At 37.7% G+C, this 44,240-nt stretch carries 37 protein-coding genes and 2 pseudogenes; 12 read left to right on the top strand and 27 right to left on the bottom strand.

Annotation, left to right across the window (positions count from 1 at the left end; translation table 11 throughout):
- Positions 1–43: 43 nt before the first annotated feature.
- A complete protein-coding gene (locus tag QAI40_RS00285) occupies positions 44–1,222 on the top strand; it encodes a protein GlmU (protein ID WP_299977425.1) in 1,179 nt (392 codons plus the stop codon).
- 25 nt (positions 1,223–1,247) lie between these two features.
- A complete protein-coding gene (gene glmM / locus QAI40_RS00290) occupies positions 1,248–2,603 on the top strand; it encodes a phosphoglucosamine mutase (protein ID WP_299977428.1) in 1,356 nt (451 codons plus the stop codon).
- Between the two features lie 48 nt (positions 2,604–2,651).
- Here glmM and QAI40_RS00295 read toward each other — a convergent pair whose 3' ends face one another.
- Positions 2,652–3,359: a Bax inhibitor-1/YccA family protein gene (locus QAI40_RS00295; protein WP_299977431.1), complete on the bottom strand. Its 708-nt coding sequence runs from the start codon at positions 3,357–3,359 to the stop codon at positions 2,652–2,654.
- Between the two features lie 295 nt (positions 3,360–3,654).
- Between QAI40_RS00295 and xseA the strand changes: the two genes are divergently transcribed.
- The 6 genes and pseudogenes from xseA to fusA all read left to right on the top strand — a co-directional run bounded on the left by xseA (position 3,655) and on the right by fusA (position 10,789).
- Entirely contained in the window at positions 3,655–4,860 is a 1,206-nt protein-coding gene (xseA, locus tag QAI40_RS00300; RefSeq protein ID WP_299977434.1) for an exodeoxyribonuclease VII large subunit, read from the top strand.
- Positions 4,853–5,080, top strand: coding sequence for an exodeoxyribonuclease VII small subunit (gene xseB / locus QAI40_RS00305; protein ID WP_299977437.1), 228 nt, complete (start codon positions 4,853–4,855; stop codon positions 5,078–5,080). Before xseA ends, xseB begins: the two co-directional genes overlap by 8 nt.
- A 124-nt stretch (positions 5,081–5,204) precedes the next feature.
- Positions 5,205–5,986 (top strand): annotated as a pseudogene (locus tag QAI40_RS00310) (polyprenyl synthetase family protein).
- 20 nt (positions 5,987–6,006) lie between these two features.
- The gene (dxs, locus tag QAI40_RS00315; RefSeq protein WP_299977443.1) at positions 6,007–7,890 is read left to right on the top strand and encodes a 1-deoxy-D-xylulose-5-phosphate synthase; all 1,884 of its coding nucleotides are present in this window, start codon (positions 6,007–6,009) and stop codon (positions 7,888–7,890) included.
- Complete coding sequence (locus QAI40_RS00320; RefSeq protein ID WP_299977445.1) at positions 7,871–8,644, top strand: TlyA family RNA methyltransferase; 774 nt, start codon at positions 7,871–7,873, stop codon at positions 8,642–8,644. Before dxs ends, QAI40_RS00320 begins: the two co-directional genes overlap by 20 nt.
- A 69-nt stretch (positions 8,645–8,713) precedes the next feature.
- Complete coding sequence (fusA, locus tag QAI40_RS00325; protein ID WP_299977448.1) at positions 8,714–10,789, top strand: elongation factor G; 2,076 nt, start codon at positions 8,714–8,716, stop codon at positions 10,787–10,789.
- A gap of 75 nt (positions 10,790–10,864) precedes the next feature.
- Here fusA and QAI40_RS00330 read toward each other — a convergent pair whose 3' ends face one another.
- The 5 genes and pseudogenes from QAI40_RS00330 to QAI40_RS00350 all read right to left on the bottom strand — a co-directional run bounded on the left by QAI40_RS00330 (position 10,865) and on the right by QAI40_RS00350 (position 15,419).
- Complete coding sequence (locus QAI40_RS00330) at positions 10,865–11,419, bottom strand: lysophospholipid acyltransferase family protein (RefSeq protein ID WP_299977450.1); 555 nt, start codon at positions 11,417–11,419, stop codon at positions 10,865–10,867.
- 150 nt (positions 11,420–11,569) lie between these two features.
- Positions 11,570–12,367 (bottom strand): annotated as a pseudogene (locus QAI40_RS00335) (diacylglycerol/lipid kinase family protein); the annotation flags it as partial.
- 94 nt (positions 12,368–12,461) lie between these two features.
- The gene (locus tag QAI40_RS00340; protein ID WP_299977453.1) at positions 12,462–13,568 is read right to left on the bottom strand and encodes an SPL family radical SAM protein; all 1,107 of its coding nucleotides are present in this window, start codon (positions 13,566–13,568) and stop codon (positions 12,462–12,464) included.
- Positions 13,565–14,539, bottom strand: coding sequence for a ParB/RepB/Spo0J family partition protein (locus tag QAI40_RS00345; protein WP_299977456.1), 975 nt, complete (start codon positions 14,537–14,539; stop codon positions 13,565–13,567). The genes QAI40_RS00340 and QAI40_RS00345 overlap by 4 nt, the downstream gene beginning before the upstream one ends.
- Positions 14,532–15,419: a phosphoribosylaminoimidazolesuccinocarboxamide synthase gene (locus tag QAI40_RS00350; RefSeq protein WP_299977459.1), complete on the bottom strand. Its 888-nt coding sequence runs from the start codon at positions 15,417–15,419 to the stop codon at positions 14,532–14,534. Before QAI40_RS00350 ends, QAI40_RS00345 begins: the two co-directional genes overlap by 8 nt.
- A 224-nt stretch (positions 15,420–15,643) precedes the next feature.
- Here QAI40_RS00350 and QAI40_RS00355 point away from each other — a divergent pair, with 224 nt between their 5' ends.
- Together QAI40_RS00355 and QAI40_RS00360 are read left to right on the top strand one after the other, a co-directional pair.
- On the top strand, positions 15,644–16,936 hold the full coding sequence (locus QAI40_RS00355; RefSeq protein ID WP_299977462.1) for a TolC family protein: 1,293 nt from the start codon (positions 15,644–15,646) through the stop codon (positions 16,934–16,936).
- Positions 16,937–17,043: 107 nt separating this feature from the next.
- Positions 17,044–17,361 (top strand): hypothetical protein, encoded by a 318-nt coding sequence (locus QAI40_RS00360; RefSeq protein ID WP_299977465.1) that lies wholly within the window; start codon positions 17,044–17,046, stop codon positions 17,359–17,361.
- Here QAI40_RS00360 and aroC read toward each other — a convergent pair.
- From aroC to QAI40_RS00445, 17 genes are all read right to left on the bottom strand, one after another.
- Complete coding sequence (gene aroC / locus QAI40_RS00365; protein WP_299977467.1) at positions 17,358–18,419, bottom strand: chorismate synthase; 1,062 nt, start codon at positions 18,417–18,419, stop codon at positions 17,358–17,360. The genes QAI40_RS00360 and aroC overlap by 4 nt on opposite strands.
- On the bottom strand, positions 18,419–18,931 hold the full coding sequence (gene aroL, locus QAI40_RS00370) for a shikimate kinase AroL (protein ID WP_299977470.1): 513 nt from the start codon (positions 18,929–18,931) through the stop codon (positions 18,419–18,421). The genes aroC and aroL overlap by 1 nt, the downstream gene beginning before the upstream one ends.
- Before the next feature lie 10 nt (positions 18,932–18,941).
- Entirely contained in the window at positions 18,942–20,198 is a 1,257-nt protein-coding gene (gene aroA, locus QAI40_RS00375) for a 3-phosphoshikimate 1-carboxyvinyltransferase (protein WP_304511419.1), read from the bottom strand.
- The gene (gene aroE / locus QAI40_RS00380; RefSeq protein WP_299977478.1) at positions 20,199–21,014 is read right to left on the bottom strand and encodes a shikimate dehydrogenase; all 816 of its coding nucleotides are present in this window, start codon (positions 21,012–21,014) and stop codon (positions 20,199–20,201) included.
- Positions 21,011–22,108 carry a prephenate dehydratase gene (gene pheA / locus QAI40_RS00385; RefSeq protein WP_299977480.1) on the bottom strand — a complete coding sequence of 366 codons (1,098 nt, stop codon included), beginning with the start codon at positions 22,106–22,108 and terminating at the stop codon, positions 21,011–21,013. Before pheA ends, aroE begins: the two co-directional genes overlap by 4 nt.
- 90 nt (positions 22,109–22,198) lie before the next feature.
- Complete coding sequence (locus tag QAI40_RS00390; RefSeq protein ID WP_299977483.1) at positions 22,199–23,434, bottom strand: hemolysin family protein; 1,236 nt, start codon at positions 23,432–23,434, stop codon at positions 22,199–22,201.
- Positions 23,435–23,502: 68 nt separating this feature from the next.
- Positions 23,503–24,702: a lipid-A-disaccharide synthase gene (lpxB, locus tag QAI40_RS00395; protein ID WP_299977486.1), complete on the bottom strand. Its 1,200-nt coding sequence runs from the start codon at positions 24,700–24,702 to the stop codon at positions 23,503–23,505.
- Positions 24,703–24,735: 33 nt separating this feature from the next.
- A complete protein-coding gene (locus QAI40_RS00400) occupies positions 24,736–25,554 on the bottom strand; it encodes an LpxI family protein (RefSeq protein ID WP_299977489.1) in 819 nt (272 codons plus the stop codon).
- Positions 25,555–25,577: 23 nt separating this feature from the next.
- Positions 25,578–26,354 (bottom strand): acyl-ACP--UDP-N-acetylglucosamine O-acyltransferase, encoded by a 777-nt coding sequence (gene lpxA, locus QAI40_RS00405; RefSeq protein WP_299977492.1) that lies wholly within the window; start codon positions 26,352–26,354, stop codon positions 25,578–25,580.
- Between the two features lie 11 nt (positions 26,355–26,365).
- Positions 26,366–27,409, bottom strand: a complete 1,044-nt coding sequence (gene lpxD / locus QAI40_RS00410) for a UDP-3-O-(3-hydroxymyristoyl)glucosamine N-acyltransferase (RefSeq protein ID WP_299977495.1) — start codon at positions 27,407–27,409, stop codon at positions 26,366–26,368.
- A gap of 8 nt (positions 27,410–27,417) precedes the next feature.
- Positions 27,418–27,951 carry an OmpH family outer membrane protein gene (locus QAI40_RS00415; protein WP_299977498.1) on the bottom strand — a complete coding sequence of 178 codons (534 nt, stop codon included), beginning with the start codon at positions 27,949–27,951 and terminating at the stop codon, positions 27,418–27,420.
- 25 nt (positions 27,952–27,976) lie between these two features.
- A complete protein-coding gene (bamA, locus tag QAI40_RS00420) occupies positions 27,977–30,631 on the bottom strand; it encodes an outer membrane protein assembly factor BamA (RefSeq protein ID WP_299977501.1) in 2,655 nt (884 codons plus the stop codon).
- A 28-nt stretch (positions 30,632–30,659) separates the two neighbouring features.
- The gene (locus QAI40_RS00425) at positions 30,660–31,349 is read right to left on the bottom strand and encodes an ABC transporter ATP-binding protein (RefSeq protein ID WP_299977504.1); all 690 of its coding nucleotides are present in this window, start codon (positions 31,347–31,349) and stop codon (positions 30,660–30,662) included.
- Entirely contained in the window at positions 31,342–32,565 is a 1,224-nt protein-coding gene (locus QAI40_RS00430) for a lipoprotein-releasing ABC transporter permease subunit (protein ID WP_299977507.1), read from the bottom strand. Before QAI40_RS00430 ends, QAI40_RS00425 begins: the two co-directional genes overlap by 8 nt.
- Positions 32,566–32,569: 4 nt before the next feature.
- The gene (gene lysS, locus QAI40_RS00435; protein ID WP_299977509.1) at positions 32,570–34,048 is read right to left on the bottom strand and encodes a lysine--tRNA ligase; all 1,479 of its coding nucleotides are present in this window, start codon (positions 34,046–34,048) and stop codon (positions 32,570–32,572) included.
- A gap of 94 nt (positions 34,049–34,142) precedes the next feature.
- Positions 34,143–35,456 carry a two-component system sensor histidine kinase NtrB gene (locus QAI40_RS00440; protein WP_299977512.1) on the bottom strand — a complete coding sequence of 438 codons (1,314 nt, stop codon included), beginning with the start codon at positions 35,454–35,456 and terminating at the stop codon, positions 34,143–34,145.
- Between the two features lie 4 nt (positions 35,457–35,460).
- Complete coding sequence (locus QAI40_RS00445; protein WP_299977514.1) at positions 35,461–36,672, bottom strand: type II secretion system F family protein; 1,212 nt, start codon at positions 36,670–36,672, stop codon at positions 35,461–35,463.
- A gap of 135 nt (positions 36,673–36,807) precedes the next feature.
- On the opposite strand from QAI40_RS00445, the gene QAI40_RS00450 reads away from it, so the two are divergent.
- Together QAI40_RS00450 and trpS are read left to right on the top strand one after the other, a co-directional pair.
- Complete coding sequence (locus QAI40_RS00450; protein WP_299977517.1) at positions 36,808–39,483, top strand: CBS domain-containing protein; 2,676 nt, start codon at positions 36,808–36,810, stop codon at positions 39,481–39,483.
- Positions 39,484–39,549: 66 nt separating this feature from the next.
- A complete protein-coding gene (gene trpS, locus QAI40_RS00455) occupies positions 39,550–40,560 on the top strand; it encodes a tryptophan--tRNA ligase (protein ID WP_299977520.1) in 1,011 nt (336 codons plus the stop codon).
- Here trpS and QAI40_RS00460 read toward each other — a convergent pair.
- From QAI40_RS00460 to QAI40_RS00475, 4 genes are all read right to left on the bottom strand, one after another.
- Positions 40,549–41,241, bottom strand: a complete 693-nt coding sequence (locus tag QAI40_RS00460; protein ID WP_299977523.1) for a pseudouridine synthase — start codon at positions 41,239–41,241, stop codon at positions 40,549–40,551. The two genes, trpS and QAI40_RS00460, sit on opposite strands and share 12 nt — an antisense overlap.
- Positions 41,242–41,243: 2 nt before the next feature.
- Positions 41,244–42,413, bottom strand: a complete 1,170-nt coding sequence (gene argJ, locus QAI40_RS00465) for a bifunctional glutamate N-acetyltransferase/amino-acid acetyltransferase ArgJ (protein ID WP_299977525.1) — start codon at positions 42,411–42,413, stop codon at positions 41,244–41,246.
- A gap of 363 nt (positions 42,414–42,776) precedes the next feature.
- Entirely contained in the window at positions 42,777–43,424 is a 648-nt protein-coding gene (locus tag QAI40_RS00470; protein WP_299977528.1) for a 4-fold beta flower protein, read from the bottom strand.
- Positions 43,421–43,807 carry a hypothetical protein gene (locus QAI40_RS00475; protein ID WP_299977531.1) on the bottom strand — a complete coding sequence of 129 codons (387 nt, stop codon included), beginning with the start codon at positions 43,805–43,807 and terminating at the stop codon, positions 43,421–43,423. Before QAI40_RS00475 ends, QAI40_RS00470 begins: the two co-directional genes overlap by 4 nt.
- Positions 43,808–44,240 lie beyond the last annotated feature (433 nt).

A 44,240-nucleotide genomic window follows, 5' to 3' on the forward strand; every position in this document is an offset into this window, starting at 1 on the left:
AATACCTTGACAATTCAACCTATAGACAATTATTTATAATTTCATGGAAAACAATATTGTTAAGGCACTCATAAAAAAAGGGATAAAAGTTCCCAATCCCGAATCAGTCTATATATCAGAGGATGTCAATCCAGACAGAATCTCAAGTGAAAATGTTATCATTTACGGCGGTTGTAAGATCATTGGAGAAAGCTGCCTGATTATGAGGAACTCCCAAATCGGATATGAAGCACCGGTTACACTTGAGAACACTTTAGTCGGAGAAAATACAAAATTAAAAGGGGGCTTTTTTAAAGGTGCTGTCTTTGCCGGTGATAATTCATTTGGCTCCGGAGCACATGTAAGGGAAGGCACTATATTTGAAGAAGAAGCCAATGCAGCCCATACGGTGGGTCTCAAGCAGACCATCCTGTTCCCATTTGTAACCCTGGGCAGCCTGATTAATTTTTGCGATTGTTTTATGGCCGGTGGAACAAGCCGTAAAAATCATTCTGAAGTCGGGTCTTCTTTCATCCATTTTAATTATACGCCAAATCAGGACAAGGCCACGCCTTCCATGATGGGGAATGTCCACCATGGTGTCATGCTGAATTCAGATCCGATTTTTTTAGGAGGGCAGGGGGGTCTTGTCGGGCCTGTCAGGATAGGATATGGCTGTATTACAGCAGCCGGTTCCATTATCAGGAAAAATGAATTGAAAAATAACCGGCTTATACTTGGCGGCGCTTTTAAGGATGTATCCATTCCAAAACAATTTTATGTTTATAAAAATGTGGCTCACATTTTGAATAACAATATTTATTATATAGCAGGGCTTATTTCCTTAAAATTCTGGTACAAGCATATACGCCCGCTTTTTGTTTATGATGATTTTTCCCAAGGCTTGATCAAGGGCATGCAGTATAATTTAGATCAATGTATTGAAGAGAGAATTCAGCGGTTAAAGATTTTTTGTGAAAAATTGAAGTTGTCAAAAAAAACACTCCATGAAAAAGCAATGGATAAATTTAAACTGGCCGATGAAATTTTTAAAACCGAATGTGGAAATGATAATTTAAATAAAGAGGGCGAAATATTTATTCAGGTTATTGAAAAAAAAATAAGCCGGGTAGAAAAAAAATATATAAAAGTCATTCAGAGCCTGGAACCTGATGAGTGTGAAAAAGGCAGTCAGTGGTTGTTTCATATTGAACAGAGAATGATTGAAAAGTTAATAATATGAACTAATAATCTGGCAGGACTAAAAAATGGGAAGACTTTTTGGGACAGATGGGATCAGGGGAGTTGCCAACCGATACCCCATAACGTGTGAAATTGCCTTGAAAACAGGAAGGGCGGTTGGACTCTTCGCCAAAGAGGGCGGTTATAAAACCGTAATTATTGGGAAAGACACACGGATTTCAGGAGATATGCTGGAGTCTGCCCTTGCGGCAGGTGTCTCATCAACAGGTATAGATGTCTTTCTGGCCGGTGTCATACCAACACCGGGGGTGGCATATCTGTGTTCTGATATTAAAAATGCAGGCGCAGGAATCGTCATATCCGCTTCCCATAACCCATATCAGGATAACGGGATTAAGATTTTTAAGCATGGGGGAGAAAAGTTATCAGAGGAACAGGAAAATAAAATTGAAGATTATATCCTTGGCGGCGATAGTGTTCCACGGGGAAACGTTGGAAAAATAGCTGTAATTTCAGATAGTTTGGAAAGGTACTCCGCATTCTTGCTGTCCATGTTTCCTTTTAAGAAACTCGATAAAAAATTAAAATTGGTTATTGATAGCTCAAATGGGGCTGCGTCAAAAATTGCGCACATGGTCTTTAATGATAAATTGTTTAACGTCCAATTTATTTATGATTCTCCTGATGGAAAGAATATTAATGATAGTTGCGGATCCCAGCACACACAAGAGTTGCAACGGTTGGTGGTCAAAGAAAAAGCAGACATTGGACTCGCATTCGATGGAGATGCCGACCGATTTATCGCTGTTGATGAAAATGGCAACGAGATTACAGGGGACAGAATTCTTGCTGTTTGTGCAAAGTTTGCAAAAGAGCGGGAAAATCTGAATAAAAATGTAGTTGTAAGTACAATTATGAGCAATATTGGTTTGGGCAAGACACTTGCCAGTCTTGGGATTGACCATATTAAATCTGATGTCGGAGATCGCAAGGTCCTTGAGGAGATGAAGAGATCCGGTGCTGTCATTGGTGGCGAGGATTCCGGCCATATGATCTTTTTAGATTACCATACAACGGGAGACGGGATGCTTTCAGCTTTAAAGCTGCTTGAGGTAATGATGGAAACAGGCCAGTCATTATCCAGCCTTACTTCAGTTATGACAGTCTATCCCCAGGTACTCATGAATGTGGAAGTGGATGAGTCCCGCCCGGATTTTATGAAAATCAAAATAATTGCAGATACAATTAAAGCCGTTGAGAGAAAACTGGGCGATAGGGGTAGGGTATTAATCCGTTATTCAGGCACCCAGCCCTTGCTTAGGGTAATGGTGGAAGGACCCGATCAGAGCCAGGTTGAAAGGTATTGCCAGGATATATGCAAAAGCATTAAAAAAACATTTAAACGAAAAACGGGTATTTAATATAAATTTAAATACCCGTTTGTATTTTTGGTTATTGGTGCTGGAAAACTAGTCTCTGTTACCGCCAAAAATGAAAAGCATCATGATAAAAAGGTTGATAAAGTCAAGATAAAGGGTAAGCGCTCCCATCAATGCACCTTTTCGAATTATTGCACCTGTAGCGTTATTGGGAATAGTGGCTGACATGGTTTTTAATTTTTGGGTGTCATAGGCTGTAAGGCCGATAAACACAACAACACCGATATAGGAAATGATCATTTGCATGGCTGAGCTTTGCAGAAAAATGTTTACTACAGAGGCGATGATAATTCCGATTAAGCCCATAAACATAAATCCGCCAAGAGATGTCAGGTCTTTTTTGGTGACCATTCCGTAAACACTGCAGGCAAGAAATGTTACAGCGCAAATCATAAATGTAGAGACAATGGATGTAGCGGTATAAGCAAGAAAAATAAAAGATAAGGTTATCCCATTCAAAATCGAGTAAATGGTAAATAGGGCAGTCGCAGTCGCAGCATTAATCTTTTGAATTCTTGCGCTTAGAAAAAACACAAATCCAAGCTCTGCAAAAATCAGCATCATAATTAAGCCGGGGGTTCCGTATAGAAGTTGAACCAGGGTTTCATTGTGAGACACATAGTAGGCAGTAAAACCAGTAAGTGCCAGCGCAATGGCCATCCAATTGTATACGCTTCTAATAAATGAATTTGTTTTTACCAGGACAGCGTTTTGTGAAACCGAAGAGTATGAATCCATTTTGTTCCTCCAAATAAGTTATTATTTAAGATGTAATATAACACGAAAGGGGGAGATTTCAAGATTATAATTTGGTTAGGTGTTGAAATAAGGCCTGTTTTGATCAATATAATAAAAAGTTTACATAATATATATTATCAGACCTTAGGGAAAATATTGTGATTGCAGTCACAATATTCATTTGTTGTATGATGACTGCCAATGGTTTTTAAAACAAAAATTTTATTGTTAAAAAAGCTTCTTTGTTTTATATATATTAATTTTGCATTAGAACTAAACTTTGTAACGGATAAGAATGGCAGAAAAAAAGACAGGACATATTTATACTGTTTCTAAATTAACAAGGGAAATTAAATCTCTTTTAGAAGAGACCTTTCCTTTTATATGGGTGACCGGAGAAATTTCCAACTATATGGTTCCTGCTTCCGGCCACTCTTATTTTACATTAAAAGACCCGCAAGCCGCCATAAGCGGCGTGATGTTTAAAAATCAAAAGCGTAACCTGAAGTTTGAACCTGAAAACGGCATGAATATTATTGGCCTTGCACGACTTTCCCTGTATGAACCCAGGGGATCTTATCAGATCATTTTTGAACATCTGGAACCGGAAGGCGTGGGTTCCATGCAGGTCGCATTTGAACAACTTAAAAAAAAATTATCCGGCCAAGGTCTTTTTGATGAGAAACACAAAAAGCCAATTCCGTTTTTACCTTCTCAAATCAGCATTATTACTTCCGGTACCGGTGCTGCGGTCAGAGATATTATTAATGTTGCCCAAAGGCGGTTTTCAAACTGCCCGCTTGAAATTATTCCGGTTAAAGTCCAGGGAAATGGATCACAAAATGAAATCTGTGATGCTATAAACCTTGTCAATCAATATCAAAAATCTGATTTGATCATACTGGCACGCGGTGGCGGTTCTTTGGAAGATTTAGCCGCATTTAATTCAGAGATTGTTGCAACTGCAATTTTTGATTCTCACATACCGATTATCACGGGTGTAGGCCATGAAACTGATTATACCATTGCAGATTTTGTTGCCGATCTGAGAGCTCCTACCCCTTCTGCAGCAGCAGAATTGGCGCTTCCGGATAAAAAAAATCTGGTTCAAAGGATTTCAGGCTTGCAGAAAAGTCTGAATACATCATTGAATAAGAAAGTTGTTTTGTTCAACCAGACCGTCTTTTATTTGATTTCAAGATTAAAAAGTCCTGTGGCAATTGTTTCTGATTTGAGGTTCAGGCTTGAAGATTATGAATCAAGGTTAACCAGCATGATGAAGCATTATATGCAATTGATAAAAATAAATCATTTAAAGCTTGACTCTAAACTTCAAGCGCTGAATCCGGAATCGATTTTAAAAAGAGGATACAGTATTTCAAGATTTGTTTCAGATAAAAAAGTGATTACAGAGTCAGGTGATGTAAAAAAGAACGATCAAATAGAAGTGATTCTTTCTAAAGGACGACTGATTACAAGGGTGGAAAAAGCAAATGGCTAAGAAAAAAACGTTTGATGCAGCTTTAAAAGAACTTGAAAAAATTGTAAAGGAAATGGAATCCGGGAATCTTTCGCTTGAAGGTGCTGTAAAAAAATATGAATCAGGGATGAAGCAATCAAAATATTGTCTCGATCTTTTAGATAAAACTGAAAAAAAAATAGCGATGCTTACAAAAGACTGTGATGGTAATGTAAAAGAAGAACCCTTTAAAGATGAATAATATGGATTTTAATCTGAAGCAATACTTGATGGAAAAACAGGAACTGGTTAACCGGTATCTGAAACTTATTCTTGAGCAGTTTAATCAAAAACATAAACTGATTATGGCGATGGACCATTCTCTCATGGCCGGGGGAAAAAGACTGCGCCCTATCCTGTCAATGGCTGCCGCCCAGGCCTGCGGAAAAGATTTTTTAATCGCCCTGCCCGCTTGCTGTGCCATTGAAATGATCCATACCTATTCCTGATTCATGATGATTTGCCTGCCATGGATAATGATGACTTAAGACGCGGATTGTCGACCTGTCATAAGAAATTTTCCGAAGCCACTGCCATTTTGGCCGGAGACGCATTACTGACCCATGCCTTTAATATTATTTCTCAACCAGAACAAGTTTTTAAAATATATCCGGATACTCAGACAAGAATTAAATTGATTTCCAGGATTTCTTGGGCTGCGGGTATTAAAGGTATGGTTGAAGGGCAGATGCTTGATATGCAGTCGTATCAATCGGAACAAAGAGACAACTTAACCCATCTGAAGAAAATACATGCCCTTAAAACCGGTAAAATGATCACAGTCAGTGTTGAAGCAGGTGCTATAAGTGTGGATGCTGATACTGAAACAATTGAAAAATTAATTATTTATGCAGGCAAAATCGGTCTGGCGTTTCAGGTTGCGGATGATATTTTGAATATTGAAGGTGACCCAAAAATAATGGGGAAGGCTGCCGGGTCTGATGCATTGAATGATAAAATGACCTTTCCGGCAATTATCGGTCTTGCTGAGTCAAAAAAATATGCAAAAAAACTCATTGATGATGCCATCGAGACAATTTCGCAATTTGATGAAAAGGCAGTCCCCTTAAGAGCAATTGCCAACTATATTATTAACAGGGATCACTAACCTATTGAGGTTGATAAATTTTGAGTCTTCTTGAACAAATAAAAACATCCAAAGACATTAAACAACTCTCCAGAAAAGAGTTGAAACTCCTGGCCGGAGATATTCGTGAAAGAATTATTGATGTGGTATCAAAAAATGGTGGGCATCTGGCCTCAAGCCTTGGTGCGGTGGAGTTGACGCTGGCCATTCACACTGTTTTTGATCTGCCAAAGGATACATTGATATGGGATGTCGGGCATCAGTCTTATGCGCATAAGCTGATTACCGGAAGGAATGATGTTTTTGACAGTCTCCGTCAGTATAAAGGCATATCAGGATTTTCAAAAATTAAAGAGAGCCCCTATGACGGATTCACAGTGGGGCATTCCTCGACCTCTATTTCTGCAGGACTTGGAGTCTGTTATGCCAAATATTTAAGCCAGGATAAGTCTGATGTAATTTCAGTAATCGGAGATGGTTCTTTAACCGCAGGGCTGGCCTATGAAGGGTTGAGCCAGACCGGGGATTTAAAACGCAATCTTATTGTTATTTTAAATGACAATGAAATGTCCATCTCTCACAATGTGAGGGCCCTGTCTTCTTTTTTAAGCCGAACCTTTTCAGCCAAATCTTTTCAATCCATGAGAAATCAGTTTGGTGCATTTTTAAAATCTTTACCGAAAATCGGTGATGATGTTTACAATATTGCCAAACGGTCTGAAGAATCTTTTAAAACATTTATTACACCGGGTATGTTGTTTGAAGCCTTCAATTTTGACTATTTCGGGCCCATTGACGGACATAATTTAGACCATTTGATCGATATTCTGAAAAACATCAAAAATCCTAAAGATCCGGTTCTTTTACATGTTACAACCGTAAAAGGCAAGGGATATGAACCTGCAGAGAAAAACCCGGTCTATTTTCATGGAGTGGGTTCATTTGTAGTGGATACAGGCGAAAGCAATAATACATCCAATGGGGTCCCAAGCTATACACAGGTGTTTGGCTCTCAAATGGTCAAACTTGCCAAAACCAATGAAAAAATTGTTGCGGTGACTGCTGCCATGCCGGAGGGTACAGGCCTAATCGAATTTTCCAAACAATATCCGGACAGGTTCTTTGATGTTGGTATTGCAGAACAGCACGCAGTTACATTTTCAGCAGGACTTGCATCCAGAGGATTAAAACCTGTTGTTGCCATTTATTCTACTTTTTTGCAAAGAGCCTTTGATCAGATTCTCCATGATGTCTGTATTGATGCGCATCCGGTTGTCTTCGCCATTGACCGGGGGGGTATTGTTGGAGAAGACGGACCCACCCATCACGGCCTTTTTGATTATTCATATCTTCGCTGCATGCCAAACATGACAATCATGGCACCAAAGGATGAAAATGAACTGGCAAGAATGCTTGTCACAGCTTTTAATCATAATGGTCCTGTTGCCATAAGATATCCAAGGGGTACGGGGATGGGTGTTCAAATTGAGGATCATCCGCGACCTTTGGAAATGGGTAAGGCTCAAGTGATTAATGAAGGTGACGACCTGTTAATTATTGCCATCGGAAAATCAGTTTGTGAGGCCTTAAAAGCCAACAAATCACTGAAAGACCGGGATATCAACGCAACTATAATCAATGCCAGATTTGTCAAGCCGCTTGATACCGACCTGATCATTGAATATGCATTGAAAATTAAAAAGATCATCATTGTTGAAGACCATGTTCTTGATGGAGGCTTTGGGTCGGCTGTTCTGGAAATGTTAACAGATAATGACGTGACAGGATTTTCACTAAAAAGGATTGGCATCAAAAATGAATTTGTTGAACATGGGCCCCAAGATGTTTTAAGACGGGACTATGGAATAGACAGTACCGCTATTGTAAATGCGGCATTAAAGTTACATGGCAACACTATTGAATAAAGGATTAAAGAATAAAATCAGACTTGATTACTTTGTTGTTGAAAAGGATTTGGTTAAATCCAGGCAGCGGGCAAAAGCTCTCATCATGGCAGGCAAAGTTCTTGTGAATGATATGCGTGTAGATAAACCGGGAACTTTGATTACAAACGATGCAAAAGTTGTTGTAAAGCAGGATGACAATCCATTTGTCAGCCGGGGGGGACTAAAGCTTGAAAAAGCGTTAAAGAGTATTCCCATATCAGTGAAAGGCTTAACCTGCCTTGATATCGGTGCTTCAACAGGTGGTTTCACCGATTGCCTGCTTCAATATGGGGCAGGCAAAGTATATGCAGTAGATGTGGGATATGGACAGTTTGACTGGTCTTTGAGACAAGATTTGCGGGTAAAGGTTATTGAGAGAACCAATATCCGGCATATGCCCTATGAAGTAATCAATGAAAAAGTTGATGTGGTTGTAGCGGACACTTCATTTATCTCACTTAAACTCGTTATCCCTTCTACTGAGAAATTTATGAGGGATGATACAAAGGTATTGGCGCTGATTAAACCTCAATTTGAAGCAGGAAAGAAGAATATCGGTAAGGGGGGTGTTGTAAAGGATCCTGAAATTAGAAAAAGGGTTATAGAAGACTTAAAAGTTTTTTTTAAAGAACGCGGATATCAGGTAAACCAGGTAGTCCCCTCCCCTATTTCAGGCCCGAAAGGGAATATTGAGTATATTATATCCTTAACATTTAAAGAAAATTTAAAATAACACTATTAATTTTATTTAAATTCGATTATTTAAATATAACTTTTTATTAATTGTTTATAAGGAGCAGTAATGAGCGAAGAAATTAAAACCATGAGAAATGTGGCTTTGGCTGGCCATGGAGGTGCGGGCAAGACTACTCTTGCTGAGGCTATGCTATTTAAAGCCGGAGTTACCAATCGTCTTGGAAAGGTTGAAGAAGGCAATACCGTCATGGATTTTCAGCCTGAAGAAACCAGAAAACAGCAGAGTATTAATACATCATTTATTAAGTATACGCATAATAAACATACAATTACTTTGATGGACACTCCTGGCGATCAGAATTTTTTCTCTGCTTCTAAAACATGCTTTCCTGTTGCAGACTGCATGGCATTTGTAATTGACGGGGTTGGCGGACCTTCTGCCATGACCGAAGAAGCCGCAGCCAGTGCTTTGGAATATAATTTACCCGGGTTTGTTATTGTGAATAAGCTGGATCGGGAAAGAGCTGATTTTTCAACCTGTATCGAGGCTTGCAAAACAGCACTTAAAAAGAAGATCGTTCCCATTTTTTATCCGATTGGTTCTGAAAATGAGTTTAAAGGGTTGGTGAATATTATTTCAGGTCAGGCCTATGAATATGATGCAGAAGGGAAATCAACCAAGATTGATGTTCCTTCTGACATGTCAGATGACATTGAAATGGCAAAAGAAGAATTTATTGAGGATGTAGCTGAACTCGATGATGAGCTTCTTGAAAAATATCTGGAAGGTGAAGAAATTACTGAGGATGAACTCAAGGCAACGTTCAGACAAGGAATTCAAGATGCCCAATTTTATCCTGCCATTTGTTGTTCCGCCGCAAAAATGATCGGTATTGATATGGTTTCTGATATTATCAATGATTATATGCCGTCTCCTCTTGATAGAGGTGACTGGACTGCAAAAGATATCAATGGTGAGGATGTTATGGTTTCTCCCGATCCGGATGCAGAATTCTGCGGCTTTGTTTTCAATACCATTGTTGATCCATATGCAGGAAGGCTTTCTCTATTTAGAGTGATTTCAGGAAGTCTTGGAAAAGAAGGCAATGTTGTTAATACAACAAAGGATACGAAAGAGAGATTTTCACAACTTCTTGAAATTGCGGGTAAGGAACAAAATACTATAACCAGTGCTCTCCCGGGATCTATTGTTGCTGTGGCAAAACTCAAAACCACCTTAACCGGGGATACGCTGACAGGCGGAAAAGATATTCAGATTCCGGCACCAAAGCCCATGCCTCCTGTTATCTCTTTTGCCATTTCACCCAAAGCAAAGAATGACGAAGATAAAATCCATGAAGCGGTCAGAAAAATTCTTGAAGAAGATACAGGACTTAAGCTTCAAAGGAATGAAGAAACCAAACAGACCATCCTTTCCGGCAGAGGTCTTGTTCATATAGAAGTGACTGCTGAAAAAATTCAGAGAAAATTTAATGTGGGTATGGGTATTGAAACGCCGAAGGTAGCCTATCGGGAAACCTTTAAGAAAAAAATTCGTGTCCAGGGCAAGCATAAAAAACAGTCGGGCGGGCATGGTCAGTATGGTGACTGCTGGATTGTTCTTGAACCGCTTCCAAAAGGAAGAGGATTTGAGTTTGTCGATAAAATTGTTGGTGGTGTTATCCCTAAAAATTATATTCCCGCAGTTGAAGCAGGTATCAAAGAAACTTCGAAAACAGGTATCCTCGCAGGATTTCCTTGTGTAGACTTCAGAACAACTCTTGATTTCGGATCTTATCATTCGGTTGACTCTTCTGAAATGGCATTTAAAATGGCCGGTACCCTTGCCTTTAAAAACGCTGCAAAAGATGCAAAAGCAACCCTGCTGGAACCCATCATGAAGATTGCCGTAAAGGTTCCGGATGACAGCACAGGTGATATTATGGGTGATCTTAATTCCCGGCGCGGCAGGGTTCTTGGAATGGACTCCGAAGACGATAAACAGATCATCAATGCCCTGGTTCCCATGGCTGAGATACTGCGGTATGCACCGGATTTAAGTTCTATGACGGGTGGCAGAGGAACTTTTACCATGGAGTTTGAGCAATATGATGAAGTTCCGGGTGATATGGCACAAAAAATCATTGAACGGGTAAATGCTGAAAAAGAAGAGCGCAAATAAACAAGCTTGTACTCTGATTGAAAAATAAAACCCGGGCAGTTGAGTTGAACATAATGTTTTTTTAGCTGCCCGGGTTTATTGTTGGCTTAATTTTGATATAATATCAAAAAGGTTTTGTCTTGTCTCTTCTACGGATAAATCTTTAAAAGTATCGTAAGGAACCGGTTTCCCAATATTTACTTTCACCACTCCCGGGGTTAAAATTAAGCTTGATTTCCGATGATAATTAAACAAACCAATTGTTGCGAACGGCAGAATATCAGCATTGGCATCTTTGGCCAAATGAAACGGTCCTTTTTTAAAGGGTGTTATTTCTCCTGTAAGCGTCCTGTGTCCTTCAGGCAATATGCCGATGTTCATCCCGGACAAGAGAGTCTTCTTTGCCATTTCAAGGCTTAAAATGGCATTCTTAAGGTTGTTTCTTTCTATGGGGATGCATCCCCATTTCCGGATCAGATATCCCCAGACAGGCAGGGAAAAATGATAGGCGGCCTCCACTCCGATGAAACAGAGGGGAATGGCTGCCGGAATGACAAAAATATCAAAAAGACTTTGGTGATTTCCCATGATCAGGTAAGCTTGATCAGACCGGATATATTCCTTGCCGGTTACAACAAGCTTTATTCCCATTAACCTGATTAAAATATTAAATAGAAATCTGGCAATATTGAAGGTGGTTCTTTGAGGTAACAAAAACAGGCAGAAAACAAGAATAAAAAATGAGAATAAAAAAAAGAGTCCACCGATGATCCATAAATATATTGAAAATATTTTTTTCAATTAAAGATACCTTATCATTTTATGGTGCACATTTATAGTTGTTGGTGTGGTGCCGAATAATTCACCATCCGGCAATAAGGTTTTCTCAGGCCATGTTTTGATTGTGGCCTTCCTAGCCTTGAAAGATCTTACCAAAGGATGTTTGATATGAGTTCCCTTAAAGATTTTTGGCAAGGTCGCCAAAAGACTTGTTCTAGATAATTTGCCTGCAATAATAATATCCATGTAACCATCATCAATTTCGGCATCAGGAGCCATCAGCATATTCCCGCCGGTAAAGCGTGAATTGCAAAACTCAACAAAACAATTTTCTCCGGATATCATTTTTCCATCAATTTCAAGCTCCATGTAATGAAAATAGAGTTTTGCAGTCCTGTAAAAAACACCTATAATGTAAGAAAAGTCATTTAAGTATTTAAATTTTTGAGCTGTTTTTGCCACATCCGTGACAAATCCCAATCCGGTCAGATTTACAAAATAAAACTTTTTTTTGGCCTGTGTAAAAGAGCAGACATCTATCCATCTCGGATCGTTTTCAACAATCGATCTGATGCCATCCTCATAACAATGGATATTTAAATCTTTGGCAAAAGAGTTCCCTGAACCGATAGGAATGATACCAAGGGGTGGGAGTTTTTTGGATTTAAAATTAGCTAAAAGACCGTTTAAGACATAAAAATTGGTTCCATCGCCGCCTATGGAGATAATGGCGTCATACTCTTTTATTTTAAGCTCAGAGGTGATTTTGAGGATATGTCCATGGTAAAGAGAAAGATAGGTGTGGTAGTCAATACGATTTAAAGAAAGTTTTTTTCAATCAAAGGCAGCAGTTTTTCACCTTTTTTTCCACCCGCATAAGGATTGACGATCAAGGCAACTTTCATAAAAACCTTTATAAAAAATTAGAATTTAAGCGGCAATGTTCTGCCGCACTTTTATCCAGCAGATGCCCTAACTCCCCTTCTTTTTTTGGGAAAAAACCCATACATTTTTCCCAGACTTCTTCATCTTCCATGCAAAAATATACAGCCAGGTTTGGGGCATATTCTTTTATGCATGAAATAATCTCCTTATAAAGCTTTATTCTTAATGGTTTGAAATATCTCATCTTATTATCAAGTCCAGGAATAAACTCTCCGTAACAGATGGTTGAATGTTTGAATCGTTTTTCAATGATCTGTTTTAATTTAGGTATGAACCGAAAAGTACCGATACTGATCCATACAATACTTTCGCTCCGGACATGTTCGAAAATTTGTTTTATCACTTTTTTGTATTGAATTTCGCATTCCGGATAAATCACCAGCGGATCAAAATGAAACGCAAGCTTGTAACCCTTTGACTCGACACGCCTGGCTGCCTCAAGACGGGCTTTAAGGGACGCTGTGCCCTTTTCTTCGGAACTGATAATATCCTGTGTGTTCAATGACCAGGCAATAACGGTTTTGCCATTGTGATCAAGGGGAAGTAAGGATTCAATATTAACGGTTTTGGTTTTGAGTTCCAAAAGACAATTATTTTGCCTTGCAAATGTTTCAACAAGAAATTTTGGCTGAGGACTGATTTTTTCCCAGATGAGTGAATCTGTGTATTCTCCTGTTCCGATTCTGAATATTTTATTTTGGCTGAATGTTTTTTCAAGATTGTGGGCAAGCGCTTCAAGTCCTGCAAAATATTGCAGAACAGGCGGGTGAAAATAGGCCTGAAGAATGCAATACGAGCAATCCATGGTACAAAATGTGCCTGTATGAAGAATAGTATAATCACAACAGGTATAAAAACTGGTTCCCGGGCACTCCCTGATGACAGCCCCCCTGTTCTGCGTAATATAGAGTGTCTTTTTGGCTTTTGAGACGGGATCATCACCGTCATTGATAAAATCATAGACTGTTTTTGAATCTTCTACCCATTGGGGATCTGTTTTAAGTCTGGATATCAGATAGTCGGTTTCAAAATTCCTGGGGATGGCTTTATCAATAAAAAGAGTGTCGATTTTCATTGGTTGAAAATTTCTTTTAGCTCCTTTTTTCCTAAAGCAGCACGAAGGTTCTGAACGCTGGCCACAAACTCATTGTAATTTTTGGCAGTAAAGGAGATGGAGAAGTTTTGACTCTCAAAGTTTTGTGGTGGTAGAAATTTGATGTTGTTTCCAACTTTTATAGATTTGATTTTTTTCCGGACCATTTGACGCGCCTTGAAAATAGTTGGAAACCGCTGTTCAAAGAGCCAGGCTCGTAAATTTTTGGTTTTTAATCCAGGCTCTTTATTTTCATCAAAAAGAATGTCTTGTATTGCTTGATTATTAAAAAAAAATTCTGGTTTAATAGCATCTCTGGCAGAAATTTCCATTATATGCAGTATAATTTCAAGCTGTTTGTTATTGGATGCCTTGATTTTTGAGAAAATAATTAAAAAGATCTCTATGGTATTTTTTCCATAAGATGAAATCCTTTTGGCTGACTTGAAAGACAGATTGCCGCCATGGATTAAGTCAAAAGCTGGATCAGGCAAAGCACCTATAGCCAACAAATTCTCTACAAATCGAACATTAAGTTCTATGTTGAAAAGGGCAGAAGATTTTTTTGCGATCTGTTTTTTATCTAAAAATTGAGAAAGATGTCTGGTACTTACTATGAGCTCAGAATGAGTTAACGGTCTTTTAAAAGCAAGAGCTGTTATGGATTTTAAAAGACATTGATAGTCTGTTGTGTCCGGCTTTGTTTTATATACAACTATTTTTGTTTCGTTATTGTGGACCCGATTATTATAAATTAGTGCCCTGACCCTGTTAAACCCTGAAACGACGATAAACTTATTGTTTAACGGCCTGACGACCGGAGGAGTAAGCAGGCCTGTTTCCTTAATGGAGCGTGCAAGAAAGGTTATATCATCTTCTGAAAATAAAATTTTATATCGTTTATCTGTCAGATCAATATCCGATATATTTATTTCGCATAAAAGATCAGACATTTTCACCAGTCAGGCGTGTGTAAATTTCTTTGTATGTACTGGATGTCCTGTCAATCACTTCCTGGGGAAGGTTTGGTCCAGGATGTTTTTTATCCCATCCCGAGTCTATAAGCCAGTCCCTGACAAATTGCTTATCAAAGCTGTTTTGCCCTCTTCCTGGCTCATATTCGTTCAATGGCCAGAATCTGGATGAATCCGGAGTAAGGATTTCATCAATAAGGATAATCTCCCCGTCTAAAATCCCAAATTCAAATTTGGTATCGGCAATAATAATTCCTTTGGCGAGGGCATATTCAGCCCCTTTTCTGTATATTTCAAGACTTAAATTTCTTAATTTTTCCGCTTTTTCACTTCCAATCAGTTTTACTGCCTCATCAAAACTGATATTAATATCATGATCACCGATTTCAGCTTTGGTAGAAGGTGTAAAAAGCGGTTGTTCCAGTTTATCCGATTCTTTCAACCCTTTGGGTAATGTTATCCCGCAGACATGGCCTTCTTTTTGATAAGAACTCCATCCCGAGCCTGATATATATCCTCTCACAATACACTCAATGGTAAAGGGCTCAGCTTTTTTTACCAGCATGCTTCGTTTATCCAAAGCATCTGAATAGGATTTAAATTTTTCAGGATACTCATTTACGTTGGTCGTGATAATATGATTTTTTACAATGCTTTCCATTTTTTTAAACCAGAACACAGAAATCTGATTTAAAACCTTTCCCTTATCCGGAATAATATCCGGCAGTACAACATCAAAAGCGGAAAGCCTGTCAGTGGTAACCATCAACAGGGCTTCTCCTGTGTCAAATATATCCCGGACTTTACCCTGCCTGACCAGGGACAGGTCATCAAATTGAGTTTTTGGAATGGATGTCATCTTGATCTCCTTTTTTGTTCCAATTTGTTGTATCGTTTTTTGGTGTTTAATATCATAAAATACAATATTTATCTATTGTTGCAATAAAAAGATTAAATTTAAAGGGATCAACAATGTTACTGAGTAACAATAATTTAAATTTTAATATTTTGTAAACTTGACGGCGATTGCAAAATGATAATATTGTGGATTAAATTTTGACTTTCAACAAACGAGGTTCCAAAATGAAAAAAATACCAATTCAATTATTTTTCATCATCTTTATTATTATTTTCTGCCAGATTCCTGCATATTGTCAAACAACTTATTCTCTCTATGAATTAACACAACTTGCCTATAAGCATAGTGAGACAATTAAGATTGCTCAAGACGATGTATATATCGCTCAACAGGACAAGGCCAGAGCATTATCTGTCTTAATACCAAAAGCCACATCCTATGGCAGCATGAAAGAATATAAAAATGATGATATCACTGCTCCCGATACCATGACACTGGGTATTAAGTTAACACAGTCATTTACACTTAATGGAAAAGAGTTGATTGCTCTGGATGTTACAACAAAAACCATTGAAGGCAAAGAATTTTCCCTTGAAAGCATCCGTTCCCAGTACCTATTGCAGGTGTCCCAGGCCTATTACAACATATTAAGTGCTCAAAGATATCTTGAAATTGCCCAATCAGATGTAAATCGTCTTACCACCCACAGAGATGCTGTAAAGGAAAAACTAAGTGTTGGAAATGTAACCAAAACTGATTTATACAGAGCTGAAGCAGAGCTATCTAAATCTTTGACAGAGCTGGTAAGAGCAGAAAACAGGGTATTGAAAAGCAAAGCGGCCTTGCAGAATCTTGTCAATATTGAGGATGATTTTAATATCCAAAAAGAAGATGTTTCAGGTATTGAAAATTATCAATCAACCCTGGAAGATATCCAGATTTATGCGTTGAAAAACAGGACAGAAATAAAAGAAGCAAAAAAGAATCTTGAAATCGCCCAAAAAACTATTAAATTTGAAAAAAGCGATTATTGGCCGACACTTTCACTTGAAGCCGGATACAAAGAGATTGATATTAAGTATAATTCCAGTTCAACGGACACGGAAGACGTTTATTTCACAGGAGAACTTGTATTTGCCTTATATGATGGGGGGTTGCGAAGAGCCCAGATCAGGCAGGCTCTTGCAGGCCAAAGAAAAGCAAAAAATGCTTTAATCCTGCAAGAGAAAACAATCATTCTGGATTCAAAGGTTTCTTTTCTGGATTATAAAGCTGCACAAAGTGCATTATTAAATTTACAGGACGAATTAAGATTTGCACAGGAGAACTACAATGCGGTTCAAATGCAGTTCAAATACGGTATGGCAGACAGTATTGATATGATGGATGCGAACACTTTACTGGTTACTGCCCAGAGAAGAATTTTAGATGCTAAATACATATACTACCTTTCTGTACTTAAGATTCTGTACACCAAAGGTGATTTAATTTCGTTTCTTTTTAATCAAGCACAATGAATCCGTAATGTTTTGGGTGCGTAAGGCTTGACTTAAACAAATTGATAAAATATTCTTAGATATTGACACTTAAGGTTGGTATGAATGCGTTTTGAAAGGAGAATCACATGTATGAAATAATCGCAAACCCTGAAGACTACCAGATTGATCATCTCATCAACGGAACCGGTAATGCAAATATTGAAATTTCCAAAGAGGAAAGGGATAAATGGGCGGGTGAAATTGTAAATTTCAGTGAAAAACTGGCTGAGTTTGCAAAAAAATCAGAGGAATTTGCAAAACTTTTTTCCGGCCCGGAAAAGATCTCTGCAACCCCCGCCTCATTAAAAACCTTAAAAATTCAATTATTTATGATTAATGATTCCTTAACCACAGCAATTGAAATTGCTGATAAACTTGAATCTGATATTGTAAAAAAAAATTAATGCAGACCTAAAGATTTCTGACGTAACAAATGGTCTGTGAGAACAATTGCCATCATGGCCTCACAGACCTTGTTAATCCTTGGAATAGCACAGATGTCATGACGACCTTCAGTAGAAATCTGGGTTGCATTACCATTTTCATCAATGGTCTGCTGTAGTTTTAGAATAGATGGGATGGGCTTGACATGAGCCCTTGCAATGATATCATCCCCGTTTGAAATCCCTGCCAGAATGCCACCTGAATGGTTTGTTTGAAATCCTTCCGGTAAAATCTGGTCATTGTTCTCAAAGCCTGTCATTTGCGAGGCGTCCGTTCCTGCACCAATTTCAACGGCTTTGACAGCCCCGATACTCATTAAAGCCTTGGCAATATCAGCATCAAGCTTGTCAAAAACAGGCTCTCCTAAACCTGCAGGTACATTTGATGCCATAATTTCAACGACACCCCCTAAAGAGTCCCCTTCGTTTTTGACGTTTTTGATTCTTTTTTCCATTTTTCGTGCAGCTTCCAAATCAGGGCATTGTAAAGCATTATTATTTTTTTCAGATAAATTATCGACATGAATTGCTTTGATACCACCAAGCTCCAGTGTATAAGTTTTTATTGTGATATTGTATTGATCAAGTACCAGTTGCGCAACCGCACCTGCCGCAACTCTTGCAGCAGTCTCCCTTGCAGAAGCTCTCCCTCCGCCCCTGTAATCCCGGATGCCGTATTTTGCTTGATAGGTGTAATCGCCATGACCCGGTCTGAAAAGGGAGGCTATCTGTTTATAGGATTTTGATTTCGCATCCTTATTTTCTATCATGATCATAATGGGAGTCCCTGTGGTCTGCCCATTAAATATACCCGATAAAATAATGGGATGGTCTGGTTCTTTCCTTTTTGTACTGGATACCCCATGACCCGGTTTTCTTTTATCAAGGGCATTTTGTATAATATTTTCGTCAATTGCAAGACCCGGAGGACAACCTTGAATCACAACGCCTGTTCCTTTACCGTGTGATTCTCCAAAGGTAGTAATATTAAATGCTTTTCCAAAGCTACTGCCGGACATTAAGATAATCTCCTGTCAATAATGTTAACGATTTCTTTCGGTGTGTGGAAACTAGTATCAATCCTTATATGGGCGGTTTGCTTATATAAAGGCTTTCTTTGCTTTATTAATTCATCTGTTTCATTTAAAAGATCTTTATTGGTAAGTGACGGTCTGGATTCCCTTGTTTTAGTATCCATATTTAATCTGAGCATAATTGTCTTGATATCAGCCTCAAGCCAGACAGCAAACCCGGATTTTTTAATAAAGTCCTGATTTTCATGATCTATAATAATACCGCCCCCTGTGGCAATAACCGCTTTTTTTTTATTTTTTGTATTAAAAAGTATCTGCTTTTCTAATTGTCGAAATTTTTCCCAACCATATTTTTCAACAATTTCTAGGATAGTTGATTCAGCATGTTGTTCAATAAGGCGATCCGTATCAATAAAATCAAAATTAAGGCGTGCAGCAAGAATTTTTCCGGTGGTCGTCTTTCCGGTACACCTGTAGCCAATGAGAAATATTTTCATAAAATTCTCACTACAAAGCTTCAAAAATCTGCCAAAAATTTGGAAAAGACTTTTCAACACATGCTTCATTCTCAATTTCCATACCTCGGACCATAAGACCGGGAATGGAAAATGCCATGGCAATTCGATGATCATTAAACGTTTCTATTCTTGATCCCTTTGGTTCGCCACCAGTGATTTCCAGATAATCCTCTCCTTGCTTTACCTCTATGCCCATTTTCATAAGTTGTGAAGAGACGGCATCAATCCGGTCGCACTCTTTTTCACGTAAGTGTTTAATATTGCTTATTCTGGTTTTTCCTTTAGCAAAGCTTGCTACAACAGCAATGGCAGGAACGGCATCCGGGGTGTCAGACATATCCACATCCACTCCATTAAGAGAGAACCCGCAAACACCGATTTGGTTATCTTCAATTTTAAGGGTACACCCCATCTTTTCCAAAATTTTAACCTGTTTTAGATCCCCCTGTAAAGAGTTTTTGCTGATATTTTTAACGGATATCATTTTTCCCGTAATCGCACCAATAGCCCAGAAATACCCGGCATTGGAAAGATCGGGTTCAACATAAAAATCTCCCGGGATATAGGATTGCTTTCCTGTGACTCTGTAATGGGTGGTATCAATTTGATGTACATTAACTTTAAATTTTTTCATAATATCAATAGTCAAGTCAATGTAGGGAGAGGATACGGGTGCCCCCTTAAGGCTGATATCAAGGCCGTCTTTCATCAATACCCCCATCATCAGAAGAGAGGATAAATACTGGCTGCTTTTGGAACAGTCAATTTTAACAGCCCCCCCTTCCCTGCTGTTTCCCTTGATATGAACAGGTGGTGTTCCGGTTTTGCTTTCCGATTTTGCATAAATTCCCAACATGGTTAATGCGTCAAGTAACTCTTTCATCGGTCGTTCACGCATTCGCTCGTCCCCTGTAAGAGTGTAGCGGGTGTTTCCAAGAGCTGCAATCCCGGCAAGAAGCCGCATGGAGGTGCCTGAATTGCCAAGATAAATATCTTTATTACAGGGTTGGGGCTTTGTACCAAAGCCGGACACCCTGAAATGATTGTCTTTTATTTTGTTAATTTTTGCTCCCATATGTTTAAGTGCATCAATGGTCAGTAGAATATCATCACTTTGAAGAAGATTTTCAATACTCGATGTTCCATTGGAAAGGGAGGCACAAATCATCATGCGATGGGAAATGCTTTTTGAACCCGGAATCACAATCGACTGGTCTTCAATTTTTTTTGGAACGATCCGTTTCAATTAATTGTCTCCATTTATAACTGCCTGTCGCATCAGTTTTATATCAGGCGATATGCCGGTCCATAATTTAAATTGAGCCGCACCCTGATAAAGGAACATGGACAATCCGTCAATGGTTGTACACCCCTTTTTTTGTGCTTCAGACAGCAGTTTTGTTCTCAAAGGATTATAAACAATATCCATGACAACCATCTGCGAATTCATATAGTTAGAAGGAAAAGCCAGATTATCAATGTTCGGGTGCATGCCAATGGATGTCGTGTTGATAATAATATCTGGGTTTATGTCATCCATTTTATCAATTTCATCCATTGGAATAAAATCGGCCTTATACTTTAAAGCCAGACTTTCCCCCCTCTCTTTGTTCCTGTTGATAATGACAAGACCACCCTTTTTTTTGTGTATACCATAGGCAACTGCCCGGGCAGCCCCTCCGGCACCTATGATGCAGACCCTTTTATCCTTGATGCCGATTGTTTTTAAGGGGGCAATGGCAGCTTTATAGTCAGTGTTATATCCAAGTAGTTTTCCATCCTTGTTCACAACAGTGTTTACTGCATTAATGTTCAATGCGTCTTCATCAATCCAGTCAAGATGGTTCATTATAGATTTTTTAAATGGTATTGTAACAGATGCGCCCTTAATATTTAGTGTTTTCATTGCTGTGATGCCTTTTGAAATTTCATCAATTTTAAAGGCAAGGTAAACCGCATTAATTTGATGTTGTTGAAAACAGGCGTTGTGAATTTCAGGGCTTTTGGAATGCCTGATCGGATTTCCAAAAACGCAGTAAACTTGTGTATTAGAATCAATCATACTTCCTCTTTAACATAAACTGGATAAGATCCAAGTATTTTCAATGACAGGCAGTTTTTTTTGATTTCTTCAATAGTGTGAGAAACAAGCTTGTCCTGTTGATGCCCTTCAATATCAAGAAAAAAATAATAACTCCAGTCGTGATGCCGTGTGGGCCTGGATTCAAGCTTCAACATATTCAGTCCTGCCTTGTTAACGGGTTCAAGCGTTTTAAATAAGGCACCCGGTACATGGGAAGTCGCAAACATGATAGACGTTTTATCATTTCCGGTCTGCTCAGGTGTGTCTCTACCAATTATAAGGAATCTTGTAATATTTCCTGAATAATCTTCTATTTTTGATTCAACAGTCTGCAATTCATAAATATGGGCGGCCTGTTTGCTTGCAATGGCTGCTATGCTTTTGTCTTCAGAGGCCAGAAGTGCAGCTTTTGATGTACTGGTGGTCTCAAATATGTCAGCATGTGCAAACTTTTTTTTAATCCAGGTTTTACATTGAGCAAGCGCCTGGGGGTGGGAGTAAATTTTCTCAACGTGTTTTGGTTCGCCTGTTATGGACAACAAATCATGGGAAACAGGTTCATGGTGCTCAGCACAAACATGCAAATCAAAATCGGCAAACAGATCAAGAGTGTGATTTACTGCGCCTTCTATTGAGTTTTCAACAGGAACTACCCCAAAATGACTTTCTTTCTTCTCTACTTCCCTGAAAATTTCATATAAATTTGGCTGTTCGACAAATTTTCCTGAATGCTTAAAATGAGCCAGTGCAGCGATATGCGTATAGCTTGCTTCAGGCCCCAGAAAAGATATGGTTTTCGGCTTTTGGATTTCCCTAGTAGCTGTAATGATGACATTAAAAATATATTTTAATAATTCTTTATCAGCAGGGCCTTGATTCATTTTAGACAGTTTTTCAATCACTTTTCGTTCCCGTGATCGATCAAGTATCCGGCCGCCTTTTTCCTTTTTAATTCTCCCAACTTTTTGACCAATTTCAAGCCGCTGATTAATCAAACTTAAAATATCTGAATCAATGCTGTCTATCTGATTTCTTAACCGGGTTAAATCATAATTAATTGCTTTTTCATTCATTATTGAATTACCGTTTGATTTACACAAATACTTCTAAAATAAAAAAACCGCACCAGGTGTTTGGTCTGCTGCGGCATGGATATGTCAAAATTATTCTTTTTTAAGAATAAAATTTTTTATTCTGTTGCCATCCATATCTTTAACTGTTGCCACCCACTTATCCATGGTAATAGACTCACCAGGTTTTGGAATTCGGCCTATCTGTTCGAGGAAAAACCCTGAAAATGTATCATAAGTATTTGATTCCGGAATTTCAATTTCAATTTCTTTGTTTAAATCATCAATATCAATCTTTCCTGTGACCAGCCATTTATTCCCTTTAAGTTTTACAATATCATGTACCAGTCTGTCGGTTTCATCAATAATTTCACCAACGATTTCTTCAACAACATCTTCAAGGGTTACAATGCCGGATATGCCACCATGTTCATCCACAACAACGGCAATATGATTTTTTTTCCGCTTAAAATCCTGTAACAGGGAATCAAGCTTTTGGGATTCAGGAATAAAATATGGTTTTTTCATGATTTGTTTTACGTTCAATGGCGTATCAGAATCAGATGAGCAGGCTTTTTGATACCTTGCAAATAAATTTTTTACATGCAAAATCCCAATAATATTATCAATACTGTCCTCAATAACCGGAATCCTGGAATATCCGGTTTTAATAATTTTTTCAATGTCCATGTCCTGTGATACGTCTATCACAAACATATCCGCCCTGGGAGTCATGATTTCAGAGCATGAGGTGTCGTCAAATTCAAAAATATTGGTAATAAATTCTTTTTCTTCTTCTTTGATTTCTCCTTCTTCTTCAACCACCTCAACCATAGTCATCAGTTCGTCTTCCGTTACAGTTTCTTGGGAAGTATCAATTGTCCCGTGTAATTTAGGTATAAAATTCAATATATAAATAAAAGGGAACAATAATTTTGATAGCCAGAAAAGTGGAAAAATCACAATCCTGGCCACGAGAATATTATTATGATTGGCAAATGATTTTGGAAAGATTTCGCCAAAAATAAGAATGAGCATCGTCATAATACCGGTTGCAATACCAACGGCATTGGATTTAAAGTATGAGATGGCAATGGATGTGGCAATGGCGGAAGCACCGATATTTACAAGATTATTTCCAATCAGGATAGTCGTTAAAAGTGTATGAGACTCCTCTTTCATTTTCAAAATCAAAAGTCCGGTTTTAGAACCGTCTTTGGCAATATGAAGCGCCTTGACTTTGCTAATTGAAAAAAGCGCCGTTTCAGAGGAAGAAAAAAAACCAGATAAAATAAGGCATAAAATAAGTACGGCCAATTCAAAAGTCATCAAAGCAGAATATAATCCTTTGTTTATTATTTATATATTATTCTTATATGAAATCACTCTAATAGTATTTAAGTTGATTTGTCAAATTTATTATCGCAGGTCTGATTCCCCTTTATAAGACTGATAGCAATGTTGGCAGTCCTTTTTGACGCCCCCTTGCTTCCAAGTAATTTTCTGACCATTTGCAATTGATTTTCAAAAGTTACTAAGCGATCAAGCATATCCAGGGCTTTTCCACTTATTTTTTCCGGGGTTGCGTCGTCTTGGAGGAATTCGGGCATAACTTCTTTGTTAACGATTAAATTTGCCAATCCAGCATATTTAATTTTTACAAACAGTTTTGCGAACCGATAACTGATTGTGGACATTCTATATATAATAATGGTCGGGACACAGCAAAGCGCAGCTTCAAGAGTGACGGTGCCGGAAGCTGCAATAACAAGGTCCGATTTCAAGAAGATATCCTTAACCGGTCCATTATTGATTTGAAATAATGGAGTCCTTTTGAATTTTTTTAGAATAATTTTTATGCTTTCCTTATGTATTGAAGGAGCTTGAGATATAATAAAAGAGACCTGTCGGTTTTTTTTATGAATAAGATCAGCCGCTTTTATCATTATTTTAAGCAAATTTTTTATCTCAGCCTTTCTAGATCCTGGAAGCAGGCCTATGATCACAGGAACAGCATCTTTATGTTTTGACAATAAATGCTTTGATCGAAAAAATGATTTTGATACTTTTTCAGGATACTCATCCATTAATGGATTGCCCACATAAGTGGATCGAATCTTAGCCTTTCTATATATTTTTTCTTCAAAAGGAAGGACTAATGCTGCGTAATCAACATACTTTTTTATCTTTTTAAGTCTTGATTTTTTCCACGCCCATACTTTTGGTGTTATATAATATAAGATTTTTATTTTGTAATGATCTTTGGCAAACTGGGCAGCTTTTAAATTGAATCCCGGATAATCCACAAGTATAATTAAATCCGGTGTGTTACTTTTAAGTTTTTTCTTGAACAAATCAAAAGCTCTTTTTATCTGTCCAAATTGCATCAGGACTTCAGTAATACCCATTGCAGAGAGTTTTGCGATATTGTAGAAAAGGTCTACATTTTGATTTTCAAGATATGTTCCACCTATACCTGAAAAATAAATACTGCTATTAAATTGTCTGATTTCTTTAACAAGATTTCCTGCATGCAGATCACCGGATGGTTCTCCTGTAAGAACCATAATATGTCTGGATTTAGCAGAAAGATTCATTTTACGTGTGACCTTTATGGTTACGTGTGGCCTTCAGGTTATATCATCATCTGTATAACCAAGAATGGATATATTATATTTATTTGCAAGTGTTATCATTTCATCCCGGTCAAATGCAATGGATTTTTCTGCCTCAAGTACGAGAATTGTAACTCCGGATTCATGCATACTCTCAATGGTTTGGCAACCGGAAGAAGGCAGGTCAAACCTTAGATCCTGAGATGGCTTGGAAAGTTTTACAACAACTGCACCATTATGATGAGACAGAAGACCGCCTCTTTTAATGGTCACATCTGTTCCCTCTATTGCTTCAACGGCGAGAACCGTTCCATTACTGATGACAATACATTGTCCGATATCAAGTTTTCCGATTTCTTTTGCTATCTTCCATCCCTGGAAAATATCTTTTTTTTCAGCTTTATCCGGCTTTCTTTTTGTCCAACACCCCTTAGGGGTGATCAGTTCAGGGAGAAGAAAGGTGGACGGCAAAATTCTTATCCCCTCTTTTAAGAGTAGATCAGCAAATGAAGTCAATACGGAATCATCATGGGTTCTGGCTGTTTTTGCAATAAACGAGAGTGCTTTAAAGTCAGGACGGATATTTTTGAAAATATTTGTTTTTTTAATACTGCCCAGCATAACTGCTTGAGTAATATGGTGTTGCTTGAAATATTTGATCAGTTTGGTAACCTGTCCAAGGTAAATCCATTTTAAATCTTCAACATAATCCCCAAGCGTTTTATCCGTTTCAGAGGTAAACCCTACAGCAAAGACTTTATACTCTTTCTTTACAGCCTTTTTTGAAAAAAGAATGGGGAATTGTCCGCCACCGGCTATAAGTCCTATTCTCATTTTTTTTACGCGTGACCTCCAGGTTATCTGGTAACACCTCTGTTGGATTCGACAATAAATTTAATAAAATTTTTTACTTCAGGGATTTGTTCAACTTCAGCTTTAACACGTTCTGTTGCCTGCTTAACCGTTAATCCGATTCGAAAAACAATTCTATAAGCTTTTTTAAGTTGCTGAAGGGTTGATTTTGAAAATTTATGCCGTTTCAAGCCCACATTATTCAAACCATGGAGAGTCGCTCGATCTCCGGATGCAATCACATATGGCGGTATATCCTTTACTACAGCAGATTTCCCGCCAATATAAGCAAAATCCCCGATTTGAACGAATTGATGGATGGCAACCAAGCCACCCACCGTGACATTATCACCAATTATAATATGACCCCCAAGAGTGGCGTTGTTCGCAAGAATAACCTGTTTCCCGGTTTTACAATCATGGGCGATGTGTGTATAGGCCATCAAATAGTTTTCTTCCCCTAATTCAGTAAGGCCACCACCAAATTCCGTCCCCCGGTTAATCGTCACAAATTCCCGGATAATTGATCCCCTGCCGATTTTTAAATATGTTTTTTCGCCATGGAATTTAAGATCCTGAGGTGCCCCACCAATAGAGGCATATTGAAAAATCTGGCAATCGGCCCCTATATTTACATATTGTTCAATGGTGGTATAGGGACCAATGGTGGTGCCGGAACCAATGCAGACGTCTGATTTGATAATGACATAAGGACCTATTGTAACATTGGTATCTATTTCAGCTAAAGGATCAATAATTGCCGTGGGGTGAATCTGAATCATTTTTACTCCGTTTATTCATTTTTATTTTCTAAGTCTTTCAATCTTTTTTCAAAAGAAAAAAGATTTTTTCTCATTTCCGGTAACCGGGATATGATGCTGACTACCTTACGCCAACGAACATGTGGCATATGCGGCATACCCGATACAATTTCATTTTCAGGAACATCACTGCGAACACCTGCACAGGGGCCGACAATAGAGCCGTCACCAATTTTTATATGTCCTGTAATACTGGCGTTGCCGGCTATAATAACATTTTTACCGACTTTAGTACTTCCTGCAATTCCAACCTGGGCCACAATCAAAGTATTATCCCCAATCTTGACATTGTGTGCAATGTGGACAAGGTTGTCTGTTTTAACGCCGTTCCCGATAACAGTCATCCCCAGCGTTCCTCTGTCGATGGTATTGCATGCACCGATTTCAACATGATCCCCTATGTGAACATATCCGGTATGTACAATTTTTTCATGCTTGCCAAAATTCTGAGCAAAACCGAACCCATCAGAGCCGATGATAGTTCCAGAATGAATAATGACATTTTTGCCGATCCTGGTTTTTTCTATTACGGTGACATTTGGTTTAATTAACGTATTGTCGCCTATGAAGACATCATCCCCTATATAAACGCCTGGCATAAGATGAACATTATTTCCAATTTGGACATTATCGCCAATAAATATGTTTGATCCAATAATGGGATCTTCTCCAACCCTAACATGATGTCCAATATCTGCACTGTGGTGGATACAGGGCTTTGTTTTTTTTTCTGGATGAAATATCGATACTAATTTAAAAAAAGATATTTTAGGATTATCGGTTTTCAATAAAATATTATTTCTGGAACCAAGCTCATCACAAACAAAGGTATCAGGAATAATAACTACCCCTGCCTTTGTTTGTTTAAGATGGGTCAAATATTTTGTTTCACATGCAAACGTAATATCATGGGTATCTGAGTCGTCAAAAGAGGAAACTCCCTTTACCACAAAAGAAGGATCACCAACAACTTCGGCATGAATAATTTTTGCAATCTCATTTACGGACAGTTTCATAAAAGAATTTAGCTATTTTTAGAAATTTTCAAATCATATTTTTTAATAATTTGATCGGTAATATCGAGTTGATCGGGATGATAAACAACTCCGGCAGTCTTTTTTTCAAGAATAAGCAAATAGCCTTCTTTCTTTCCAATTTCATTTGCAATTTGAAAGATTTCTTTTTGAATTTTATTTAATAGTTTAACCTCTAATTGTTTAAATTCTCTGGAGAAATCTTCTTGCATTCTTTTGAAGTCATTAACCCGGATCCGAAATTCTCGTTGTTTTTCCTGCTGTTTTTCGGGACTCAGAACGAGAGCTTCTCTTTCAAATGATTTTTTCATTTCATCCAATTGTACTTTTTCAGTCTTTAATTTTTCTTGAAACGCATTGCCTTTTTCAGTGATCTGTTTCTGGGTTATTTTCCCGGCACTTGATTCTCTCAAAATTTTTTGAAAATTAATCACTCCTATTTTAGCTGCATCTGCACAAAAACCTCCCGGAATAAATCCGAAGAAAAATATTATTATACTTAAAACAACTAATATTCTTTTCATTAAAACCTCCAAAATTTTTTAAAGTTTAGAAAGAAGCACCAACAGAAAATTCAAATTGTCCATCGCCACTTTCTTTCACATTTTTTCCATCAATGACCCAGGCATATTCAATTCTTAAGGGTCCTATCGGCGAATTCCATCTTATCCCGGTACCAAAACTTGAGAATTGATCACCAAGATCAATATCCTCGCTGGTTCTATAAACATCACCGCGGTCATAAAAGAAAACACCTATAATCTTATATTTTTCTGAGAGTGGAAGAGTTACTTCTGCATTGAATTGAACATACTTTTCGCCTCCCCTGTCTTTGATATCTCCCTCCTGATTGCCGTTGATATCATATTTATCAAATCCTCTGATTGAATTCATACCCCCCAGATAAAATCTGATGTAATCAATATCGATGTCATCACTGCTTCGATCATCCAGGTATCCTGCTTCTGCATGCAAGGTGCCGGTGAATTTCCAGAAAAGAGGAAAATATAAACCTGTTTCGACAAGGTATTTTGTGTAATCGATATCACCGCCTAAAAACTCTCCAGCATATTCTATCGAAAATTTATGCTTTGCTCCTTCAGTTGGTGTGAAAATGTCATTTCTGGAATCATATTGTATAAAAGGCTTTATACTGCTTGTCAGAAAAGAACCGGGGGTCATATTGGTGAAGTCGGTTTGCACATCAGTTATATCAAAATTTTCTATATTGTATTGGATTCCAATTCCTGTATAGTCGAAAAGCTTATAACCCATCCTTAATGTCAATCCAAGAGCTTCTTTATCATAATAATCATACTCTTTATCTTCTTTATAGAGTTGGATTCCACCGGAAATGGCTGTATCCATAATATAGGGTTCATAAAAACCAATATTATAGAGAACTGATTCTTGTGATATTGTTGCAGAAATCTTTCCTGTTTGTCCTTTTCCAAACAAATTCCTTTCCTGAACAGACAGCATACCAAAGCCTCCATCTTCACTGCTAACACCACCTCCAACAGAAAATCTGCCTGTTTCTTTTTCAACAACCCTGACATCTAAGTCCATTTTATTTTCATCGGAAGTTTTAACCGGCTTGACATCAATCTCAGCAAAATAATCCAACCGGTTTAAATTCTTAAAGCTTAATTGAATATTTTCCTTACTGTAGAGATCCTGTTCAGCAATTTTAATCTCTCTTCTGATAACCTTATCACGTGTTTTTAAATTGCCACTGATATTAATTCTGCTAAAATAAACTGGTTCACCTTTATTGATTGAATATGTGATGTTCATCATTTTTTCTTCATCGTTTTTATCTACCAGGGGAGAAATATTGGCATTGGCAAACCCCTTGTTAGAATAAAGATCAGAAATGGTCAGAATATCTTTTCTAATGTATTCCCTATTGTATAGCTCTGTTTCTTTGGACTGAATGCCTTCCAGAAGTTCTTCCATAGGCACAATCAGGTCGCCTGTAATATCAATCTTTTTTACTTTATACTGAGCACCCTCATAAATTTTAAAATGAATGGTAATAAGTTTTTCACCAATGTCAATAATGGGATCTGATACCTTTGTATCGATAAATCCGTTGTTTTTATATAAAGACTCGATTCTTATAATATCGTTTTTAACTTCGCTCTCATTGAGGTCACCTGAAGAGGTAAAAAAAGAGAAAAACCCTTTTTCAGAAGTCTCCATGGCTTTTTTAATTTTTTTATCAGAAAAGTGTTTGTTACCTTCAAAAGTAATTTTTTCGACCTTTACTTTTTCTCCTTCTTTAATATTAAAAACAATATCTGCCTGGGAATGCTCAAGGGGAATTATTTCATAGGTTACAGAACAATTGTGATAATTCTTTACCGTATACATTAAACGCATTCGATTAATGTCTGAGTTGAGTTTGTGAATATTTAGAATTACACCAGTTCTTGTATCAACAATATCAGCAAGTTCTTCGTCTTCATAAACAGTGTTTTTTTTAAATTTCACTTTCCGGACAGTCGATTTTTCAGTAATTTCGAAAATTACTTTAACGCCTGTATCAAGGGATTCTTTTTTAACAATAACATTATCAAAGTAACCCATCTCATAAATTTTCTTCAGATCTTTAGAAATCTTGTCAGGCTTAATAATATCACCGACCTGAGTGTCGATAATCCTCATAATTGCATCAGTTTCAACTCTCTTATTTCCGGTAATTGCAATATCTGTAATAATTTTTTTATGGTAGAGTTCACCGATTATTTCTTTACAAAGTTGGGAAATAGTTGAAAAAAGGTTTTCAAAGTTATTTGCATCAGCATAAAAGGATGTGAAATTTTCTTTTTCATAGATATTAATAAGTCTTGAGTCAATACTGATACTTTCACCTGCAACAAACAAAGATCCTGTCAAAATATAATCGGCACCTGATTCAATTCCGAGTTTTCGAAATTGGGAAAAGTCCCATTCCTCGGTGTTTTGCCATGTTTTTAAAAGAATTACTTTAGCACCTTCTTGCTCAAGCTTTTCAGAAATCATCAAAGGGATTCTATTTTTTATCTGATGGTTGACCTGCTTAGCATCAAGAGAAAAAGGGATGATAGCTACTTTAATATCCGTCTGTTTAATATCTGTCTGGGCAAACAGGTCACCACTGAACAATAAACTCAAAAAAATAATAAATATGAAAGCTTTTCTTAAAATAGATTTATTCATGATATTATCCCTAATTCTCATAAGCAAATTAAACGGGAAGGATTCCCCCATTCGTTATTGTAACATTTCTTTTCATCATCCGGGCAAGTTCATTATTATGGGTAACCACAATAACAGTCATACCAAGCTCTTTGTTTAGTTCATCAATTAATGCATGTACACTGTTGCTGTTTTTTTGATCAAGATTTCCCGTTGGCTCATCTGCCAGAAGTATATCAGGTTCCATAACCAAAGCTCTTGCCAGGGCCACCCGTTGCAATTCCCCTCCCGAAAGATCTTCTACCCGATGAGAAAGTCTTGACGAAAGCCCTACTCTTTCAAGCATATTTGAGGCACTTTTTTCAAGGTTTTTTTTATTTTTATGAGCAATTAAACCCGGCATTAGAACATTTTCTAATGCTGAAAAGCCTTTAAGTAAATAATGAAATTGAAATACAAAACCAATTTTTAAATTTCTAAAACGGGCGAGTTTCTCATCATTATACAGGGACAAATCATCTTTTTGAAAAAGAATTTTTCCTGAATCCGGTTTATCAAGTGTGCCGATAATATGTAATAAAGTAGATTTGCCAATACCGGACGGACCTACAACAGCAATGGTTTCACCTTTATAAATATTAAAGGAGGCATTATTCAAAATTTCAATTTTTGATGTTTTTAAATAAAAACATTTTGAAACGGATTGAAGCGACATCATCGGTATCGGTGAATTATCCATATCTTAATGCCTCAACAGGATCCATTTTTGAAGCCTTATATGAAGGATAAAGAGTCGAAAAAAAACAAATGATAATGGCACTAACTGCTATGACCAGGACATCAAGAAATTCAAGTTGCACAGGAAGTGTAGAAAATGGATAAGCATCCGGTAACTGGATAAAGTCATATCTCTTTAGAATAAAACAAATGCCTATGCCTGAGACCGTACCGATAAATGTACCCAGAAGCCCAATAATCATGCCTTTAAGAATAAATATTCTTCTAATCGTTTTGTTTGTTGCTCCCATTGATTTTAACACGGCAATATCTTTGGTCTTTTCCATCACCATCATAATTAACGCACTGGCAATATTAAAGGCGGCTACAAGAATGATCAGAGTCAAAATGATAAACATAGCTGTTTTTTCAAGTTTTAATGCAGAAAAAAGACTTTTATTGATTTCCATCCAGTCGCGTAAATAAAATGGGTAGCTTAATATGTCTGAAAGACTATCTTTAACCGGTTTAACATCAAACACATCGTCGATCCAGATTCCAATGGCGGAAATTTTATTTTTGACACCGGAAAGTCGTTGAGCTTCCTTTAAATGGACATAGGCAAGCGCACTGTCATATTCATACATGCCCGAGTCGAATGTATCAGTTACAACAAACCGTTTCATCGATGGAATATGGCCCATGGGAGAAATAAATCCATTGGGTGACATGAGAATCACCTTGTCTCCCTTTATCACTCCAACAGAGTTTGCAAGTTCTTGGCCCAGAATAATTCCGGGGAGATCCCCATTTTTCGTTCCTTTACAAAGCGCTTTTTTTAATTGTTCAGTATCGAATCCTTTAATAAGACTAAACCCTTTCTCAGGATCAATTCCACGAACCATAACACCGGAGAAAGAGTGGCTGGACCGAATCATAGCCTGGGCAAATAAAATCGGTGAAGCTCCTTTAATTTGCTCCCTTTGATCAAGATCCGTTAGAATGTGAGAATACGTGTCAAACTTACCTGAATAATTCATAATAAGTATATGCGGTTCAAGCCCTAGGATTCTTTTCCGAAAATCAGTTTCAGCACCACTCATGACGGCAATCACCACTACAAGGGCCATAACACCAACGGTAACGCCTGCAACGGAAAGAAACGTGATCAGGGAAATAAACCCTTCTTTTCTCTTTGCCTTAAGGTATTTGCCGGCTATGAATAATTCAAAAGCCATCTAATCAGACATTCTTTTTCATATGTGGGAAAAGAATGACCTCCCGAATTGACGGAGAATCGGTCAGCAGCATGACAAGCCGATCAATACCGATGCCTTCTCCTGCTGTGGGCGGCATCCCGTATTCAAGGGCCTCCACATATTCGGAATCCATGATATGGGCTTCAGAATTACCTTCATCCCTTTGCCTGGCCTGCATTAAAAATCGGTTATGCTGATCTTCAGGGTCATTGATTTCAGAAAATCCATTGGCAATTTCCCTGCCGGCAATAAATAATTCAAACCGATCAGTCAATTCCGGATTGACATCGTTCTTTCTGGATAAGGGAGATACTTCTATAGGGTAGCCGGTAATAAATGTAGGCTGGATTAACTTCGGTTCAACCAAAATATCGAAAAGTTTGGTTAATACTTTGCCATGACGGTCTTTTTTCGTAATTTGTATTTTGTTTTCCTGTGCAAAATTGAGCAGTGCTTCAGTATTATCTAATATTGCCGGATCAATCCCACCGATTTTTGCAAGAGATTCTATCATGGGAATCCGCTGCCACCCCTTTTTAAAATCAATGGTCTGGCCCTGGTATTCGATAGTTGTTGATCCCAAAATCTCTTTTACAATGGATTCAAACATCTCTTCAGTTAAATCCATAAGCTTTTCATAATCAGCATAGGCCTGATAAAATTCAACCATTGTAAACTCAGGATTGTGTCGAGTTGAAATCCCTTCATTTCTGAAATTGCGGTTAATTTCAAACACTTTTTCAAACCCGCCCACGACTAGCCTTTTCAGGTATAATTCTGGCGCAATTCTTAAAAAGAGCTCCATTCCTAGCGCATTGTGCCAGGTTTTAAAAGGTGTGGCTTCAGCTCCACCGGCTAAAGGCTGCATCATGGGTGTTTCAACTTCCATGAACCCCTTTTCTTCAAAAAAACGTCTCATGGCGGCTACAATCTTACTTCTTTTTATAAAAATCTGCCTTGTATCCTCGTTCATTATAAGATCAAGATAACGCTGGCGATACCGTTTTTCTGGATCTTTTAGCCCGTGAAATTTTTCAGGAAGTGGTCTTACTGTCTTTGATAACAGCCTGAATCCTTTTGCCAGAAGTGTCCACTCTCCGGTTCTTGTTTGGAACAACGGCCCTTTGACGCCTATAAAATCACCGATATCAAGTTTTTTGAACAAAGAATAAGTTTCATCACCCACCCTGTTTTTTTGCACATAGACCTGAAGTTGATCGGAACCGTCTTTAAACCGGACAAAAGATGATTTCCCCATTTTATTAATGGCCATCATTCTTCCTGCCATATAGAACTCGTCACCTTTTTCCCCTAACGAGTCAGGTCTTTTATCGATAATTTTTTTAAGCTCTTTTACAGAACATGATGGTTTGAAATCATTTGGATAGAGGTTAATCCCGTTCTCTTTCAATTCATTGATTTTTTCTTTTCTAACTTGTATCAATTTGCTTTCTTTATCCATAAATAATTACTTTCATATTCTTACTGCATCTTGCAGGTCATTTGATTTTAGTTTTGATAAAACAAGAATAAATACCCTAGTTTACATGAAATTGTCAAGATTTTGTTGTTTGCCTTTTGACGGGGGTACTATTTAAAAGAATAGTAAAAATCGTACCCTTTCCAGGTGTTGACTCAAAATCAATCATACCATTATAGGTATCAACTAATCTATGGATAATAGAGAGGCCAAGGCCGGTCCCATCAGGTTTGGTTGTGTAAAAGGGATCAAAAATATGACTGAAATCTTTCTTAGTGATTCCAATGCCAGTATCTTTAACGGTTAAATAAACGCGGTTGTTTCTTGATGGTTTGAGGTAAATTTTGATCTCTCCACGATCTTTTATGGATTGAGCGGCATTTTTTAATAAATTCCATAGGATTTGGGTGAAATGCGCCGGATCAATAAATATGCAAATATTTTTATCTAAATTCATATTGAAATTGATTTGTTTATTTCGTTCAGGATCATTTAAAAAAAGCTCAACCGTTTCTTCAATTGTGTCCGCTATTTTCATTTCAACTGCATTGTCGGTACGAGGTTTTGCAAACAGTCTGATATCATCGACGATGTTTTTAAGTCGATTTGTTTCTCGTAAAATAATTTGCATCAGTTTGTCTTCATAAGAGCCTGGTTTTGCATCTTCCCGGAGCAGTTGAATAGAGCCGGATAAAGAAGCTAACGGGTTTTTAATTTCATGGACTATGCCTGAAATCATTTCATCCATAGCAGCCATTTTTTCAACCCGTTTCAAGTGTTCCTGGGTTATTTTTAAATCCTGTTTGGCGCCTTTTAACTGAAGTGCCAGAATACCGCTGAGACTTGCTACAGCAAAACACGCAACCATGACAATGATGATTCTGTAAATGATATGGCTCTCATCTACCGTATTGGAGAGATAATATTGTCCCAAAAAAGGCGTGATGACTTTATAGTATTCCATCTCAATTAAAACGCCATATTGAAGACTTGAAATCGTGGCGATGATTAAGCTGCCCTTTTGAAGCAGCAGCATGGAAGTATAAATAATGACGACCAGGTAAAGAAAAGTAAAAATACTGTCATAACTGCCTGTAACAAAAATAATAGCTGTAACTATAAATGTGTCGGCAATAGTCTGTAAATACGCCAAAATCAGACGTTTTTTGAATTTATTCAACCAGATCAAATAAACAATTGAGATAATCAGAATAAATGCTGCAATGTTATACAAGGATAAAAAGGGCTGTGAAAAAAAGGATAAGTTTTCCCCTGAAGAAAAAATAAGGCAGGATACAATCAGAAGGATGGCAAAAACAACCCTTGACAGAACAATCCATTTGATTTGAATTGAAAAATCCGGGCTGTCTTGAAAATAATAGTTTTTCATGAATCTATGAAATGGCACCTGCCATGGAAAAAATGGGCAGATACATTGCAATTACAAGTCCGCCAACAACCACCCCGAGAAAAACAAGCATAAAAGGTTCTATCATGGCTGTCAGATTTTTAACTGCCTGGTCCACCTCATCATCATAAAAATCAGCAATTTTTTCCATCATTGTATCAAGGGCTCCAGTGGATTCTCCCACGGCTATCATGGAGCAGACCATGGAAGGGAACACGCCACTTTCAAGCAAAGGATCAGCCATTGATCTTCCTTCGGCAATCCCGATTTTGACATCCTGAATAGCAAACTCTATAATTTTATTTCCTGCTGTTTTTGCAACAATATCAAGAACCTCAAGAATTGACACACCGCTTGAAAGCATTGTGCTGGTAGTTCTTGTAAATTTTGCCACAGCCACTTTTCTGATCAGAAGACCGACCACTGGAAGTCTTAAAAACATGTCATCCATGAAAATACGACCTTTTTTATTTGCATAGAGCCGCTTGATAAGAAAGGAGGCCGCAAACATCCCGGCAATAATATACCCTATATTGTGAACGGTGAAATTACTCATGGCAACGACAATCTGAGTCGGCACGGGTAAGGCTGAACCAAAATCGGCAAACATTTCTGAAAAAACCGGTATAACAAACACCATGATAATCGCAACAACAATGATCGCTATAATAATGGTAATAATAGGATATGTCATGGCACCCTTGACCTGTCGCTTCAGCTTGGCCATTTTTTCCATATAGGCAGAGAGTCGTTTTAAGATGACATCAAGAATACCGCCTGCTTCTCCGGCTGCAACCATATTGACGAACAGCTCGTTAAACACTTTTGGAAATTTCTTTAGAGAATCTGCAAAAGTTTCACCGGATTCAACAGATTCCTTTATTTTTTTTAGATTTTTTTTAAACGTCGGGTTTTCCTGCTGCGATTGAAGGATATCAAGACATTGAAGAAGTGGTAATCCGGCATCAATCATTGTGGAAAACTGTCTGGAAAAGATGATGACGTCACGCTCTTTGACTTTAGGTTGAAGAAATTTTATATTTTCAAAAATATCTTTTGGTTTTTTTCTGATTTTGACAGGGGTTATTTTCCGTCTTTGGAGACTCTGTTCTACCTGTTCAGGAGTCTCTGCCTCCATTTCTCCCTTGACTTTTCTTCCTTTAGGATTTTTTCCCTTCCATTCGAAAAGAGTAGGCATTCTTAATCCTCTTCATAATTTTTTAAACTAAGTTGGTTTTTATAAAATTTAAGTATACTAAAGCCAGATCAATTGTAAAATCTAGACGGATATACTATATAAATTTTATCGATTGATTACAACAGGAGTTATTTTTTGAATAAAAAAAATAAAATCATTAAAGCAGATACGATTATTACCAGTCATATTAATGCGGATTTTGATGCGATCGCATCAATGCTGGCTGCCCAGAAATTATATCCCGGTTCGGTTATTATTTTCCCCGGATCACAGGAAAAAAATTTACGGGATTTTTTTATCAGTTCCACAAGTTACCTGTTTAACATGGCAGACCCGGGTTATATAGACTTTTCTCAAACATCAAGACTCGTGATTGTGGACACCAGACAAAAAAGCAGATTGCCTCATGTCTCCAAGTTGCTCACTAAAAAAGATATTATAATCGATATTTATGATCATCATCCGGCCATGGAGGGGGATGTAACAGGTTCTTTTGAAATCACCAGGCAAACCGGTGCAACAACGACCATATTAAGCTCCCTGTTACAGGAAAAAAAGATTGTTCCCAGTCCTGAAGAGGCAACGATCATGGCTTTGGGGATATATGAAGATACAGGATTGTTTACATATTCCTCCACGACAAAGGAAGATCTTGAACAGGCGGCTTTTCTTTTATCATGCGGTGCCGATTTAAATACCATAGTCAGTTTTGTGGTTAAGGAAATTAAATCCGAACAGGTCACGTGGTTGAATGAATTGTTAAATGAAATGACCGCTCATAAAATAAGTGGGGTTGATATTCATATGTCTGTCATTTCTTCTCCCACATATATTACGGATCTGGCAACAATTGTTCAAAAAGTTGTCAGAATGGAAAACCTTGATATCTTTTTTGCCATTGTTTTAATGGATAATAAAATCAATATCATTGCAAGAAATCGTGTGCCAGAGGTTGATGTCGGCAAAATACTTTCCCGATTTGGCGGTGGTGGCCATTCTTATGCTGCGTCTGCCAAAGTTGATAACCAGACATTAGCACAGGTTGAAATGATGCTCATTGAACAGCTTCAAAAAGAAGTTAAAACCATTCAGATCGCAAAAAACCTGATGACGTCACCTGCCATCACCATTGAACCCCACGTTACCTGTAAAACAGCCGGTAATATGATGACACGATATAATATCAATACATTATTGGTTGTTGATAAAAAAAAGAATTCCTATGAAGGATATATTACACGACAGATAATAGAAAAAACATTGCATCACAAGCTGTCCCATCTTCCGGTAAAAGAATATATGAATTCCGAGGTCAGCTATATTTCTTCTGATGCTGAAGTCTCCCAAATTGAAAATATTATTATAGAAGGGAAGCACAGAATTCTGCCTGTTATCGATGATGGATGGATCAAAGGTGTTATTACCCGAACCGATTTGTTGAATTATTTAGTTCAGCATAACAAAGCACTCAAAAGGAATGAAACTGAACTGGGTATTAAAAAAAATGTCAAGAAAAGACAGATTGAAAACATTCTTTACCAACGACTTGATAAACGCATAAGACAACTTCTCCAAAACATCGGTAAAACAGGCGATGAGCTTGGACTCAATTTATTTGTTGTCGGAGGATTTGTAAGGGATCTGTTGCTGAACAGACAAATTGATGACATCGATATTGTTGTTGAAGGAGACGGTATTGAATTTGCCAAGGTCTATGCAAAAAAAGAAGGTTGCAGAATCAATACTCATAGAAAATTTGGCACGGCAGTTATTATTTTTCCTGATAATTTTAAAATTGATGTGGCTTCTGCCAGGTTGGAATATTATAAAACGCCGGCAGCTTTGCCTATTGTTGAAAAAAGTTCCATCAAACTTGACCTTGCACGAAGGGATTTTACAATCAATACCCTGGCGATCAGTCTTAATCCTGACAATTTTGGAACTATGGTAGACTATTTTGGTGCCAACAGGGATCTGAAAGACAAAACAATAAGAATCATTCATAATTTAAGCTTTGTTGAAGACCCCACACGTATTTTCAGAGCCATTAAATTTTCAAACCGGTTTGGGTTCAAAATCGGGAAAGTAACATCAAATTTAATTAATAATGCAATTAAAATAGATTGTTTTAAAAATTTAAGCGGTCTCCGGGTATTATCCGAACTAAAGCAAATCTTTGAAGAAGAAAATCCAATTCCGGCCATTAGAACAATGGAGTCATACGGTCTTGAAAAAGTTATTCATAAAAATCTGACTTTTATTCCAAATACATACCAACTGCTTGAGTCAGTCAATAAAATACTATCCTGGCACGATCTCTTATATATTGATGAGCAATATCCAAGGTGGTCGGTTTACTTTATGGCACTTTTGAACCGCTGTTCTTATAAAGTCTGTGAACAAATCTGCAACAGGCTTAAAGTACCCTTGAAAGAACGTAGCATTCTTTTAGAAAAGAGATATAAAGCTGAAAAACAACTTCATTTAATAGAAAACTCATTAAATCATACCAAGCAGGATCTGTACTGGGCGCTCATTAATTTTAAGACGGAATACATTTTATATATGATGGCCCTGGCAAAAGATGAAGAAATAAGAAAAGCTATCTCAAATTTTTATACGCATCAAAGAAGTATAAGGCCTTACATTAAGGGCAGAGATTTATTGAAAATCGGCTTACCATCCGGCCCTGTTTTTAGTACAGTACTCAATCAGGTCTTAAACGCTAAACTGGATGGGCAGTTGAAAACAAAGAAAGAAGAAATTAACTTTGCCACAGAATATGCTAAGAAAAACAAACTTATTGATTAAATCACGACTTTTTGTTAATCCCCTTTATTTAGTATTAAAAACAATTGATTTCAGGAATAGCTGAACATGAAAAATGCAGATTTTTTAACCGGAATCACCACCAGTGGAACCCCACACCTCGGTAATTATGTCGGTGCCATACGACCGGCAGTTGAAACCAGTAAAAACCCAAGGTTAGTATCTTATTATTTTCTTGCTGATTATCATTCTTTAATCAAAAATCATGACCCGAAGCTGAGAAAACAATCCGCACTTGAAATTGCAGCATCCTGGATTGCCTTGGGGCTGGACTATGACAACTGTGTATTTTACCGACAATCAGATATTCCCGAAATACCGGAATTGACATGGATCCTCACCTGCCTTACTGCCAAGGGATTGATGAACAGGGCTCACGCTTATAAAGCTACAGTGGCGGATAATGAAGAACAAGGGCACAAGGACTCTGACAAAGGAATAACCATGGGACTTTTTTCATATCCGGTTCTCATGGCTGCAGATATCCTGATGTTTAACGCCAGAAAAGTGCCTGTTGGCAAAGACCAGGTTCAGCATCTTGAAATGACAAGAGATATAGCGGCAAGATTTAATCATGTTTATAAAAAACTGTTTATTCTTCCCGAAGTCGTTGTGGATGAGACTTCTGCTGTTCTCGCAGGCCTTGATGGCCGTAAGATGAGCAAAAGTTATCATAATTATATTCCTCTGTTTGATACGCAAAAACGCCTTAGAAAACTGATTATGAAGATAAAAACCAATTCTCTGGGGCCGGATGAACCCAAGGATCCGGAAACCTGCACACTGTTCTCAATTTACAAGGCATTTGCATCTCAATCGGAAACAAAAGAAATGGCAGAACGTTACCGGCAGGGTATTGCATGGGGAACCATGAAACTGGAACTCTTTGAATATATTGATGAAATATTGAAAGCACCCAGAAAGCGGTATGAAGAGCTGATAAAAAATCCGTCTGATATTGATGAAATACTTAAAAAGGGTGCAATGAAAGCAAGAGAGTTTTCCGTACCCTTTCTTGAAAAAATAAGAGAAACCATCGGAATTCAGTCACTGGGTTAATCGTTTGATTTCTTTAGGGGTCAAATAACGCCATTCCCCTTCTTTTAAGTTCCCAAGGTTGATATTTGCCATCCTGATTCTTTTTAAAATATCAACCCTGTTTCCGGTTTTTCCAATCATTTTTCGAATCTGGCGGTTTCTTCCCTGTTTCAAAACAATGCTGAATTTATTTTTTGAAAGACGTTTCACTTTTGCTTTTCTGGTTTTAACCCCGTCAATCATCAACCCCTGTGCCATATTGTTCAACGCAGCTTCAGATATGGGATGAAGTGTTGTTACAATATACTCTTTTTCATGATTAAAAGAAGGGTGGGATAATTTATTATGGAGCTCTCCATCATTGGTCAGCAGCAAAAGTCCTTTGGAATCTTTATCAAGTCGACCCACAGGATATACCCTCTCATCAATATCGATCAGATCAAGAATAATCTTTGTTTTTTGCTGTGAACAGGATGTGACAACCCCTTGTGGTTTGTTCAAGGCAATGTATATTTTGGGTGATTCCTGTTTTAAAATAACCGGTTGACCATTAAAAAAAACCTTGTCATTTTCAGGATTAATCTTTGTCCCAAGTTCTGTGACAATCTGACGGTTTACTTTTACCCGGCCGTTTAATATGTGCTCTTCCGCTTTTCTCCTGGAACAAAGCCCGGCATGGGCCAGATATTTTTGAAGCCGCATGTTTAAGACCTGTATTCAGCATTAATTTTCACATAATCTTCGCTGAAGTCACAAAACAGAAAGTTGTCTGTCTCTTTCCCAAGATTCAAATCAAGTGTGATGGTGATTTCTTTCTTTTTCATGATTTGAGCTGTCTTTTTTTCAGCTTCTACCCCCAGCCATTTGCCTTTTAAAACCAATGGCTGGTCATCAAAAAAAAGATCCATCTTTTCCGGAACAACATGGGCTCCGGACCTGCCGGCTGCAGCCGTTATCCTTCCCCAGTTGGGATCTTCTCCGTAAACAGCTGTCTTCACCAGATTGGAATGGGCAATGGTTTCAGAGGCCTTGAATGCATCCTGCTTTGATTGAGCCCCTTTAACAATAATCTGAATAAGTTTGGTGGCGCCCTCCCCGTCTTTGACCACCATTTTAGCAAGTTCTAAACAGATTTTATCAAGCATGGTTTGAAATATTTTTTTAGGCTCAATATCAGTTATTTCCACTCCTGAAGTACCGTTTGCAAGGGCTAAAAGCGTATCATTGGTGCTGGTATCACCATCAACAGTAATCCGGTTAAAGGATTTTTCATTGGCTGCGCTTAAAGAGGTCTTTAAATCCTGAGTTGAAATTTTTACATCAGTACAAATGAATGCCAGCATGGTTGCCATATCAGGCCGGATCATGCCGGATCCTTTTGCAATTCCCATAATTGAAAATTTCTTGTCACCAATAACGCCGCTTTCTTTTGCAATCTTATAGTTTGTATCAGTGGTAAGAATGGCATTTGCAAAATCCTTCACATGATCGGCAGAAAGATGCGTGACAATATCCGGAACACCGGTTTCAAATTTATCCATGGGAAGATTGGCACCAATCACGCCAGTAGAAGACACCAGGACAAGATCTTCTAAAATACCAAGAGTTCTGCCAACCATCTTTGAACAGGTAATGGCATCTTCAATTCCTTTTTCCCCAGTAAAACAATTTGCATTGCCGCTGTTGACAAGAACCGCCTGGCATAAGCCCTTTTTAATTTTTTCTTTTCCAAGAATAACCGGTGCTGCAATGACTTTATTCCGTGTAAACAAGGCTGCTGCAACAGCAGGCTTTTCACTAAATATAAGCCCCAGATCTTTTCGACCATTCTTTTTAATCCCGGCCTTAATACCGGCAAATTTAAAGCCTTTCATAAAAACTGCTCCTAAAAATTGAAAAGATATTATACGTTGCCCTTTGAGTTGTGTAAATGATTTAAGTCAAATTCCCATGTTTCAAACATACCGGCAGGAGCAAAGGTAAAGCTTTGGCATTCTCAAAAATCAAATCATCCATGCTTTTTTCTATATAGAACCAGCAACTCCAGGTTTTCCCGGGCAAAGCTTCACCTTCATCCCTTCCTCTACACCAGGATACGATTAGAATCACGTTGTTATATTAAAGAGCTGAATATGGAAGAATGGGTTTGATTAAAATTGTCAAAAAATAAAGTTTACAGTCCGCTGCAACAAACAGGGTTAAGTTGGTTTAAATATTGATAATGCCGCAACATACTCTTACCTTCCCTCTTCAAGAAATTCCATAAGGGTTGTTGTTGCTTTTACCATACCTTTTAAGGGCTTAAATGGCTTAAATTGCTTGAACCTTTTGAAAGGTTTAAATTGCTTGAACCCCTTGAAGGGTTCAAATTGTGTGAAAACTGGAGAAGTTTGTGCAGTGAACCCCACTCTTTGACCTTGATGATTCCATAAAATTCCATCTTCAAACCATCCAAGGTGTTTACCATTGAAGCCGAAAATATCGTTTCCTTCATCAATATACGACAAAGGTTTACCATTGAATGAATAGATAGTATTCCCGTCGTTCCATGCAATATAAGCTTTTGGGGCGCCATTTTTCTCAAAAAGAGTCGTTTCCTCCTCTTGTGTTTCCATATCGCTGAATTGATTATTGGTAACACTTGTTACATCAAGGAATATAATATTTTCTTGGGCGTCAAAAGTACAAAAAATACGGACATTTTGCCCTCTAAGTGTATATATTCCTTCGTCTCTGGATTTGATTCTAGTTAGCAGGGGGGAGCTGAGAAACTCTTCTTTTTCTATGCTTGTAACGAAAGTAAACAGCCTGCTTACTTCTTTTTGCTGTGATTGTCCAAGTTGAGACATTGCTTGATTAAACTGTTGGGTGATCAGAGCTTTCATTGGATAACCTCCCCATACAGTTTTTTAAATGTTTCTGTTTCTTGTTCAAGTTGATCAATTTCCCCATTTTGAATTAGTTTTAAAGAACGTTTTGCAACACCCTCAGCAACTTTATTTCTTATGGCTGCCTCGTATTGTTTTGGCGTAAAGCCTTTAATCATATCACGATCATGCATGCTGATTTTAATTTGGTAAAGGGCTAAAAATATGGTTGAGATGAGAAGTATATAGAAAGAAACTTTTTGCGGAATTAAACTCCAAACGATTCCATTGGATACAGAAATTTCTACCACAAGAGAGCTGGCTGAAACACTCGCAACCCCCAAAAGAAGGAGTGGAAAAAATGCCCTAAACCAGGGATTTCTGAGAAAAAAAGTTTCCATGTAGTTCTGTCTTCTTTAACGCTTCAAACGATGCTCTATTGATTTTAAAACCTAACCATTTATTATCAGCTTAATTTTCCCTGATTAGTTTTAAAAAATATCAATATCAGGAAAAACATTTCTATTGAACTTTTTATTAAATAGCCTCGATCCAGATGAAATTACTCATATCAATAATTTTTCAATTATTCAACTAAAGCGGAAATATAATTGATTCTGAAAAGATCTGCCGGAATGTTCTTTATTGGAGAATAGCTGTAACAAGAAAAAATAATATTTTTTCAAAAATCTGAGTTCATTTGCTCAAATTCCTTAGATTACGTGCCGCGTTACACGCAGACAATCAATTTTCTAATATATAATCATCCATCCTGAATCTTAACTTCTTACCAAAAGTTAAGATTCAGATGTTCTGTTTTTGGAGAAAAGAAAA

The organism is Desulfobacula sp. (assembly GCF_030611305.1).
Lineage (GTDB): Bacteria > Desulfobacterota > Desulfobacteria > Desulfobacterales > Desulfobacteraceae > Desulfobacula.

Bases quoted from the DNA above. Each gene is read 5' to 3' on its own strand.
- xseB (WP_299977437.1), top strand. From the start codon at position 4,853: ATGGCTAAGAAAAAAACGTTTGATGCAGCTTTAAAAGAACTTGAAAAA.
- QAI40_RS00390 (WP_299977483.1), bottom strand. From the start codon at position 23,434: ATGACTTTTGAATTGGCCGTACTTATTTTATGCCTTATTTTATCTGGT.
- QAI40_RS00475 (WP_299977531.1), bottom strand. From the start codon at position 43,807: ATGGAAACTTTTTTTCTCAGAAATCCCTGGTTTAGGGCATTTTTTCCA.
- aroC (WP_299977467.1), bottom strand. From the start codon at position 18,419: ATGTCCGGCAGTAGCTTTGGAAAAGCATTTAATATTACTACCTTTGGA.
- glmM (WP_299977428.1), top strand. From the start codon at position 1,248: ATGGGAAGACTTTTTGGGACAGATGGGATCAGGGGAGTTGCCAACCGA.
- QAI40_RS00345 (WP_299977456.1), bottom strand. From the start codon at position 14,539: ATGTCTGATCTTTTATGCGAAATAAATATATCGGATATTGATCTGACA.
- QAI40_RS00415 (WP_299977498.1), bottom strand. From the start codon at position 27,951: ATGAAAAGAATATTAGTTGTTTTAAGTATAATAATATTTTTCTTCGGA.
- QAI40_RS00400 (WP_299977489.1), bottom strand. From the start codon at position 25,554: ATGAGAATAGGACTTATAGCCGGTGGCGGACAATTCCCCATTCTTTTT.
- aroE (WP_299977478.1), bottom strand. From the start codon at position 21,014: ATGATTGATTCTAATACACAAGTTTACTGCGTTTTTGGAAATCCGATC.
- QAI40_RS00330 (WP_299977450.1), bottom strand. From the start codon at position 11,419: ATGGGAATAAAGCTTGTTGTAACCGGCAAGGAATATATCCGGTCTGAT.
- xseA (WP_299977434.1), top strand. From the start codon at position 3,655: ATGGCAGAAAAAAAGACAGGACATATTTATACTGTTTCTAAATTAACA.
- QAI40_RS00425 (WP_299977504.1), bottom strand. From the start codon at position 31,349: ATGGATAATTCACCGATACCGATGATGTCGCTTCAATCCGTTTCAAAA.
- fusA (WP_299977448.1), top strand. From the start codon at position 8,714: ATGAGCGAAGAAATTAAAACCATGAGAAATGTGGCTTTGGCTGGCCAT.
- bamA (WP_299977501.1), bottom strand. From the start codon at position 30,631: ATGAATAAATCTATTTTAAGAAAAGCTTTCATATTTATTATTTTTTTG.
- lpxB (WP_299977486.1), bottom strand. From the start codon at position 24,702: ATGAATCTTTCTGCTAAATCCAGACATATTATGGTTCTTACAGGAGAA.
- QAI40_RS00445 (WP_299977514.1), bottom strand. From the start codon at position 36,672: ATGCCTACTCTTTTCGAATGGAAGGGAAAAAATCCTAAAGGAAGAAAA.
- QAI40_RS00470 (WP_299977528.1), bottom strand. From the start codon at position 43,424: ATGAAAGCTCTGATCACCCAACAGTTTAATCAAGCAATGTCTCAACTT.
- argJ (WP_299977525.1), bottom strand. From the start codon at position 42,413: ATGAAAGGCTTTAAATTTGCCGGTATTAAGGCCGGGATTAAAAAGAAT.
- aroL (WP_299977470.1), bottom strand. From the start codon at position 18,931: ATGAAAATATTTCTCATTGGCTACAGGTGTACCGGAAAGACGACCACC.
- lpxD (WP_299977495.1), bottom strand. From the start codon at position 27,409: ATGAAACTGTCCGTAAATGAGATTGCAAAAATTATTCATGCCGAAGTT.
- QAI40_RS00295 (WP_299977431.1), bottom strand. From the start codon at position 3,359: ATGGATTCATACTCTTCGGTTTCACAAAACGCTGTCCTGGTAAAAACA.
- QAI40_RS00285 (WP_299977425.1), top strand. From the start codon at position 44: ATGGAAAACAATATTGTTAAGGCACTCATAAAAAAAGGGATAAAAGTT.
- pheA (WP_299977480.1), bottom strand. From the start codon at position 22,108: ATGAATGAAAAAGCAATTAATTATGATTTAACCCGGTTAAGAAATCAG.
- lpxA (WP_299977492.1), bottom strand. From the start codon at position 26,354: ATGATTCAGATTCACCCCACGGCAATTATTGATCCTTTAGCTGAAATA.
- QAI40_RS00320 (WP_299977445.1), top strand. From the start codon at position 7,871: ATGGCAACACTATTGAATAAAGGATTAAAGAATAAAATCAGACTTGAT.
- QAI40_RS00430 (WP_299977507.1), bottom strand. From the start codon at position 32,565: ATGGCTTTTGAATTATTCATAGCCGGCAAATACCTTAAGGCAAAGAGA.
- QAI40_RS00440 (WP_299977512.1), bottom strand. From the start codon at position 35,456: ATGAAAAACTATTATTTTCAAGACAGCCCGGATTTTTCAATTCAAATC.
- trpS (WP_299977520.1), top strand. From the start codon at position 39,550: ATGAAAAATGCAGATTTTTTAACCGGAATCACCACCAGTGGAACCCCA.
- QAI40_RS00340 (WP_299977453.1), bottom strand. From the start codon at position 13,568: ATGAAAATCGACACTCTTTTTATTGATAAAGCCATCCCCAGGAATTTT.
- lysS (WP_299977509.1), bottom strand. From the start codon at position 34,048: ATGGATAAAGAAAGCAAATTGATACAAGTTAGAAAAGAAAAAATCAAT.
- QAI40_RS00355 (WP_299977462.1), top strand. From the start codon at position 15,644: ATGAAAAAAATACCAATTCAATTATTTTTCATCATCTTTATTATTATT.
- QAI40_RS00360 (WP_299977465.1), top strand. From the start codon at position 17,044: ATGTATGAAATAATCGCAAACCCTGAAGACTACCAGATTGATCATCTC.
- QAI40_RS00350 (WP_299977459.1), bottom strand. From the start codon at position 15,419: ATGACATCCATTCCAAAAACTCAATTTGATGACCTGTCCCTGGTCAGG.
- QAI40_RS00460 (WP_299977523.1), bottom strand. From the start codon at position 41,241: ATGCGGCTTCAAAAATATCTGGCCCATGCCGGGCTTTGTTCCAGGAGA.